The organism is Orrella sp. 11846, from assembly GCF_048820935.1.
Taxonomy (GTDB): domain Bacteria; phylum Pseudomonadota; class Gammaproteobacteria; order Burkholderiales; family Burkholderiaceae_B; genus Algicoccus.
Map to the genome: position 1 here is coordinate 114,782 of NZ_JBMERD010000002.1, position 56,529 is coordinate 171,310.

Here is a 56,529-nt window from a genome sequence, read left to right on the forward strand (position 1 = left end):
CATTGCGCTGGTATTCACGGGCGAGGTTGATGTCTGCGGCTTTAATGTTGGCCCAGCTGTCAACTTGCAGTGAGTGGTCAATAATGACGTCGATCGGAACTTTGGGGCTGACTTGAGAAGGATCGCCACCTGCGTCTTCGACGGCTTCACGCATGGCAGCCATATCGAGAAGCATCACAAGTCCGAGAATGTCTTGCCCAAACACACGCGCCGGGTAAAACGTAATGCCATCGCCTGCACGACGATTAAGCAATGAATCGATTTCTTCACGGGAATCTCGACCGTGAACGGATTGTTGACGTACAAGGTTCTCAAGCAAGACACGCAATGAGAAGGGGAGTTTGTCGACACCCGGGATATCGCCAATGGGTGCGTACTTAACTGTTTTGCCTTGAATATTCAAGTCTTGCAGTGTAGAAAGACTGGTTGATTGATTGGACATGACCGCCTACATAAAAAAATGGTATTGTACGGAGTGCCATCATCATACAATATAAAACTCGAGATTCCCAAATGTCTTTTTCACGGTTGAGTGAACATAAAGTGCCTTCTGCGCCCCAAACGAACCCATTGCATCTCGCGCTGGCTAACCGCGTGATTGAATATGCGCGTACGCAACGTTTGCCCGCCGGCCATCACTTGACAGAGCAATCGTTGGAACAAGTGCTTGGCGCATCGCGCTCGCCCATTCGGGGCGCTTTGGCCTTTTTGGCTGAGCAGGGTTTGGTCGAAACAAGGCCTCCCAAACGAGGTCTGTTCTTGGCGTATGACGGTAGTGAATTGGCAGCCTTGGAAGAGACATTGCCGACTTCGGATGAGGATCAGGCTTATTTGGCATTGGCGCGTGATCGCTTAGATGGATGTCTGCCAGATGTACTCAGTGAAATTGAAGCCATGCGTCGTTATAACCTTACGCGTGAGCGTATGCGCCGTGTCTTAACCAGAGCAGCCAATGAAGGGTGGATCGAGCAACGAACCAGTAAAGGTTGGGCGTTTTTACCGATGATCGATGGGCCGCAGAGTTGCGCACAAAGCTATGATTTGCGCATTGTGCTTGAGCCATCGGCATTGCAAATGGAAAGCTTTGAGTTGGACCTGACACTTTTAGATAGAATGCGCGCCGAGCAACAAGAGTTGGTGGATGGTGGCTATGAAACAGCCACGCATGCGCAAATGGTGCAGGCGAACGCAAACTTTCATGAAGGGCTAGCCAGACTGTCGGGTAATCGCTTTGTTGAGCAAACAGTGATGCGGCATAATCAGTTGCGCAGCTTGCTGGAATACCGAGAAACGGCTGCGGATCGAGATCGTGTGCGACGACAGTGTGTCGAGCATCTGGCGATTTTGGATTGTCTGGCCAGTGGGGATCGGGTTGCCGCTGCAGCACTGTTGAAACAACATCTGGAAAAAGCCCGGGCCGGTAAAATTGCACAATTGAGTAAAGCAGCGCGCGAGCGTGCCTTGGCAAGCCATGGTCAACAAGCGCACACTAAAAATCAACGCAATGGCACAAACGCGGATATCGGTGTTTGTGAGTAAATACTTTGAATATGCTGTGAATTAATTTTTGATAAGGGGAATAAATCGTGTCACAAAAATCATTACCAGCTGTATTTATGCGGGGCGGTACCAGTAAAGCACTGATGGTTCATCCGCGCGATTTGCCTGAAAATCGTGACGATTGGGCACCGATCTTCTTGGCAGCAATGGGTTCTCCCGATCCCTATGGTCGTCAGCTCGATGGGATGGGCGGTGGGGTTTCATCGTTATCCAAAGTGTGCATTATCGGACCGTCAACACATCCGGATGCCGATGTGGATTACACATTTGCACAGGTGCAGGTCAAAGACGCCCGCGTGGATTATCGGGGCAACTGCGGCAACATGAGCTCTGCCGTGGGACCTTACGCCGTGGATCAAGGCTTGGTGAAAGCGACAGGAACCAGTACGACTGTACGTATTCACAACACCAATACCCAGAAAATCATCCACAGTACATTTGCTACGCAAGACGGTGCGACTGTTTATGGTGGTGATCTGGAAATTCCAGGTGTGGGTGGAACGGGTTCGCCGATCAAACTGGATTTTGTGGAGCCAGGTGGTGCAACAACCGGTAAGTTACTGCCAACAGGTCGAGTGCTCGATACGCTGGAGATCCCAGGTTTGGGACAACTGGAAGTGTCGATGGTTGATGCCGCCAATGCCACCGTGTTTGTGCGTGCCAAAGACATTGGACTGACCGGTCTGGAATTGCCAGACGAAGTGGAAAGTCGTCCTGAACTCTTAAAGCTACTCAACGAGATTCGTATTCGTGCATCGGTTGCGATGGGTATTGCACCTGATCTGGAGAGTGCACGCACGACAACCAGTGTGCCCTTTATTGGGTTTGTGAGTCCTGCAGCGGACAACCCAACCTTGTCGGGTGATAGCGTGCCTGCTAAAGATATTGATCTGGTTGCCCGTGTGATGTCCAATGGTCAGCCACACCGTGCGTTGCCATTGACGGTTTCATTGTGTACAGCCGTTGCAGCCCGTATGACAGGCACTGTGGTTTCACAGATGCTGTCGTCTGACACGCCAGCGCAAGGTGCATTGCGTCTGGGCATGCCTTCTGGTGTACTGACGGTAGGTGCCGATGTGGTGCAGGAAGAGGGTGAGTGGAAAGCGCTCGCAGGCTCCTTCTACCGAACTGCCCGTATGTTGTTTGATGGACGTGTCTGGGTGCCTGCAAGCACAATGCCTAAGGCCTAATTCAGTGTTTTTGTAGTTCAGCGTTTTTATAATCGGACACTTGCTTGGGGTTTCTCATGCAAGTGTCTGGTGCAAACATTTCATTTCAAATGGTTAACAATTCCAACCAATCAGTCGTCTTGGGAGAAGTCAGGTGGGTGTTGTGAAGCAAGGCGTTCTGGGTCTGCGCACAGCGTTGATTGCGCTGTTGTGTCTGGGTTTGTCGGGTTGTGGAGCCATCTGGGATTCAATTTATCCACCGGTTGAAACACGGGATCAAATGGTCTTTCATGTGGCGAAAGACACGCCCTATGCCAATTGGCAACTCAAAATGGGGCCTTTAGGTAACCCAACAGTCTATGTGCAACCCGAGCCTTTGTTTAAAGGATCTGCCATTGAAATGGTGGAGCCTATGCGTGACGCGAGTGGGACTTATTTTGTGGGGGTGATGGTCTCGCCCGATGCGGCCACACGTCTGGCACAAGCTACGCAGTCTCCTCCAGTCCTCATCACCCTGCTGTGGCAGGGTGGCTTGTTCAAAGTGCTCCCTGTTCAGGAGCCGATTACAGGGGGGACGTTTGCCATTGCGGTCAAAGATGCGGCATCAGCTGACATTTTGTCACGAGTGCTGAGCGATCGCTCGCCGTTGTGAGCGGTTGTATCTTGTGTCGCTAGACAACGGGCGACGGGCTATTTATTCTGACGGTGTGAACGTTTCAGCGCACCATTCGGGGCGTTGGTTGGTATCGTGATTACGCTGACTCAGGGGCGGTCAGCGTCACGAATTTGTCCTCGCCCTGACAGATAGCGAACTTCTCCCTTGATTTGTGTGCCCCCGCGCCAGGATACGGGTTTGTGGTTAGGAGGTAAAATGACCGGTGTAATCAGTACATGCGCGTGGCAGTCCAAAGATTTCCGTGCTGATCACGACCCGTCATCTGATTCGTGCTCACTTCGCCCGTATATTGTCGACCGTTGGCGGTGAAGGCGATATCTGCACCCTGCAAGGCTGCATGATCGATTTCGTACCGTCGCCCATCCTCCATCAGATAGCCGGTCAGTTTTTGGTAGTTTTGATCGAGGGTCAGGGAAACGCGATCGTCCAATTGCCATGTCCCTGCGACTTTGGCTGGAACGATCCACTTATACGCATAGCAGTAAGATGTGCAATCGGTGGTGGCATGGGCAGAATCGTCGACTTCCCAGTCGCCCATGTCAAAAGAGTTCGATACAATGCGTGTACCGGGTTTCATATCCAGTAGCGTCGGTCTAAGCTGTAGGTTCAGTTCTGGAAGCAGGAACAAAGTGACCACTGTCGCATCAGAGAAGTTTGTTTCAAAAATATCGCCCTGGGTGAACGTGGCTGTTTCGGACACGCCTGCTAGCTTTGCTGCCCGGCGAGAGAGCTCGACTAGATCCGGATTGAACTCAATCCCGTGAGCGCGAGTGCCACGTTGTGCCGCGGTAATCACCGTACGACCATCACCCGAGCCAAGATCCACCAGATAGTCTTCGGGTGTGATTGCTGCCATTTTTAACATTTGGTCTACCAGTGACTGGGGCGTGGGCACCCACATGACATCTTTACCGACTTGTCCGACCCTGGGCTCGTATGCCTCATTGTTCTGCACATTTGTAGCATCTTGTGCGTGAATAGTCCCCAAACTCAGCGCCAGCACAGTCGCGGCCATGAATCGATACATCGTGTGAGAATAGTTTGATAGTGTCATAGGTGTCTTGATCACTCAATGTGGGTTACAGAAAAGGTGAGCGTGTCGAAGGTATGGGCGCTTCTGTTTTTCTCAATAGTAAAATTGGCAAACCAGCGGCCAACACCGCCAGACCGATCCAGCCAGCCTGGCCGGCATACAGGATGCCTGAATACAGCATGTAGCTGCAGAACAGGACAAAAAGGATGGGTGTAAGTGGGTATAGAGGAACCTGATAAGGCCTGTCTATATGGGGGAAGCGCCAGCGGAGAACAAACAGTGCCAGCGCCACCAATAACATGAAGCCCCAAAAGACTGGTGCCGTGTAATTGACCATTGCCGCAAAACCATCCGGATGACCGGCGCCGACAGCAATCAACACCAAGGCCCAGCCGCACTGAATGATCTGTGCGTTGGCAGGCGTCTTGCCGCGCTCATCCCATGTCCCCATCCAGCCGCCTCCAATACGTAAATCTTTCGAGATCGAATAAAACACCCGCGCGCCGGTAAAAGCCGTGGCGTTTAGGGTTGAGAGGGCCGCAACAATGATGGCGACTGTGACGATTGTACTACCCTTAGGACCCGCGACCTGACGCATCATGTCGGCTGCGACTGCATCGGACGAACGCAAACCGTCCAACCCTAAAACGGACAGCAGTGCGAAATTAACCAGTAGATAGAACAGCACTAGAATACAGGTGCCTAGCACCAGAACACGGATCATATTACGTTGTGGATTTCGAAGCTCTCCGCTCAGGTAGGCTGTTTCGTTCCAACCACCATAGGTCAGCAGCACGAACACCATGGCCATGCCCAGCGTAGCAGTGTGCGGTTCGACGACGGGGGTAGGTGGTGCAGACGTCGGTGTTCCCAAGAGGCCAAATCCAATGATGGTTGTGATTGCGCCAAAGACGATGGCGGTGACTGTGATTTGGAGCTGTTTGCTTTGAACCGTGCCGACTACGTTAATGCCGCCGACCAGCAAGACAGACAGCACGGCGTAGATGGCAGGGCCGTGTGGTCCCAGTGATAGCAATTGGTTCGCATAGTCGCCAAACACAAACGCGACAGCCGCAATCGCCCCGGATTGAATCACGGTGCATCGCGCCCAACCGAACAGCATGGCTATGCGCTGACCGTAGGCACGTGAGAGAAAATGATATTCGCCGCCTGCGTCGGGATGTGTCGAGGAAAGTTCAGCATAGCATAGCGCCCCGACAAGTGTGATGACCCCTCCCATTACCCAGACCAGCAAAAACATCCATTCGGATGTTACGTGGCTGGCCACGACTGAGGGTGTACGAAAAATTCCGATACCGACGACCAACCCTACCATGATGGTGATGGCATCGAACACCGAAAGTACTGGCTGGGGTGTCACACGAGAGGATTTTGTCATTCGTCTCTTTAGTTTTTTTGTACGGTCAGAAGCCCTCGAGCATGAGGTGCACCGTGTCATTTGTGGGTTTTATGGTAGCACGTGTCAATCGCGATTGTTTCTCAGAGAATCCTATTATCCCGTTCTGCGTTGACCAGAGCCGGTTTGCGGGCCGCCCGTGGATCACCGTCAGCAGCACCGGCGGCACAAGCTTTTTGCACAATCAGAACGTCACGAAAATTCTTAGGAAAATCTGTAAGAAAGATTTCTTCTGTTCAGTTGACGTTGCCGACAATTGTGTCCCTGAAAAGAAAACTTTTCGAACAAAAATAGAACGAGAAACATACAATCAAAAACGAAAAACTGAGTACGGAGTGACGCGGTTTATAGGATCGATTTCGCCTAAAATACCGCCGATACCTTCTAGGTTGCAAGGTTGGGTCTTGTCTGTCTGCACGACCAGATTGTTCACCGTGGTCAGATGAGCAATCTGGTGTCCGTAAAACAGCGCATCAGGTCAGAATGACGAGATTGTCGCGATGAATCAGTTCGGAGCTCGTGAGCGTATCTAGAATCGATGGAATTAAATGACTGGGTTTGCCCATAATCGATCGAGTGTCGCGAGCTGAATAGTTAATTAAGCCTCGGGCACGTTCACGACCTTCGCCATCAATACAGGCCACTAGATCGCCCGGCTCAAAACTGCCCTCAACGGCTTTGACGCCGACCGATAAAAGGCTCTTGCCGTCGTGCAACAAGGCTTGAATGGCGCCATCATCCAAAATGATGCGACCACGCAGTCGCAAATGATCGGCCATCCACTGTTTGCGAGCGGAAAGCACCGACTGACTGGCGGTTAGCAAAGTACCGATGGACTCGCCTTCACACAAACGCAGCAAGACGTTTTCTTTATGGCCCGAGGCAATGACCGTATGTGCACCACTGCGTGCAGCCCGTTTGGCGGCCAAGACCTTGGTGAGCATGCCGCCTTTACCGAGGTGACTGCCTGCGCCTCCAGCCATCTGTTCAAGGGCAGAATCCCCTGCACTGGCTTGGGAGATGAATTTCGCATCTGGGTTTTTTCTGGGATCGCTGTCGTATAAACCACGCTGATCGGTCAGAATAATCAGGGCGTCTGCTTCGACGAGATTGGTAATCAACGCACCAAGTGTGTCGTTGTCCCCAAGTTTGATCTCTTCGGTGGATACCGTGTCGTTTTCATTGACGATTGGAATGACACCGAGGTGCAGCAGAGTAAAAATCGTGGAGCGAGCATTCAGATAACGCAAACGGTCTGACAAATCATCATGAGTCAACAAGATTTGTGCGGTCTGAATGTTAAAGGGGGCAAACGCGTTTTCGTAGGCTTGTGCCAGTCCCATTTGTCCCACAGCGGCTGCGGCTTGGAGTTCATGCTTTTCGGTCGGACGCTTAGACCAGCCAAGACGTGTCATACCTTCCGCAATCGCACCGCTAGAAACGAGCACAATCGATTTTCCCATGTCCCGTAAACGGGCAATTTGTGCGGCCCAATGGGCGACTGCCTTTTGATCCACACCCTGACCATTGTTTGTCACGAGGGTAGAGCCGACTTTAATGATGAGCCGATTGCTATCGGTCAAGTTTTGGACAGGGGGTGTGCTCATAAGTCACCGTCTGAACGTGAAGGATCAAATCGCGGATCGATTTCAACCGCATCCGCATCGGTTGGTGTGTCTTCGGGGTGTAACGCTTGATGCGCTGCATCAACGGCTTTTTGCAAGTCCCAGACCAACGGCTCGACATTGGCGCCGGTTAACGCAGAGATTGCGTAGACGGGACCTTGCCAACCGCTTGCTTCAATGAATTGGTTTTTAACCGCTTCGGGGTCTTGGGTCATGTCCAGCTTGTTGAGCACGAGCCAGCGCGGCTTTTGTGCGAGTTCTGCATCATAGAGTTCTAACTCGTTTTCAATCGCTTGCATTTCCTGAACGGCCATCGGGATGGGATCTTCATCCGGATCGGGGCTAGAGACATCGACCAGATGCAACAAAATGTGCGTTCTGCTCAGATGACGTAAAAATTGATGACCTAAACCGGCACCGTCTGCCGCGCCTTCGATTAACCCGGGAATGTCTGCCACCACAAAGCTGTGGTTCGGTGAGGTGCGCACAACACCCAAATTAGGGTGTAGCGTTGTAAAGGGGTAATCAGCGACTTTGGGACGTGCATTCGAGATTTGTCGAATCAACGTCGATTTGCCTGCATTGGGCATGCCCAGTAAGCCAACGTCAGCCAGAACTTTCAGTTCCATGCGAATACGGAACTCTTCACCGGGGGTGCCTTTAGTGAATTGTCGGGGTGCTCGGTTGACACTGGATTTAAAGTGCAGGTTGCCCAAACCGCCGCGTCCGCCTTTGGCGATCACACAGCTTTGATTATGGACAGCCAAGTCGTGCATCTCTTCGCCCGTCTCGACGTTATAGAACACTGTGCCAACAGGGACGCGAATTGTGAGATCTTTGCCGGACGCGCCATACATGGCAGATCCACGGCCGTTTTCACCATTACCGGCAGCATGTTTGCGCTGATAACGAAAATCGATCAGTGTGTTGATGTTGCGGTCAGCAACAGCGATGACGCTGCCACCGCGCCCACCGTCACCCCCATCGGGTCCGCCCTTAGGAATAAATTTCTCACGTCGGAAACTGGCCGAGCCGTGACCGCCTCTGCCTGCAATGACGTCAATTGTGGCTTCGTCAACGAACTTCATAATGATCTTCAAAAAAAATTGGCCCTGCCGGAACCGACAGGGCCACGCGCATTTAGTCGCGAGTTTCTATCATTCAGTCACGATAGAAACTGTGGGCTTGTTCAGTTTGCCTTTTGTGCCAAATTGAACTTTGCCATCTGCTAATGCGTAGAGAGTGTGGTCCTTGCCGATTCCAACGTTAACGCCCGGATGAAAACGGGTGCCGCGTTGGCGGACAATGATGGAACCAGCCAGAATGCTCTGACCGCCATATGCTTTGACGCCCAGTCGTTTGGCCTGGGAATCGCGGCCGTTACGCGTTGAGCCGCCGCCTTTTTTCTGTGCCATGTTTGACTCCTGCTAACAATCGAATCTGCCGAACTTAGGCAGAGATCGACTCGATAAGGATTTCCGTATAATTCTGACGATGCCCTTGCTGTTTGCGATAATGCTTACGGCGACGCATCTTGAAAATCTTGATCTTGTCGTGGCGACCGTGAGCAAGAACTTTAGCCTTCACAACAGCACCTTCAACTGTGGGCGTACCGATCTTAATTTGATCGCCTTCGCCGACAGACAGGATGTTGTCAAGGGTGATTTCTTGCCCAATGTCTGCTGGTATCTGTTCTATCTTGAGTTTTTCGCCGGCAGCAATGCGATACTGTTTGCCTCCGGTTTTTATGACCGCGTACATGGGTTAACCTCTTGGTTTGCCTGTGTTGATAAATTCGGTAAATTTCCGAACTCGCAACTATACTATTTAACCGATTGAAAGTCAAAAGAAATTGTCACAAGAACCTATGAATGATCTCCTCGCCCCGATTGCCGAGGACATGAAATCCGTTGATGCGGTGATCCGAGACCGGCTGCAATCCGACGTGGTGTTAATCCGAACCATCGGTGACTACATCATTGGCTCGGGCGGCAAGCGTCTGCGGCCTGCACTGGTATTGCTCGCTGCCAAGGTCTGCGGCTATGAAGGCACTCAGCATGCGCTGATGGGCGCTGTGGTGGAGTTTATTCACACCGCAACTCTTTTGCATGATGATGTGGTGGACGAGTCGGATTTGCGCCGTGGTCGCTCGACTGCCAATGCCGTCTTTGGCAATGCAGCTAGTGTGTTGGTTGGCGATTATCTGTACTCACGATCGTTTGAAATGATGGTCGACATTGGTCGTATGTCGATTATGCAGACCATGGCACAGGCAACAACCGTCATTGCTGAAGGCGAAGTGTTGCAATTACTCAACGTTCATGATCCGGAAGTAACCGAAGAACGATATCTGACAGTCGTGCGCTTTAAAACCGCCAAACTGTTTGAGGCGGCCGCTCGTTGTGGTGCCATTTTGGCTGATGCGCCAGAAGGCTATTGCGATGCGTTGGCAACGTATGGACGCCATTTGGGGACTGCATTTCAGCTGGTGGATGATTTGCTGGATTATTCAGGTGATGCGCAAACACTCGGTAAAAACGTCGGTGATGATCTGCGTGAAGGTAAGCCAACGTTGCCGCTACTGCGTGCGATGGAAGTTGGCACGCCTGAGCAACGAGCCTTGATTCGCAAAGCCATTGAAGAGGGTGGTGAGGGTGATTTTGAAGAGGTCGGTCATGCGATTCGAGACACTGATGCACTGGAACACACCCGCGATGCAGCGCAAGCAGAGGTCAATCTGGCACTCGATGCCCTGAAAGCTTTGCCTGACAATGCATGGACGAAACATCTCGCAAAAGTGGCACAAAGTTCGCTTGATCGAGTTTTTTGATCGATGCTTTTTTAGCGTGACTTTGGCATTTAAACTGCTAAAATCGTGCTCTTCAATTTGTGACACCGTCGGGGTGTAGCTCAGCCTGGTAGAGTACTGCGTTCGGGACGCAGGAGTCGGAGGTTCGAATCCTCTCACCCCGACCAAGTAGACGGTCCAAAAATCAAGGCGATCCAAACATCAACAAGGATCCCCAATTTAAAGCCCCTGTGATATTCATTGCACGGGCTTTTTTGCCGTCTGTACTGCGCGTTCAGTCCTTTCTTCCTTTAAATACTGACTTTATCTTGACAAATCAGGTGTGTATTGCCTAATTTGTGGTTAAGGGTTCGTCTCTTGCGGGCTTGAGCTGATCGTATGTTGGACAAGATGTCACAGAAATTAGGGTCGTTTTGACTCGATACTCACAAAATCCTACAGATATTGTGGTTAATCTTTGACAAAGCATGGTTTCATGCGTGTGAATTGATATAGATCAGCACATCGGCCTATTAAGTATGGTTTGATAGCGGTAGGCAATAAAACGGTTACAACTCGAATAAGAGGTATTTCTATGAAATTGCGCATGACAGGCTTATCCGTGGCCCTGCTTTGTGGTTACAGTGCAGCGACAATGGCTGCTTCAGACGTGAACGTGAAAGAGTTGCGCGAATTGTCGCAGCAATTGTTTGCGCCCATTCCAACAGCGGAAGTTGTGATCGCTGAAAGAAAAGTTGATCCCAATCAGATTGAACTTGGCAAGATGTTGTTCTTTGAACCACGCTTGTCCTCCAGTCATATCATTACCTGTAACACCTGTCACAGTGTGGGTACAGGTGGTGCCGATAACATTCCAGTCGCGGTTGGTCACGGCTGGCAGGCAGGTCCTCGTAACTCCCCCACAGTCCTGAATGCGGTCTTTAACATCGCTCAGTTCTGGGATGGTCGTGCAGATGACTTGGCTGAACAAGCAAAAGGTCCAATTCAGGCGAGCGTTGAAATGAACGCAACCCCTGAGCACGTCGTGACCACACTGCTGAGTATGCCTGAGTATGTGGAACACTTTAAGGCGGCGTTCCCAGGTCAGGACAACCCAGTGACGTTTGACAATATGGCCAAAGCCATTGAAGCGTTTGAAACCACATTGGTGACTCCCAACGCGAAGTTTGACCAATTCTTGGAAGGTAAAGATGCTTTGAATGACGAAGAAATCGTCGGTCTGAATCTCTTTATCACCAAAGGCTGTGTGGGTTGTCACGGTGGTGTGAACGTCGGTGGTCAGGGCTACTTCCCATTTGGTGTGGTTCAGCGTCCTGGTGGATTGCTGAAAGAAAGCGATCGCGGTCGCTTCATGGTGACCGAAACGGCCAGCGATGAGTACGTCTTCCGGGCAGGTCCACTGCGTAACATTGCTTTGACAGCACCTTACTTCCACAACGGTGAAGTGTGGGATCTGGAAGAAGCCGTGGCCATCATGGGTACCAGCCAGCTGGGTGCAGATCTGAGTAAACAAGAGATCAAGGCCATTACCGCCTTCTTGAATACGCTGACTGGTGATCAGCCTAAAGTGGAATATCCAACGTTGCCTGCAAGCACACCGGATACTCCCAAACCCGCACCTATGATGTAATTTAAGCGTGGTTTGAACGTGGCAGGTCGAAGGTTGGTCTGCTCATAAAAATGGTGGGCTATCCCACCATTTTTACATCTGCAGTTTGTGTGTATCTAAGTTTCGAATACGCGCGTTGAAGATAAGCGCGTGTTAGATAAGTAAGCTGCGGATGCGTGAGAATTCGGAATCAGTGATCGATTTAAGCGATCATCCAACGCGCAGCATTCAGATCTAAAAAGGCGAGTGTCCGTTCTGTAGCCGTTTTGGCAGCGTCTTTGGCATAAGAAGGGCGCTGATCACAATTAAAACCATGACCTGCATCGTAAAAATACGTCATGACGGTGGGGTGCTCGGCCATGACCGTGCGCACCGCATCGGCCGGTGGATTTGGATCGTGTTCACCCAAGTGCAGCATAGTGGGGCATTGTGGTTTGAGCTCTGCATTGGCAATCAGACCACCTGGATAATAGGCGACGACAGCATTCAGATAAGGCAGATGCGCTGCACTCACCCAGGCCACTGTGCCACCCCAGCAGTAGCCAATGACGGCGACTTTGGGGTGTAACTGACGTAAGTATTCGATCCCTGCGTGGGTATCATCTAAGGCATCGGCCATGACGATTTGTTGCATAATGGCGATACCTGCCTCGACATCGCTGCGTTCGTAACCTGCCTCATACTTGCGTTGAACACGATCAAACAAGGCAGGTGCACCTACGATGTAACCGGCTTTAGCGTATTCATCGGCAACGGCTCGGATGTGGCTGTTAATGCCAAAGATTTCGGGACAAATAAGGACGGCTCCTTTTGGGGTGCCTTCGGGCATGGCGAGATACATGTCCAATTGGTGACCATCAGATGCCGTCAGTTCAACGCTGCTTCCCATTGTGAAATTCCTTTTTTAAAAAAATATGGGGACATATTCGTCCCCAAATGTAATTTGATGCACCGATCACGCAAGCGTGCTTTTGCTCAGTCTATTGCGTTTTATGGCCTTGTTTTAACGACCTTTGAACTGAGGTTTGCGCTTCTCCATAAAGGCATCACGGCCTTCACGGAAATCTTCGCTGCCAAACAACAAGCCTTGCATATCGGTTTCCGCATCGAGCAGTTCTTCCAATGTCAGAGGACCGCGTGCCAGGACATTTTTTGTAAAACCATTGCTAAGGGGTGCGGTTTGGGCAATTTCCTGACCCAGTGCGATGGCTGTTTCGAGGGCTTTGCCATCTTCACAAACTTCTTCAACCAAACCGTAGGATAACGCAGTTTTGGCATCGATCATGCGTCCAGTCATCATCAACAATTTGGCGCGACCCAGTCCGACTCGCTGTGGAATGGACCAGAGGCCACCCAAGTCAGGCAGGAGCCCGATCTTGTTGAATGAGCAGGTAAATTTGGCACCTTCTGCCGCAATGGCGATGTCGCAGTTGGCGGCCACGCACATGCCAGCGCCCGCAGCGTGACCTTCAACAGCTGCAATAATGGGTTTTTCGCAGGCGATCATGGTTTCCACGATCAGATCGTGTGTTTTACGCATACGACGACGTCCTGAAATCGCAGTCAGGTTGTCAAAGCTTGAGATGTCGCCACCAGAAGAAAAGTGGGCGCCTTCACCGGTCAACACGATTGCACGGCAGTTTTCATCGGCAATGGCTGCTTTTAAGGCTTCGCTAAGAAGCTCGCGGATAGGCATTGATAGTGCGTTGCGACGCTCGGGGTAATCGAACTTAAGAACCGTCACGGGTCCATGATGTTCAGTAATGATACGACCCCCAGGTTTCTGAGTTTCTGTGTTCAAAGTTGTCTCCGTAATGATGGGTGTTGATCCAATTCTACGCAAAAAAATGACTTAGGACGTTCTGAGTGAGCTGCGCGTTTTAGGTTGGTCTCGAGGTTGGGTGGGATTAAAGCCAAGCGGCGCCCCTTACGCCACTGGAATCACCGTGCGCTGCAATCAAGATGGATGTGTCAACACGAGTGTTAAAGACAAATTGTGGTAGCCAATTTTGCACATTGGATGCCAGATCGGGTAACTGACTTAAACCGCCGCCCAGCACAATGGCATCTGGGTCTAGTAGGTTGATTATCGTGGACAATGCGCAGGCAAGCTGTTGCGCATAAAGGTCAAGCGTTTGCGAACTGGTGGGATCTCCCTGTTTGGCTTGATTAACAATCCAAGGCACACTAAGTTCTTCAGGAGCTGGGTGTTGCGACAGATGCGTCCAAGTTTGTACAAGCCCACGGCCGCATAAATGGGTTTCTACGCAATCTGTACGACCACAGTAACAAGGACGCCCTAAGCCGACCCAAGGTGCTGAATTGAGGGTGGCTGAGCCTGATGGGCTCGCGGGTGTAAAGCGCAAAGGAATCGGATTGTGGCCCCATTCGCCGGCGATGTGGTGTAAGCCTGTCCACAGTGTTTGATTGAAGGCCAAACCGCCGCCCACTCCCGTGCCTAGAATGACGCCAAACACGGTGTTGTCGTTTGCCGCTGCCCCATCGACTGCTTCAGACAGCACAAAACAGTTGGCATCGTTTTCTAGAACGACTGGACAACCGAGTTTGAGCGTCAGATCTTTTTCGAGAGGTTGACCAATCAAGCAAGTGGTATTGGCGTTTTTGATTAAACCCGTGTGCTGATCCGCCGCACCCGGCATGCCCACACCAATCTGGGGAACAGGGCCGGTGATCACTTGCGCCCGTGCGACGAGCGACTGAATCGTGTCTAGAATGGCGTAGTAGTCGTGGCTCGGTGTCGGGACGCGATCGCGTAACAAGACGTCGCCCATCGCATTCAAGACGATGACTTCGGTTTTTGTGCCGCCCAGATCAATGCCGATCCGCATTTGGGCTCGATTCGGTTTCAACAAATGGGCTCCAGATTCCAGCAGGTTTTAAGTTCGTTGTCATGCGGCTGATCACAATGCGTGATTGCACTCATGATTTGCGCCTGTGCATCTAAGTGACAGTACGTGGTTTGCGGGGCGGGTGTCAATTGTTTAGAAGCAAGGGGAGTGATGCATTGAGTAAGAAGCTCCGATGGGAACTGTGGCGGCGGAAAAACATCTGCACGGATAGTCTGAACAATACGGGCAACCGGCTGACCATAGAGTGACTGGTGTAAATCGGGTAAATGGACGCTTTGCGTGTGTAGGTGATCCACGATGGCGGCATATTCATCGCGTAAATACAAAACCGACAGTGCGTTTAACTGCGCGTTATCAACTCGTTCCTGAATGCAATAGACGTGTAACCAGTGACTTGCCGGGCAATTAAATTGTGGTCGAGTTTGTGCATCGAGTGGTTTCCATGCCTTATCTAACACCACGAGCCGTGTGCGTAGACTCTGTTGTCGGTAGCTCTGTGCGCAGTGAGGTGCGCACAAAGTTTGATTGCTAGGCTGCGTGGCAATCACAATGGTCCCTAGGCGGCGGCGACAAAGAATCAGCCCGCTTTCGCACAACAAGCGAGTGGCTGCTCGGACTGTTTGGCGACTGACTTGATACAGCTTAACGAGTTGTTCTTCGGTGGGAAATGCGCTGCCGATGGGATATTTGCCTAAGCGTAAGTCTTTGAGGAGTTCGTGATGTAACCAGCGATAACGGGGTTGTGCGCTTGGCGCATATCTGACGGATGTCATGGAAAAACAAGAGTTCCGTAAAGCATGAGGGTAAAACGTAATTTCGCTAAAAAACGCATTAAGCTAAGTAAAACCATCTTACGATAAATTGGTTTGGCGCTGATTTTACACAGTAAAAATTTTGATCCTCTCACCTAAAAAATGACCGATCGTCGCGGATTCGCAACCCGATGACGGGTGCGATTCGCTATGTGCATGGTTTTAAGGGCATAATCGACTCATCTTTGATCAAATTTGTTAAGCATGTCTGAGCCTACACCTCTGTCTGTCGTTAAAACGCTCTGGGAGCTTGGGCAGTTGCCCGAATCACAGCTACAGTATCTGCGATTCGATGATGAGCCTGGTTTGCCTTCACGGTTTTATGTCCGTGAACTGGCGGCGGGCACGATTGGTGCACAAGCCCTGATGGCCGCGTTGATCTGGGCTGACCGAACGGGTCAACACCAGACGGTGGACATTGCCGTTCGCCATGCGTTGGCAAGTTTTCGGTCAGAGCACTATGTGCGATTAAATGACCAACTTCTGAATCAAGGGCATCATGCATTGCATGGACTGTATCCGACGGTGAATCGCCAGTGGATGCATTTGCATGCCACGTTTGATCACCATCGGGAAGGGTTTCTTCGGCTGCTAGGCTGCGAGCCGACACGGGAGTCTGTCGCCCACGCCTTACAACACTGGCATGCGGATCAGTTTGAAACTCAGTTGGCGCAAGCAGGTCTAGTGGGTGCGGCTGTTCGTACCACGGATCAGTGGGCGCGTCATCCGCAGGCAGGTGCTTTGTCTCGTTTACCGATCATGGAGATCCAGCGTATTGGGGATGCGCCGGTCGAAGCCATTGGGCGAGATCAGCCTGTCGAGCGCCCATTGTCGGGTGTTCGAGTTCTGGATTTATCACGGATTATTGCGGCACCAGTGGGTGCACGCGCACTGGCTCAGCATGGTGCTGATGTTTTAGCCATTAGTGCACCGCACTTGCCTCAAGTGCACGGTCTGTTGATGGATACCGGTCGGGGCAAACGGCAAGCCCATTTGGATTTGCGTAAACCTGAAGATGCAGAGAAATTGCGTGCGCTGGTTCAGGACAGCGACGTTTTCTTGCAGGCATATCGCCCAGGTGGTTTAGCTCAAAAAGATTTCAGTCCTGAATTGCTGGCTAGAGCGCGCCCTGGGCTTGTGTATGTCACGCTGTCTGCTTATGGACATGTCGGTCCGTGGTCGACACGTCGCGGTTTTGATAGCTTGGTGCAAAGTGCAACAGGTATTGCGCACGAAGAAGGGTTGGCGGCAGGATTGGGCATGCCCGGTCAGTTGCCGTGTCAGGCATTGGATCATGCCACAGGCTATCTGGCGGCTTGGGGTGCGATGGTCGCTTTGCGTAGACGTTCTATCGAAGGTGGCAGTTGGCTCGTTCGGGTGTCACTGGCGCAAACAGCGCACTGGTTACGCAGCTTGGGTGAGCGTGAGCAAGGGTATAGCGATCCTGATTTAACCAATGAAGAAATCCGACCGTGGCTGCACGCCATGGAAACGAGTCAAGGTCGACTGACGGCGATTCGTCCAGCCGAGCAAATGAGTCTGACACCTGCACGTTTTGAGCTGCCGAGTGCACCAACAGGCACGCACGATGCGGTTTGGCTCTGAAACTGAAAAAACTTAAACCCCGAAATTCCTAAGTCTCTCAGGTTGGGCTGGCGTTATCGAAACGTCCATTTACCCCAGATAAAGACGACGTTGCCGTTGTTTTGTCCGCCAGGAACATAGGCTGCTTGCAAAGCAAGATTCTTGTAGCTTAAAGAAGCGACAGGCAAGGCGGCTGGAAACGGAATGCCACCAAAGTAGTCTTTACGAGACATCAGAAATCCAGTCAGACCGACGCCCACTCTAACTTCAGATTTCCCAAGTTCCCAGGTCGGAATCCAGCCGTAACCGATCATGAATGACGGATCACCGTGCGAGTCTCGGAAACCCATGGCATACATGCCTTCCCAGTTGCCGCTTGCGTTGTAGCGTCCTTTGCCCAAGCCAAACCCACCTGGATAGGTGGTGTAGCTGTCGCGCAGTTCTTTTCGGTAGGCAAATGGTAAATGCCAAGTGTAGAGAGGGGCGTACAGCTCAATGTCACCATCACGCCATGTGTCGCCAACATGTGTCGCGGCGGTATTCCAAGCGTCGCGCATCCATGATGAGTCGCCATCTGCTTGCGCATAGGTGGGTAGGGCAGTCGATGCGAGGGCGCAGCTGACACAAAGCGCAGGGAGGATAGTCCGTTTCATGGTGGTTATCCGAAAATGCAAATAAAGCTGAAAAAAATGAGTTGAATACGCGATTATCGCAAATTTATGCAAATTTATGTAGGGTTGGCACTTTTTAATAGTTGCAATGTTGCTGTATATCAGGTCGCGCAAGAGTATCATCGCCTTGTTGGATTATTAACCGACGTTTGTCTTGTTTCTTTAACTGATCGTTGCTTGTTCAGGCACCTTATGCACGCTTCTTCGACCCCACCGCTTGCAGATTCTTGCGATACGCAAGAACAAAACGCACCCCAATCCATTTGGGAGTTGTTTGTTTTCTTTAGCTTGCTCGCATTGCAGGGATTTGGCGGCATGATTGCCTTTGTTGAGAAAGGGCTCGTGCAACAAAAAAAATGGCTCACACGAGAAGAGTTTCTTGGTGATTGGGCCGTGGCCAGAACCATGCCAGGACCACCTGCGATCAACATGTCCATCATGATAGGTGCGCGCTATTTTGGGTGGCGAGGTGCGATTGCGTCCTTTGTGGGTGTGTTTACCTTGCCCTCGATTCTGATTCTGGCGCTGGCGATTCTCTACGATCAGTTTAATCATTTGCCGGCGGTTGCCGCAGCGCTACGAGGGATGGGTGCGGTGGCTGCAGGATTGGTGATTGCGACAGGTATTAAGCTGGTTGGATCTTTGGGTAGCAATGTGATGGGCTTGCGAGTCTGTGCAGTGCTGGTGGTGATTACGTTCGTGCTGGCAGGGTTGATGGGGGTACGCGTCGCTTACATTCTGTTCAGTTTGGGCGCCTTGGCCTGCGTGTATGCGTATATCTGTTTAAGTCGAAAGGAGTCGTCGCGATGAATCTCGTGCCTGAAATTACGCTCTCGGCTCTTGATTGGTGGGCATTGGCAGAACGGTTTTTATTGTTGTCGATTTTGTCGGTTGGCGGACCATTGATCTTGGTGCCAGAAATGCGCCGTTTTCTGGTGGTTGATCAAGGCTGGGTCAATGACAGTCAGGTGGCCGCGTCAGTGGCATTGGCTCAATCAGCACCTGGTCCCAACGTCTTGTTTGTGGCTTTGTTAGGCTGGAATGTGGGCTTAAATGCCGGGAGCTACTGGCTGGGGTTGCTGGCTGCGATGCTGACGATGGTTTGTTTGTTATTACCCAGTTCAGTGCTTTTGTATGCTGCTTCACACTGGATTCATCGCAATGGCAACCGACTAGTGGTGCGTGCTTTCAAGCATGGGATGAGTCCGGTGGTGAGCTCTATGCTAGTGGCCTCTGGCTGGATGTTGGCAACGGCTGGTACGGAAGTGACTCGCGACTGGGGCTTATGGTTACTCAGTGCGGCGACAGTGGTTCTTGTGCTCAAAACGCGCCTGCCGATGGTTGTCTTGATCCTATTTGGGGGCATCATAGGGGCTTTTAGCGTTGTGTTCGTGTCGTAAGAATCACGTCTGGCCTTCATTAGCTGGCGCTTTCCCTTAATATGGATGGGATGAACCCACAGACACAACTTTCACTGGCATTGCCTGATGACACCGCCGCCCCAAAATCTAGGCGCGGCTTGCGTGTCTTGCACACGTCGGATTGGCATTTAGGTCGCGCCTTGTATGGACGGCGGCGCGATGCCGAATTTGAAGCGTTGATGCGCTGGATGGTCCAGACGGTTCAGCGTGAATCTATTGATGTAGTGATCGTGGCTGGTGACGTGTTTGATACCACGACACCGGGTGTACGTGCCCAGACTTTGTATTACGAGTTTCTCGTGCAAATGCACCGGTCTTGCTGTCGCCATGTGGTGATTGTGGGCGGCAACCATGACTCTTCTCTATTTTTACAGGCGCCAGCCGCATTGCTCAGACCGCTAGGTGTTCACGTCGTGGGCCATGCGTGTGAGGATCTGTCTGATCAGGTTCTGCTTTTGCGTGATCATCAAGGTGAGCCAGAACTGATTGTGTGTGCTGTTCCTTATTTGCGAGATCGTGATGTTCGCGGCGCTGTACAAGGTGCCGATTTGCAAGCCCGTGAAGAGGCGCTGGTCAATGGCATTCGGCAGCATTACGCAACCCTTGCCGATCTGACGCGTTCAACGCTGCAGGGTTTGTCTCATCCTGTGCCCGTAGTGGCAACCGGTCATTTGTATGCAGCGGGTTCACAACTACGTGAAGGCGAAGGCGTGCGTGACCTATATATCGGCACACTAGGTCAGGTGCATGCGAGTGTATTTGATCCGATTTTTGATTATGTCGCTTTAGGCCATCTGCATATATCGCAGCGTGTGGGTCAGCAAGATCGAATTCGCTATAGTGGTGCGCCGTTAAGCATGGGGTTTGGTGAAGCCAATCAGCAAAAAAGTGTCTTTGTGATTCAGTTTGAAGCACAAGCGCGTAACCAGCACGAAGGGTTTGATTTTGAGATTCAAGCCGTGGTGGTGCCAGTGTTTCAGAAGCTGATGCAAGTACGGGGTGATTTGCCGCACATTCTGGAGACTTTGCGCACTTTACAAGACGATGGGACAAGCTGTTGGGTTGAGGTTTTATATGACAGCCCAGAAATCGTTGGGGATTTGCGTGAGCAAATTAATCAGCGAGTGGCCGATTCATGTGTCGATGTGTTGCGAATTCGGCTCGCACCTCGCTTTCTGGAACAAGGGCAAACCGGTGTGGTTGAGGTGGACTTACAAGATCTGACGCCAGACGAAGTGTTTGAACAATGTCTACAAGCCCATCAGATCCCATTGACACAACAGCCGATCTTGCGTGAATCATTTCAAGCCGTGATGACACGCATGCATCAGGAATCGAAGCAAGAGGAAGCGCCTCTCGCATGAAAATTCTAAAAATCAGTTTTAGCAATTTGAATTCTTTGCGGGGTGAGTGGTGCATTGATTTGCAGGACCCCGCTTATCTGCAAGAAGGCCTGTTTGCCATCACCGGACCCACTGGCGCCGGTAAAACCACCATCTTGGATGCGATTTGCCTGGCCCTCTATGCATCGACACCGCGATTAGGTCCGATTGGTGGCGCGCAAAATGACTTGATGACGCGTCAAACTGGCTCATGCCATGCCGAGGTGGTTTTCGAAACGCCTGCCGGTCGATTCGTGAGTTACTGGGGGCAACGTCGTGCGTATAACAAGCCAGACGGAAAATTGCAGCAAGCCCACCATGAAGTGAGTACCGCTGATCATGAGATTTTGACATCGCGTTTGCGCGAGTCGAGCCAAAAAGTGATTGAATTAACCGGCATGACGTTTGAGCAGTTCACCAAATCGATGTTGCTTGCGCAAGGGGAGTTTTCTGCATTTCTGGATGCGCGTGAATCAGAGCGTGCGCCGATTCTGGAACAAATTACCGGAACGGAGATTTATTCACAGATTTCGATGGCCGTACATCGCCAGCGTAACGAGCAACAGATGCATCTACAGCTTTTACAAACCGCGCTTCAAGGCACAGTTTTGTTAAGCGAAGAGGAACAAACACAAATCCAGCAAGAGGTTGCGCAGCTCACAAAACGTCTAGAGGAACTCAACACTCAAATACGGTCTATACAAGTGCGCCTTCAGCACTGGGACACTTGGGCACAGATCGAAAAAGAATTGACTGAACTACAAACGCAACAGCAGACTTTAATCCAAAAGCGCGAAGCATTTGCCTCTAAATACACACAATTAAACCAAGCACAACGTGCACAAACATTGGACGGCGCTTTTTTGCAGGTTCAGACGGCTCGCCAAGAGTTACAAGCTGATGTGGCCGAGTGTGAAAAATGCTCGACAGACATTCAAACTTTAGAAGTCACCTTGCCAACGCTTGAAACCAAACAACGGCAGACTCAGGCGGATTGGACCTCTTTGTCACAAAGGCTGGAAGTCCTCAAGCCGCGTGTCCTTCAGGTCACGGCTCTGGATGAGCAGATGGCAGACAAACGACAAAGCCTTCAACAAGCCCAAACAACGCTTGAGACTGCACGCGCCGCTTTAAATCGTGATGTTGAGCAGTTAGATGAAGTTTTTATCGCTCGGGCGCAGATGCTTGCCAAACAAACCGTGTTGATGCGTCAGGCCCAGTTTTTTGAGGCCGATGCCGTCTTGAGTACAGACTGGTCTGGTTTGCAACAGCAATTGCTGCGTTTGAAGTCTGAGACGGCTTCGCTGCAAAAACTTGCAGCACAAGCCAACGAACTCAAAGACCGTGAACAAACCCTCACAACCTGCCAGAAAGAAACGAATCAAGTGGGATTGCGCTTAGAAACGCAGTTAAATCAACACAAAACACAGGTCTCTAACTTGACCGCAACGCTAGAACAATGGTTGCAAGGTGCGAGTGTGCATGCCTTGCATCAACGATTTAATACGGTTCAAACCCATCAACAAAAACTTGAACGGGCTCAGGCGCTGTGTCAAGAAATTACCCGCCTACAGGCCCAAGATCTGACGTCAGAGACTGATATTCAGCAAGATCGTGTCCGACTTGGAGCCTTGCAAACAGAACAGGCACATGCGCAAACAGCGTATACATTGGCACAATCGCAATTACAGTTATTGCAGGATCAGCGTGCGTTTGCGCAAACTGTCTTGTCGTATGAAGAAGCGCGCCAGCATTTGCATGTGGGAGAGCCTTGTCCCTTGTGTGGATCTGAGGTGCATCCGTATGTGCATGAAACAGTTCCAAAGCTTGATGCGCTGTTAGAGCAGATTCAAACTGCACGTCAGGCGGTACAGGATCAGCATCAGACATTACGACAAGCTGAAACGGCACTGTCTGGTTTGCAGCAGAAGCTTTCGTTGAGCTTAAAAGCTCAAGAAACCAATCGGCAGACTTTGACGCAGAAATGCATGGAACTGCAACAGTCTCTAACGCAATTTGAACGGACAGCGGAACTGGCAACTGTAGAACCTAAGAGTCTTTCGGTTCTGGAATCACAGCTTTCTGAACAGTTGCAACAAACAAAGACCGCATTAGACGATCTTCGGACACGACAGGCCAAAGCCGATGAGCTGCAACAACCCCTTCAAGCTGCTCAAAATCAGTTGCAGGCAGTGCAAGAGAAACAACAAGCCCATCAACAGCAACTTCAAACGTTGGCGGTCAAGCACTCGGCCTTGGTACGAGATCTGGAGAATCATCAGCAGAATTGGGCGCAGGCTCAAGAGGCCATTACACAGTTGCGTGAAACTTTGGTGCCCGTGTTGCTGGATTTGGACATCCACAAAAGTGATTTGGATGAACCAGACCGATTGATGAACACGCTGGCACAGCGTCGAGAGGTTTGGTTGAGAATTGATACGGCGTTGACACAGACTTATCCAGACGTGGCGCAGGTTAATTATCAGCTGGAGAGACTGCTTGATCAGGTTGAACAAAACACCCATAAAGTTCAAGACTTGCAGGCTGATTGTCAGCGTATCCAGCAAGCCTACGACACGTTACTCAAACAACGTTTGGATATCTTGCCGGATGCGGATCCGCATCAACAACTGGAAATGCTACAGGCTCAATGTGACGCAGCCAGTCAGTTGGCTCAGCAAGCCCGAGATGTTTTTTTGCAGACGCAAGCCGCTTTACGGCAGCAACGTGACAACTTGGTGTCTTGGCAGGCTCGTCTCATAAAACGTCGAGAGTCGCTTGCTATCCTTGAAGAAACATTTGCGCGCCAGTGCAGTGAGCAAGGCTTTGCCGATGAAGCCGCTTATCAAGCAGCTCGATTATCTCGTGAACAGATTCAAGTGTTGCTCGATGCGCAAGCAACATTGAGTCGACAAGAAACGACACTGAGGGCTAATCAGCAGACTTTATTGTCTAAAAAACAGGCATTACAGAGCCAGTTAGCGAATGAGTCGCCAGTGGAAGTTTTACAGATTAACTTACAAGACGCGGACAAAGAGCGGGCTGATCTGCAGGGTCGTGACGGCGCACTGCGAGAACAATTGAGTCTTGATGAGAAGGCACGCGCGCAACATGCGCAACAGATCACACAAATCGAAGCGCTACAAACGGTTTGTGCCCGCTGGCAGGCATTACACGATTTGATTGGTTCGGCGGATGGGCAGAAGTTTCAGCGATTTGCGCAAGGACTCACGTTTGAACGGGTGATCCGTCATGCCAATGCGCAATTGCAAGTGATGACGGATCGCTATGTGCTCAAACAAAGTCGACTGGAGCCTTTGGCACTGGATGTGGTGGATTTGTATCAAGCCGGTGAAGTGCGCACGACCCGAAACCTGTCAGGTGGAGAGCGTTTTATCGTGAGTTTGGCTTTAGCGCTGGGTTTATCACGCATGGCCAGTCACAAAGTACGCGTGGATTCGTTGTTTTTAGATGAAGGCTTTGGGACGCTGGATGAAGAAGCGCTAGAAACGGCTTTGCAAGCATTGGCCGGCTTGCGGCAGGAGGGAAAGATGATTGGGATCATCTCGCACGTTCAAGCATTAAAAGAGCGTATCGGTGCACAAATTCTAGTGAAACCCGTGCGCGGTGGCTATAGCGTGGTGGAAGGTCCTGGCTGTAGCCGCGTGAGTGTCGAGGACCTCTGAAAGCTGTCGCTTAACCGAGTATGACAACGCCGGCCACCACTGCGGCAAGCACAATGAGCCAGAACCAAATAGGAACCGAGGTCGATTCTTTGCGGGTTGGGGTGGCTCGTGTGTAAGTGGTAGGTGTGCCGTCTTCTTGGTCATGATCTGCCATCAGCACCGCTTTAAATCGTTTGAAAAAATCATTCGCAATGGACTGTGCCGCATTGTTTAAGAGTGCGTCATCCAGTTGTGCGATGTGGCCACTGAATTGGGGTTCGACATCGTAGTGAAGCTCAACACCCTGTTGATGGTTTTTGAGGGTGACTTTGGCTGCACCCTGACAGGCGCCAGCGGTTGTGCTTTGCACATCAAAATTCAGCGTATACGAGTTGGGTGCGGCGATGTCCGTGATTTTGATTTGCCCGTCGAACTGCGCATTGACCGGTCCCACGTTGATTTCCGATGTCACCAGATAAGTGTTTTCTGCATCTGGATCTGCCTCAAACCGCTTGCAGCCTGGAATGCATTGCTGCAGGATTTCAGGGTCATTGAGTGCTTGCCAAGTTAGTTCCGGGCTGATGCTCAGTAAACGCGAGGCTTGCATATGCATGTTGTTTTCCTTCCGAAATGACAGCGAGTATTAGACAATGAGAATTATTTCGTGTGCTCGCTGACATTGTGGCATAGAGCAACGCACGCGTACACGCGCGACGAGGTATGGTTTTGATCTGTATCGAATCTTTTTAAAAGAGTTTGGCGTTTTAAACAGATCTGTGGTGTTAGCTTGGTTTTATTAAGTTTGTGCGTCTGAAGGAGATCCATGGAATGCGTCAAGATGATCAGGCGAAAATGATGCGAGAAATTTCTCTCGTTCGCGCCAAAATATCCCCAGAGGTTCAAGTGTTACGTGCTTTGCCCACCAAAGCATTGCGCATGGTTGGTCCTTGGTGTTTTGTGGATTTGATGGGACCAGGGGACTACAGCTTACACACGGAACAACACCCCCATACTGCGCTTCAGACTCTGACCTGGATGATCGAAGGTGAGATGTTGCATCAGGATAGTTTGGGCTATGAGCAGATTATTCGGCCAGGCCAAGTCAACCTGATGACCGCAGGGCACGGCATCAGTCACACGGAAGACACGATGACAGACCCTGCAAAGATTTATGCTGCCCAGTTCTGGATCGCATTGCCACCGGGATTAGAAGATGGTCCTGCCGCGTTTGAACATGTGCCTGAACCCCCTCAATGGCAAGACGGTGAAATCCAGCGCACATTGCTAGCGGGTGAGTTCGAGACCTACCGCGCGAATATTGGGACGCAATCCCCGTTGGTTGGGGTTGACCTAGCCACCACTCGGGGCGGTGCTCAGGGGCTGGCCTTAAATGCCGAGTTCGAGCATGCGGTTATTGTCTTGTCAGGGCAGGTGCAAGTGGGTGATTTGACCGCTACGCGGGATCAGTTTGTGGCTTTACTCGCGGGGCAGCAAGAAGTGGCGCTTTGTCTGAATCCAGATACTCGGTGTTTGCTGATTGGTGGGCCGCCTCGTGAACAACCATTACATATGTGGTGGAACTTTGTCGGACCATCGCGTGCGTACCTCGAAGAGGCCTATGCACAGTGGCAAGCACGTAGTGAACGTTTTGGTTCGATGATCCCCGGTATCCCCAGTTTGGATTCGCCGCGACCGGCTTGGATGAAACCCGAGTGAGTGAAACTTGATTCAGTGATACTCGATAACACGCATTTCAGCTTTCCTACTGCGATCCGTTTCATCTAACGGATCGCAGGGTAAAGCGGATGTGGTGCGTTATTTAGTTTGATCGACGATATAGTCGCGAATCACGTTGAGAAGTGTAGTCAGGTTGTTTTGTAACTCTGTAAATCCTTCATTGGGCTCACGGGTGTCTTCGTTCATGTAGAGCGGTCTGAGAATTTCGATTTGCAGACTGTGACGATTGCGCTCGGGCTGTCCAATCTGTGCAATCAACTCAACCCCTTTGTAAGGGTCGTTACAGGCGACGCTATAGCCTTTGCTGCGCAAGAACGTGGCAATGACATCGACGAACTCAGGCGAGCAGGTGGTACCATCGCGATCACCGAGCACAAAATCCGCAATTTGCTTATCGGTTTTGATGCCCATGCCTTCGTAGGCATTGTGTGGCATCGAGTGTAAGTTCAGGTGCCACAGCGCATTGAATTGTTTGTAATGCTGATCAATGGCGTCACTTAAAGCCGCGTGATAAGGCTTGTAATAGGTTTCGATGCGATCTTGTACTTCGGCAACCGGCAGCTTTCTGTCATAAATCGGCACACCGCCCGTTAACCGAGCCCAGATCAGTCCCTTACCCAGGCGGGTTTTTTCACCGGGCGACAGGGGCTCAGGCCATTGACCGTCCATCATGTCTGGATCCAGATCTTTCAGGCTACGGTTGGGGTCGATAAAAACGCGTGGAAATGTGGCTTCGATTAATGTAGCGCCGACATCGGGTGCCGCTTTCCAAAGGGTGTGAATATGGTTGTCCTCACCCATACGCATCAGGTTTTGTGGGGCAGCACACTGAAAACCATCTGGGTAGGTGATCCCGCTGTGTGGTGAGTCACAGACCAGCGCAATAGCCGGCACTTTGGGCTCATGTCGAATGACGGGGGGCAAATTGTTCTGTGCAGAGAGGGTCATAAAAGCTCCTAATCGTGGTGTCTAGCAGCATAAGTCGAAAAAGCAGTGCTGTGAAGACCTCACAGCCCGAGTTGTTAGTGCATCCATTGCCTTAAAAAGCATTGCACTTTAATTTCGTAGCAGAGTGCACTAAACGGTTATGCTAGAAAGATGTGTTGCACGCCATCGCTTTTAATGGTGCAAAATTCTGATTGATCGTTTTTAAGGAGTGTCTTGGGATGTCTTTGCCTCAAACTCGTGAGTCCATTCTGACCGTGGATGGTCGTATCGCAACCCTGACGATGGATCGTCATGATGTCCGTAATGCATTGACAGGCACTGGTTTGATTGATGACATCGTCGATGTGGCGAGCTGGGTCAATTTGTGTGATGACATCTCTGTGCTGGTGATTACGGGCGCAGGTTCGGCGTTTTCTGCGGGCGGCAATATCAAGGACATGGCCGAACGTAAAGCGGATTTTGCAGGTACGGTGGCTGAGGTTGAGGTGCGATATCGCCGAGGTATTCAACGCATCCCGCTGTCATTGCAGCAAGTCGAAGTCCCCATTATTGCCGCTGTGAATGGACCTGCCATTGGTGCCGGGTTTGATTTGGCCAATATGGCCGATGTACGCATTGCGTCCACGCGGGCCAAGTTTGGTGAGACCTTTTTGAATTTGGGTATTATTCCCGGTGATGGTGGCGCTTGGTTTATGCAACGCCTGATTGGTTATCAACAGGCTTTTGAAATGACGCTGTCAGGCCGCATCGTGGAGGCTCAAGAGGCCAAAGAGATGGGGATTGTGCTCGAAGTCGTCGAGCCTGACGCATTGATGCCCAGAGTGCAGGAAATCGCAACACGCTATGCGCAACAGCCCCCAAGAGCTTTGCGTCAAACCAAGCGCCTCATGAAAATGGCGCAACGCATGGAATTGAAAGATTTTCTGGATTTGTGTGCCACGTTCCAAGGGATGTGTCACAACGAACCAGAACACATGGAAGCCGTCCAACGTGTCATGGCGGCGACTGTGAAACATTAAGAATGGCATGACATCAAGGAAGCGACATGATGAAACGTACAGGAATTGTGCATTGGCTCATGGCTTGTAGTTTGGGCCTTTCAGTTTTACTGATGACAGGTTGTCAGGAAGAGGCGGGACCCGCAGAAAAAGCCGGACGAGAGGTTGATAAAGCGCTCGATAAGGTTAATGACGGTATTAAAGAATTGACCAAGTGAGCGTTTAAAAGATATTCATGTTTGCAAAAAATGGTGCGCTGCGAAATTCTATCTTTGTAGTTTATACGGATTGATGCGGACTTTCGTTGCGTTACCATTGGAACTAATTTTATGGTTGCGTGAAGGCGTGTGCAGTTTTAACACGCCCTTTGCGCTGGAAGCGGATTGCTTTTTTTAGAAAGCAATTGTCGTGACTTTGTTGAATAAAACTAAGGTAATCGCCCATCATGCCTGGCCATCTCGTTGAAATTATTGCAACCGTTTTATTTGTTATTGCCATCGTGCATACCTTTTCTGTGCCCGTCTTTGCGCGTCTGGCTAATAAGAATGGTCCGCACGCTGGACTTTGGCACATGCTTTCCGAAGTGGAAGCAGTGTTTGGTGTCTGGGCGTTTGTGCTGGTCATCGTGATGGCGCTGGTCGCTGGTGCTGGTGAAGCGGTTCAGTATCTGGATTCAAGAAACTTTACGGAACCGGCATTTGTGTTTGTCATTATGGTAGTTGCCGCAAGCCGCCCCATCATTGACTTGGTGACGATGATTGTCCATGCTGTTGCCAAACTATTACCAATAGATCGTGCGGTTTCGACTTTTTTTGTGATTATGGCGCTTGTGCCATTGGCGGGTTCGTTTATCACGGAGCCTGCGGCAATGACCTTGGCCGCATTGCTCTTGCGTGATGGCTACTTCCGTAAACCTGGGCAGGCAGGTTTCAAGTATCTTGCGATTGGCGTGTTGTTCGTCAATATTTCGATTGGTGGTGTGATGACGGCCTATGCAGCGCCGCCAGTGCTGATGGTGGCCAATGCGTTTGGCTGGGATAGTGGCTATATGGCGACGCATTTTGGTTGGCGTGCTGCGATTGCTGTCATTATCAATGCCAGTGTGTTGACCTTTCTTAGCCGCCAGTATCTGAAAGCTGGCATGATTGGAGCTTCGGAATCCGAACAAAAACGCGCACGGACACCATTTTCTGTGATTGGCGTGCACTTGCTCGTACTTATTGGTGTGGTTCTAGGCGCACATCACCCAGCCTTCTTCTTAGGTCTCTTTATGATGTTTGTCGGCTATACCCACGCGTATCCGCAGTATCAGGATAATTTGATGATCCGTGAAGGGTTGATGGTGGGTTTCTTTCTGGCTGGTTTGATTGTGCTGGGTGGTTTGCAACAATGGTGGTTGCAGGATCTTCTGGGTGGGCTCGCCCCCATGGTGTTGTTCTGGGGATCGGCTGCGCTGACGGCTGTTACTGATAACGCAGCGCTGACGTATCTGGGATCTTTGGTTGAGGGCACGACTGAAACTTGGCGCTATATGTTGGTTGCGGGTGCCGTGACGGGTGGCGGTCTGACAGTAATTGCCAACGCGCCAAACCCAGCTGGTTTTGCAATCCTGAAAAACTGCTTTCCAGACGGTGCGATTTCACCTGCCAAGCTGATCATGTCAGCTGCGTTGCCTACACTGGTTGCTGCAGGGATGTTCTTGCTGCCGGTCTAATGTCACTAAAACATTAAAGTGTCTATAAAGGAGCCCGATCGTTTGAGGATGGTCGGGCTTTTTTGAGGGCAGAAAATCAAGTATGCCAGCAAGCACTTTGATGCCGCACTCGACCCGTTCAACACGAGCCGAGATGTTTACGCAGACCGGGGCTACTCCTCCAAAGCACGCTCGGAATTTCTCGAGCCAAAGGGATATCGAGATCAGATTCAGAGACGCTGCGCCGGCAAAAAAGCCCTTGTCATAGACGCAACAAGGTCGCAACTATCGCATCGCTAACTCGGGCTCGGGTTAAGCATCCGTTCGCCGCGATCAGCCAGATGGGTGGCAAGTTCGTATGCACGATTGGTCAGGCACGCGCAAACTTCTCCAAGCTTTTGATGGCAGCCTGCTACAACATCAAGCGGGGTGTTTTTCTCGTGGCCACGAATGGTGGTCGTGGCGCGCACTCATAGGGGGTTGGTGCGCCGAATTGCGACTGGAAAGCGAAATTTCGGCCTTTGCGGGGCTAAATGTGTCCTGATTGACGCTAAAAATCGATTTCACCTGCTTTTTGTAAAAAACTCTTTGCGTTTCGCTTAGTGTTCCCAAAAACGAGGGATTGTTCGAGGTGCCCTTAAGTATGTCGTGAGGTGTCTTTTGACATCATGCTAGAATCTTCGAACTATGCATCGACACACGATTTTGATCATCGATGATGAAACATCGATCCGAGAAATGCTTGCGTTCTCTTTGCAAAACGCAGGCTTTGACGTGTTGCATGCACAGAATTCTTCAGAAGCTTTGGAAATTCTGCGCGATCATCAAACGGATCTGATTCTTCTGGATTGGATGATGCCAGGTCTGAGCGGTGTTGAATTAGTGAAGCGTTTAAGACAGACACCACAGACGACTCGACTCCCCATCATCATGCTGACTGCGCGAGAGCAAGAGGATGATAAGGTTCGGGGTTTAGATGCGGGTGCAGACGACTACATCACTAAACCATTTTCTGTGCGCGAATTGATTTCACGAATCAAAGCGGCGTTACGTCAAGTCCAATCGTCTGATCAAACGAAAAAAATTAAACTTGGTAATCTATGCTTAGATCAGGTGAGTCAGTGTGTGACGGCTGATGACAAAATCATGGCGCTAAGTCCCACAGAGTTCAGGTTGATGTCACTCTTTATGAATAACCTAGATAGGGCTTATTCGCGTGCACAGTTATTAGATTTGGTCTGGGGAATGGATAGTGATATTGTCGATCGTACTGTTGACGTCCATGTGCTGCGCCTAAGAAAAATCTTGGCAAAGCATGGGTATAACCATTGGCTGCAAACAGTGCGCGGCATTGGTTATCGATTTTCTGTTCCTAAGGAATAGTGTTTCATTAAGCAGAGACGGTTTCCAATGATCTTTTATAGAAAAGGCGGTAACCTACTGTGAATGAAAGCATCAAGCGTGAAATCCGTCGAGTTCTAATTGTCTTGATTGCCAGCTTGTTGATCTCATGGTGGCTCGAGAGTCTTTGGCCAGCCGTCATTGCGCCGTTCGCATGGTGGATATATAACGTTTTACAAAGTGCCCGTGTATTTCAATGGATTGATCGTTACCCGAAAGAATGGGAGCCTCCCGAAGGCAGTGGGTTGTGGTCAGACTTAATGAATGAGCTTTATCGGTTATTGCGTAAAGAAAATAGAACGCGCGATGAGTTGACGTGGTTAATTCGCCGTACGGAAAGCTCACTGTCTGCGCTACGCGATGGTGTGGTTGTGCTCGATCGCCGTCAGCGACTTGAAACTTGGAATAAAGCAGCCGCCCAGACATTGGGTTTGCGTAAGTCGACAGATTATCAGCAAACTTTTACCAATTTTATTCGTAACCCAAAAATGGCAGAGTATTTGTCGAATGAAGACTTCGAGCACGCGTTGGTGCTGTCTGGGCCAGGTCGACAGCATCATCGTATGTTGGAATATACAGTGACCCGTTTTGGAGAAGGTGAATACTTTTTGTTGATTCGCGATGTAACGCGTTTACATAAACTGGAGCAAATGCGCAATGATTTTGTAGCGAATGTGAGTCATGAGCTTAAAACACCATTGACTGTTTTTAACGGCTATCTGGAAATGTTGATAGATAACCGGGAGAGCCAGCCCGAATTGCTTGATTTAGCTGTGCGGCGTATGTCTGAGCAAACTCAAAAAATGACGGAGCTTATCGTTGATTTACTGTTTCTGGCTCGATTGGAAAATACCCAGGTGCAGTCTGATCAGAAGCCAGTTGAGGTGCTTGAACTCATAGAAAATTTAGTGCGAGATGGGGCGATTATTGCTGAACAAAAAAACCATCATATTCACGTCGAAATTCCCAAAAACATTGGCTTGATTGGAGATCAAACTGAATTGCAGTGTGCGTTTACGAATTTGTTGGTGAATGCGGTTAAGTACACCCCAGAAGACGGAAAAATTGAGATTGTTTGGACGTTCAACGAGGAAGGTGGCGTTTTAGAATTTCGAGATAATGGCCCAGGGATTGCGACACATCATTTGCCTCGTCTCACAGAACGTTTCTATAGACCGAATGCTGGGCCAAGCTCGCAAGCGAAAGGAACAGGACTAGGACTGGCTATTGTTAAACATGTGTTGCTGCGACATGATGCGCATTTAGGCATTGAAAGCATCGTGGGTCAAGGGAGTGTGTTTCAATGCCAGTTCCCGCAATCTCGGGTTTACGATGAAAGTCGTCCACCCGAAATCATCGAACACGTTTAAGAGCTCACTCTAGATTAGATTGAAGCGGATCGTTTTGGCTTATGGTTTTTTGTTGACGATCTCTTTCATTTCTTCAATCGGAAGGTGACGTACGTCAGTGCCTTTCACCAGATAAACGACTTGTTCGCAAACGTTACGTGCGTGGTCGCCAATACGTTCTAGTGCGCGCAACGCCGACATGACCTTAAGGACGCGAATGATCAGATGCGGGTCGTCAATCATAAAGGTAATCAAAGAGCGAATGGCAATTTGATAGGCGGAATCGACCTCTGCGTCTGAAGCGACAATCTCGATCGCTTTGTCGGCATCAAATCGAGCAAACGCATCGAGTGATGCATTGAGCATGTTTTTGACATGTGTTCCGATGTGTTGCGCTTCCATATATCCGATTGATAAAGGTTCTTGCGCTGTTAACTTTAGAGCGAGATCCGCGATCTTAGCGGCTTTGTCACCAATTCGCTCAAGCTCTGATACACATTTAGACACCGCAATGATTGTGCGCAGATCGATTGCTGCGGGTTGACGCAATGCGAGTACTCTGGCGCATTCTTCGTCCAGTCGTTTTTCTAATAAGTCGACTTGAAGTTCTGAGGTGAGTACTTGCTGCGCCAGCTCCACATCTTGTTGAAGAAATGATTCCAAAGCATCATGGACTTGTTTTTCGACTAAGCCGCCCATGCGCAAAAGATCATTGCGAATATTGTCCATTTCCTGCGCAAATTGTGAAGAACTATGTTTTTTTAAGTTGAAAAGCATGAGGTTTGACTCCAATTGGCGATGGTTAAGGCGTTCAGACTCCTCTTAACCAAACCTTCCGGTGATATAGGCTTCAGTGAGTTGATTGTCGGGTTGTGTGAATACTTTATCGGTCGCATTAATTTCAATTAACTCGCCCATGTGGAAGTACGCAACACGATCCGAGACGCGGGCGGCTTGTTGCATTGAGTGCGTCACCATCACAATAGTGAATTGACGAGACAGCTCATCAATGAGCTCTTCAATCCGGGCTGTCGCAATGGGATCCAGTGCTGAGCAGGGTTCATCCATCAGAATCACTTCGGGACTGACTGCGATGGCACGAGCTATGCAAAGACGCTGTTGTTGTCCGCCGGATAAGCCTGTTGCTCGAGCGTTAAGACGATCTTTGACTTCATCCCACAAGCCTGCACGCAGAAGACTCTCTTCTACAATGTCATTTAGGTCACTACGCCCTCTTGCGAGGCCGTGTATTTTAGGTCCATACGCGACGTTCTCATAAATCGATTTGGGAAAGGGGTTGGGTTTTTGAAAAACCATCCCGACACGCGCCCGTAACATGACAACGTCAATCTTGTCATCATAAATATCCTCTCCATCCAGATATACTCCTCCTTCGACGCGACAGCCAGGGATCGTGTCGTTCATACGGTTAAGGGTTCGCAAGAAAGTTGATTTTCCACACCCGGATGGTCCGATGAAAGCGACGATCTCGTTTTTATATAGATCTAGACTGACACCTTTGATCGCAGGTCGGTTGTCGTAGAAAACATCGACGTCTTTTGTTCGAATTTTGATGGTCGAAGTTGTAGGCTGCGCATGTAGTGCATCAATGCTCAAGCCCATTTGTTGTTGAGATACTGACATCATTGGTTTGATCCTTTCCATTGTTTATTCAGTTGATTTCTCAAGAATATTGCGAATGCTTTTAATCCTAAAACCAACGTCATCAATAAGATAATGGCGCTTGCTGTGCGGCCTTCAAAAAAGTTTCGTAACTCTTGCCCCTGCCAGAGAAATATTTGTACGGATAATGCCGTTGACTGATCTAAAGGTGTGCTCGGGACATGCGCGACAAATGCATTCATGCCAATTAATAGCAGTGGGGCGGTTTCACCTAAAGCTTGGGCCAATGCAAGTACGGTACCTGTCAAAACGCCGGGTGCAGCCAGAGGTAGCACATGGTGAAAGACGACTTGCATTGGGGAGGCGCCTATGCCTTGGGCTGCTTGACGCACCGAGGAAGGAACAGCTTGTAACGCGGCACGGGTTGTGATGATGACGGTTGGCAATGACATCAGACTGAGCACTAAGCCAGCGACCAGTGGGGCTGAAAGTGGCATGCCCATCCAATTAATAAAAACGGCTGCACCTAAGAGGCCGAACACAATTGATGGGACTGCGGCGAGGTTATTAATATTGACTTCAATTAAGTCAGTCCAACGGTTTTTGGGTGCAAACTCTTCAAGATAGATCGCGGATGCAACACCGATTGGTACAGAGACGATGACAACAATGATCAGGATGAAGATTGAACCCATTAGCGCACCGAGCAATCCCGCAGAGGCTGGTGAGCTTCGTGAATCCGTATTCGAAAACAATGAATGGCTAAATTTTTTCTGAATGTGACCATCATGGCTTAAACGGTCAGCCAGCTCACGGACGCTTTTACTGACTTGTTGATCACGGTCGCTCAGTGTCCGATTAATATTGCCACTGAGCCAGACGTCTACATTGGCGTCGGTCAGTAAATCCATGAAAGCGGTTTGTCCGATTAGATCAGGGTTTTTTATAAAGGCTTCACGTAAATCATGTGCTGCTGATCTCGTGAATAATGAACGGACATCCCGCGCGCTAATGTGTTGTTGTGGATAGATGTTCTGTATGGTTTGTGTCAGTAAACCCTGCCAGTTTTGAGTGATCAATCGTTTTTGCCAATCGAGCAATCTGATGTTGAAATCATTCGTGTTTTCGTCGATGCGTTGCTCTGGTTTGGCCTCTATTTCGATGATTTCTGGGTCAAAGTAGACCGGAACGTGAACCACGGATTGCCACATCGCCGGTAATCCGCGATAGAGAATGCTACCAAATAGTAGAATCACTAAGCTGAGTCCGGCAATAATGGCAATCCTTCCGTACCAGCGAAAACGCCTGTCCCTTGCATGACGTTTGCGCAAGCCTTTGCTGAGTCGGGATTGCAAACGCTCCTGAGCCGAAACGTAGGCTGATGAATTGGGTGACTGGTTTGAATTATTCATAAACTTCCCGGTATTTCCGCACAACAAAGAGCGCAACAATGTTTAAGCACAGCGTAATCACAAGCAGTGTTAAACCGAGTGCAAATGCAACTAAAGACTGTGGTCCCGCAAAATCTGTATCGCCGGTAAGCTGATTGACAATACTCACGGTGACTGTGGAGATTGCATCTAGTGGGTTTGTATGGAATTTCGGACTATTGCCTGCAGCTAAGACGACAATCATGGTTTCACCAATGGCACGACTAATCGCTAATAAAAACGCTGCAACAATGCCTGGCATCGCGGCTGGTAGGACGACTCGACAAATGGTTTCTCGGGATGTGGCACCTAGTCCGGAAGATGCGTCACGCAAGGCGCGTGGCACTTGACTAATCACGTCATCAGACAGTGATGAAACAAAAGGAATGATCATGATTCCCATGACTAGACCTGCCGTCAGTGCACTGGCTGCGCGGACTTGTAGGCCGAGCAACATTCCAAGTTCGTGTAGCCACGGACCAATGAATGTGATCGCAAAGACGCCATACACAATGGTTGGGATGCCTGCGAGGACTTCGATGACTGATTTACTCGTCGTTCTGAACCAGTCAGGTGCATATTCAGTCAGATAAACAGCGATCAATAATCCCAGTGGCACTGCCACAAGCATGGCAATGATGCTGACCATAAAAGTCCCCCAGAGCAGGGGTAACAAACCGTATTCGCCATGTCCGGCATCTGAACTGTTGAAAGCAGGATTCCAGCGTGTGCCAAAGAAGAAATCAGTTGGGCTGACAAATGTGAAAAACTTTAAAGTTTCACTCAGCATAGAGAACACAATGCCAACCGTGGTTAGAATCGCGATCCCACTGCAGACCATAAGACCGATGCGTGCGATTTTCTCGACATAGACACGTGCCTTGAATTGCGCAGACATACGCCGCATGACAGCAAACCCACCGATTGCAACCAAGCTCATCATGAGTACGACTTTGATGATCGTGGCCCAGTGTTGCAATTTGCTGATGTGTGCGGCGGCAGATGTATACCCTTCTGGTGGTGTGCCGTGCAATGATTGGCCATTGACTAACGCATAAGCAAACTGTCGGTAGCGAATTTGGTCGATTTCCGACAGTATCTTTGCGTGGCCTGCGAGTTCGGCATAAGCAATTTCCTCAAGTATGGATGGCTCAATAATGCCCCACAATACAACGACAAATAAAGCCGGAACCACGCACCAAAAGGCCAACAAAAGCGCGTGATACTGTGGACGTGAATGCATTCGCCCCTGTTTTGGATGGGTGCTGTATCGTCGGCTTTTGAACAGACCAACTTGATAGGCAAGCGCCATCAGGACTAGGAGTCCGATGATCAAAACGGAGTTGCTCATAGTCTTAAAACGCCAAGTTCAAATGGTTTCATGATCTCTGTATCACCGCAATCAGCTTTTATTGTTTGGCGAGCGCTTGAGTTTTAAAGCGTGTTTGAATGGTGTGTCGCTCATCGTCACTCAGTGGAATTAAACCAATTTCTTCCAGAGGTCCACCTAAGCCTGAGACTTCGGGGGTTAGGAAGAAGTCCACATACTCTGTTAAGCCTGGAATGATTTCCAGATGTTCACCTTTGACGTAAAAGTACAAAGGACGAGATACAGGGTAGGCACCCGAGGCAATTGTTTCGAGCGATGGGGCGATATTTTCGATTGTGGCAACTTGAAGACGATCACGGTTTTGCTCATAAAAACCCAAACCGAACACACCAATGGCTTCAGGCTGAACATTGAGGCGAGTTAACGTTTCGGTGTAGTCGCCTGCGACCTCAATCACACGGCCATCAGAACGTAACGTGGTGCAGTAGGAGATTTTTTCTTCTTTCGGTAAAGCCTTTACTGGTTCAAACGAATCGCAGCCAGGCACTAACAGTTTTTCTTCAAATACCTCACGAGTGCCATGGTTTGATGCGGGAACAACCAGCATGATTTCTTGTTGAGGTAAGTTCTGATTGATTTGCGACCATTCGGTATAGGGGTTGGTAACCCATTGTCCATCGATCAGGACTTTGGCGGCTGAGGCGCTGTAAATATCGGCAGCAGTGAGCGCAAACTCAGGTTGTCCTTTCGGTGAGGCAAAGACGATGCCGTCGTAACCAAACTGTATTTCAATGACATTTTTTACACCTTGGTTGTGACATGCCTCGAGCTCTTTTTGGCTGATTGATCGGGATGCATTTGCAATGTCAGTGGTGTTAAAGCCAATGCCCTGACAAAACTGACGCAAACCACCACCAGTCCCACCAGAACCCACAACAGGGGTTTTGAATTCAGGATGTGCGTGATTGAACTCTTCCGCTACGATGCTGGCAAAAGGTAAAACCGTGGATGAACCTGCCAGTTGTATGACATCACGTGCGTGCGCCGCACCCGCTGCGGTCATGCTGCTGAAAATCACAGTGGCGACGAACAGTTGTTTTCTTAACATCATCAAAAATATCCTTATGTGCTTGTTCATAAAGTTAGATCCCCGTTGTTTAAAACTTCTAACCAAACGGATCTAGGGTCACTAGATTGCTCCTTATTGGGATCGACAATCTAGGGATAATTGGATTATGTGGAAACTTTGTGACAGTTTTATGACAGGCTATGTAATTCGATTCTTAGACCGAACTTATCTTCTGGACAGCATATTGAATCAGTGTCTTGCTGATGAGAGATTTAAAAGTTTTGAAAAATATATGAATAACTCTGAATAGAACCGTATTCACAGAGTTTGTCTAACGAACTAACTTGTGACCTGAAAGGGTTCTTGGGCGAACGAAATTTTTATGCGCAGTCAGCATGAATTGGTCAGTTTGTGTTGTGACTGACAGTTAAGTTACAAATGTTATAAAAACAATACAGCAAACGTGCTGTGATAGAAGACGTTTGCGATTAAACTGAGTACACTACCAGCTAGACGGTCATGTCTAAATATGCACTGAGGTCGGGTGTCAGCATTTGGATATCCACAAAACGACGAGTTGATCGATGCCATGAGTCAAACACTATTTCAAAAAATCTGGAATCCGCACGTTGTTGTGCGTAAAGAAACGGGCCCTTCATTGCTATATATAGACCGCCATATTGTGCATGAAGGTTCGTTTCATGCATTCAATCAGTTGCGCGCGCGTGAGCTGCCGATTCGACATCCTTCACAGGTATTTGGGGTGCCGGATCATTATGTGCCGACATGGGGTCGTCGTGCCGAAGATGCGGCAACGCCTGAAATCGCCCATATGATCACTTTGTTTGATGACAACATGAAATGGGGTCAGATTCCTCACTTCGAGTTGGCTGATCAGCGTCAAGGCATTGTTCATGTGGTTGGACCCGAGCAAGGGATCACGTTGCCCGGCATGACGGTGGTTTGTAGTGATAGCCATACGTCTACGCATGGCGCGCTTGGCGCCATTGCGTTTGGAATCGGACAGTCAGAAAGTATGCACGTGATGGCAACGCAAACACTTTGGCAAATCGCACCGAAAGTGATGCGAATTCGCGTCGATGGTGTGTTACAGCCAGGTGTGTTTGCAAAAGATATTATTTTGGCGATTATTGCTCGTATAGGTGCATCTGGCGCGGTTGGTCATGCGATTGAGTATGCGGGGTCTGCGATTTCGTCACTGAATATGGATGGTCGTTTAACGATTTGTAATATGTCGATTGAAGCAGGTGCCCGCTTGGGGAGCATTGCACCTGATGACACGACTTTTGAGTTTCTCGCAGACAAGCCACAAGTGCCACGTGGTGCCGCTTGGGATGAAGCCCTCGCTTACTGGAAAACGTTACGCTCGGACGATGATGCTGTGTTTGATCGGGACATTGTGATGAATGCAAGCGAAATCAGACCGATGGTCACATGGGGCACCAGTCCAGACGCAGGCTGTGCGATTGATGAGGTTGTACCTGATCCTGAAGGGTTTGCGGATATACAGACCCGTGAGGGCGCCAGGCAGGCTTTGACTTATATGGATCTGCAGCCAGGTATGAAAATGTCGGACGTGTCCATTGATCGTGTTTTTATTGGTTCCTGTACCAATAGTCGTTTGAGCGATCTGCAAGAGGCGGCTCGCGTATTGAAAGGTCGTAAAGTCAAAGTGTCCGGTCTGGTGGTGCCTGGTTCAGGTCTTGTCAAAGCACAGGCCGAAGCATTAGGACTTGACCAGATCTTTATGGATGCCGGATTGGAATGGCGTTCATCGGGTTGCTCCATGTGTGCTGCCATGAATGGCGATATTGGACAACCCGGGGAAAGAATTGCATCGACTTCAAATCGAAACTTCGTCGGTCGACAAGGACCCGGTGCGCGCACTCATCTGATGAGTCCGGCCATGGCTGCTGCCGCAGCCGTGACGGGCAAACTAACGGATGTACGCACGCTCATCGCTGAGTAGTTTTGGCTGACAGATGCTTCTGAATCAGGCTATCACTGGAGTTGTTCCACTATGAAATCGCAGTCCACCATTTTTGAGCCACTGTCAGTTTTGACGGCACGCGCAATCGCGCTACGTGGTCCCAATATTGATACTGACCAAATTATTCCTGCTCGTTTTTTGAAGAAAGATCGTGCATTGGGTTACGGTCAGTACTTATTTTACGACGCCCGTTTTGATGAGCAGGGTGAATTAAAAAACCATGTTCTGAATCAACCGGACGACAAACGTCCTGAGATTCTTGTGGTGGAAGAGAATTTTGGTTGTGGATCCTCTCGCGAAGGAGCCGTTTATGCTCTTGCCGATTACGGGGTGCGTGCGGTGATTGGTACCACGTTTGGCGATATTTTCCATAACAATTGTTTTAAAAATGGCGTGCTTCCGATTCGACTGAGTGCGCAGGATCATGCCCGTGTCATGGATGCGTTGGCAACACAATCAACAGACGGTGTTTCTGAGCTAACTGTCGATCTGGAATCATGTGAAGTACGTTGGGCTAATGGTCAGATTTCGTTTGAGGTGGATGCATTTTGGCGTGAATGTTTGCTTAAAGGACTAGATGAGCTGTCTTTGACCTTGTCTTATCAGCCGCAAATCGATGCGTTTGAGACTCAGTATCACAAGAGTTTTCCGTGGCTTAAAACGCCGATCTGAACGAGAAATGAACTCTATGCTCACGCCATGTTGAGCACATCTTTTGCTGCATTTTCACCGGCTGTCGCGCCGAGCATCACAGCGGCTAATAACCCATTGCCTGAGAGATAGCCTGTGTCGCCTGCCCCTGATACACCTCGCGCAGCACCTCCGCCTGCATATAAACCTGGGATTGGATTGCCTTTGGTGTCGAGCACTTGAGCGTGTGTGTTGACGACCAGTCCGCCTTGGGTATGAAACAAAGCGCCGGTGACCTTAACCGCATAAAACGGTGGGCGTAAAATTTGTTCGGTTGTGAATTGACGGCCTGTTTGATCCATTGCGTTCTGTTCACAGAGAGACTGGGTTTGCGTCAAGGTTTGTTGCAAGGCATCTGCATCAAGCTTTGTGAGTCTTGCTAATTCTGAGACGGAGTCGGCTTGGATCACAGCCCCGGCTTGCCAGGCTTGCCGATAGTCATCGAATGCCAATGTTGCATCATGAATTCTCTGATCAAAAATATTCCAAGCAAGACCGTCGGGCTGTTGAAGGACGCGACGTGCTTGCTCAGAATAGCCATCATGTTCATTCGAAAAACGCTGTGCGTTTAGATTGACTTGCACGCCGCCCATCATCATGACGGACCAGGTGATCAGGGTCTGAAGGGGCCACGCGACTGATCCATGGCCCTGATAAGCCCCTAGGTCTGCAGTCTGTGCATTTAGTTCATTTCCCCACAGAATCGCGTCGCCTTGATTCCCTGTGTGTCCGTGATAAACGGCGTTCATCATGTCTGGTATAAATTGCTGCACGAGGTCTGCATTGCCCCCAAATCCACTGCTAGCAAGGATGAGTGCCTTGCATCCAATGTCTTCGGTACTGCCATCAGGACGTTGAATCCGTACACCACAAAGACGACCTGCGTCAGAAACCAAGAGTTGCTGGGCGCGTGCGTCACACAAAAGATCAATGCCCGCATTCTCGACGGCATTTGTTAAGGCCCCCATCAACTCTTCCCCAGTGCGACTCGGCGTGCCGTGCATGCGCATAACGGAGTGTCCAGGATAGAGAAATCCTGTTACCAAGCTGAAGGTTAAGCCGTGCTGATCGGCAAGCCAGTGCAAAGTTTTTGCGGAACGTTGCGCACAAAGTTCAACGATCTCAGGATCCGCTTGATGGTGATTTTTATGTTGAATGTCACTGACCATCAGGCTGGCAGAATCGGCAATGTCGAGTGATTGTTGCCAGCGACTTCCTGCTGCTGGAATTAATCCAGAGGACATCGCTGTGCTGCCGCGAGGAACAGGATCGCGTTCCAAAACTAACACATCAGCACCCGTATCTCGTGCGGCTAACGCCGCAGTCAAACCACAAGCGCCTGCCCCGACGATGACGATCGGGAGACACACTTCAGGCGCGTCGCGTAGGGTCAATATGTGAGAGTCTGGATTGGTTGTCATGGGTGACGCGCGTCCTATGTTTGCTGGGTGTTAAAAGCCTGAACGATTTGGTTGGCGGTTGTGAGCCAAATCTGGTCTTGTCGTGCCAAGAGATGGTTGAGCACACGCTCTGCTAGTGCGATACGGTGTGGTTGACCGGTGAGCCATGGGTGCAAACTAATACCGAGCATGCGCCCCGCGTTGGTAGATTGCGCTTCGCGTAACAAGAAATCAATCGCATCCGTGACTTGGTCAGCCCATTCATCTTCGCTGTGAAGATTGCTGCCCATCACAAAGCTGTCCTCGATTTCAGCGTTCAGGGGCAGCATTGTGAGCGATCCCGTATCAAGCGTGACCGGATAAGGGAGGTCATCATTGACCCAGTCCATGCAGTAGGTGAGTCCATGTTCGGCCAGCAAAGACAGGGTGTTCCAGCTTTGGTGGCGAGCAGGACTAAGCCAGCCGTTGATCTGCTTGCCTGTAGCTGCGCGTAGGGCGCTAAGTGTTCTGACGATAGATTCAGATTCTTGCTCGCGCGTCAATTCACTCGTGTGCTGGTGATCCATATCCCAGCCATGAGCCACGATTTCACAATCTGTTTGACTGATACGCTTAATCAATTGCGGTGAATATTGTGTGAGTCGCCCGTTGACGGCATAAGTGACCGGAATTTGATTGGTTTCAAAAAACTTTAAAAACCGATAGATTCCCACGCGATTGCCATAGTCTCGTAATGAGAAATGGCGCAAATCGGGATAAGGCATCGTCATTCCGAACGGTGGCTTGAATGGTTGACCCTTTTGGTTGAGAGGGAAATGTTGGAGGCTGACATTGATCCAGACTGCGAGCGGCTTGTGATCGGGCCAGACTAAGGCGGGGCGTTGCCCCATCATGGACCATTGAAACCAATCATGATCATGACCATATTGACGTTTGTCGTACTGGAGATGGCTCGGATCGAGTTGACTCATGAGAGGCCTCCATTGTTTGTTCCGGTGTGAATGTCTTGAGCGGCTTGATCGTAGTTGTGCTGCAGGTAATGCTGCGCGATTTCGCGCCCAGTCGTGATCCAGACATCACTGTGACTTGTGATGTAGTCCAAGGCTTCTTCAAAGGCGGCTAGCCGATGGGGGCAGCTGACTTGATAGTTGTGGGTTGGAATGCACATGACGGTTCCTGAGGTCGCGCCTTCTTGGTACAAACGATCGAAATGCCGTTTAAGCATCGTCAGATAGTGCCGAGGCGTTACCTTGTTGACCGCATAGACAATCGTGTCGTTCATTTCTAAAGAGTATGGAACAGAAATGAAGCGGCGTTGGCTGCGCAGTTTGATCGGTGTGGGCTGATCGTCGTGAAACAAGTCGCAGGTGTAGATGCCTGCCATACTGTCTGCCCCGAAAAGATCAGCGCCAACTTCGCTAAACAAATCAAGCGTATGATCTGAATGGGAGAGCGCAGGTGCTAGATAGCCAGAACATTCTTGACCTGTATGGCGATAGATGGTTTCCATCGAATCACGGATCATGGTGCGTTCTTGATCCTCAGACATGCCATAGGTATAGCGCGTGTTATAGATGCCGTGACTGAAAAACTCCCAGTTGCGTTCTTTGCAGGCGGCAATGATTTCTGGGTGATGTTCGCACAACGCGGTTGACAGCGAAATAGAACCCCGAATGCCATAGCGATCCAGAACTTGCATTTGACGTTCATGGCCGACGCGGTTTCCGTAGTCGCGAATGGCGTAGCCAGGAATGCTGGGGTGTGGTGTAGGCCACGCTTTACGATACGGATTGATAGGTGGATCAAGTTCGTAGAATTCGATGTTTGGAGCCACCCAGAACGCAACGCGTGCACCACCGGGCCAGGTGATTTTAGGTCGGTTCTCGTAAGGCCATTCGTCGTAATAACCAGGATCGGGCTTCATTTCGCTATTACCTCCGAACTCAAGCTTGTTTTTGTTGTTGCAACCAAGTCAAAATGTCTTGAACGTTCATCACGTCGGCGTATTTGAGAACCATGTCAGTGAGGTTCGCAAAATGATAGCTTTCGTGTTTGTCAGCCACACACTCTATGGGCACAATGGTGCGGTAGCCACGTGAGAGGCTTTCGACGACCGTGGCACGCACACAACCGGATGTTGAGCCGCCTGTCACAATGACCGTATCTGCCTGATGCCAAACCATGAGCGATTGAAGGTTGGTTTCAAAAAACGCAGAGGGCATGCGTTTGTTCATGAAGCTGTCGCGCACGAGATCAATTTCTAAACGATCATCGAGCTCGGAGCGTTCGGAGCCAACTTTAATATTTTGCAGGGAATCAACCGTATCAGTGCGCGTACCCCAGACCCCAGCATCTTCACCCGACTCCATGTAGGCCACATTCGTCCAAACAATTGGCCAATTCAATGCGCGAAATGCCCGCACCAACTCATTAACGTATTCGAGTTGTTTCGGGTCGGTCTCGTAGGCCGTCTTAAAAAGGTCTGTGCGCGTATAAGACTTTTGTAGATCAACGTTGACCAGAATAGCTTTTTTGCCAAATCCGAATGGGACGCGTTGCGGATTTGCCATGACTTCATGGAAGATCTCACGGGCAGTTTTGTTAGATTCAATCATGAAAACTCCTTGCTGGGTTGATGTAAACAGAGGGTTAGGATGGGTGTCTGACTCAGGGTTCGTATTGCTGACCGAGTTCCAGAACAGCCGGCGTTTGTATCACTTCATTGAGCTCAGTAAAGTTAAGCATCTTGTCGCGCCAGGCATCGGTCGTTCCTGTTCGTTTGAGCGATTCAAAGTAGCCCTGCATGGCAAATGTCAGTGCACGGACAAGACCGCCTGGAAAAATGACGAGTGAATAGCCTTTTTTCCTCAACGTTTGTGCGTCATCAATCGGGGTGTCACCTCCTTCGACCATATTGGCCATTAAAGGGACTTTGCCATGCAACGCCCGCATGATTTGATCGATATGGGACTGGTCACGATAGCCTTCCACAAAAATAATGTCGGCCCCCGCCTCCTGATAGGCAACTGCTCGTTCAATCGCGTCGCCGATACCGTTGACTGCAATGGCATCGGTGCGTCCGATGATGAGGGTGTCGTCCGAACGACGTGCGTCTACAGCTGCTTTGAGTTTGCCAACCATTTCAGCTTTAGATACCAAGGTTTTACCTCGGAGATGGCCACATCTTTTTGGGAAACCTTGGTCTTCTAGCTGAATCGCGTGGGCACCTTCGCGCTCGAGTAATCGAACGGTACGCATGACGTTAATCGCATTACCAAAACCTGTGTCCGCATCCACAATGACGTTGACATCGGTTTGCTCACTGATATAGCGCAATACGTCGGCAACTTCAGTTAAGCCTAATAAACCAATGTCGGGTCCGCCCAGGCGTGTATAGGCCACGCTTGCACCTGACAAGTAAACGGTTTCGAATCCGGCCTGCTGTGCCATGCGCGCAGAAAGTGCATCGTAAACACCGGGGGCGAGACACAAATCGGTTTGTATTTGTTCCTGAATGGTGGGCATTTTTTTTGTTTCAAGGATCATGGTGGGCTGCCTTTTTTTATGAGGTACTGATGTAATCGTCGTTCAACTGAACGTGATGGTTATTTTGTTTTGGGAGAGTCGAGAAAGAGGGCGAGATCGTTCCAGACTTGTTGTTTGGTGAGTTGCGAACCGCGCACCTCAAAACGATCCATGAAACGAATACCCTCAAAAGAAGAGCCGTCTAATGCTTCGCCATAAAGCGTGCCGTGGCAGTAGACAATGGCTAAATCGTCTTGCCAAGCGGTGTCAAACGATTCGAAATTCTTTTTAACAAAACGGTAGCGATCCTTTGAGAACTCGACAAGTTCAGCCAGTGTTGTCATGGGTTCGCTGCCAGGGAAGGTCATGGTGAATCCTGACGCCAAATACGTGTTGGCTTTTTGGAGATCGCGTGCTTGCATGGCCAGAAGGAAATCTTTCACGATGTCGGCGGGTGCCGTTCGGGCTGCACCTGCTCGACGGCTTTGACCGCCCCGATAGTAATTGTGTTCGCCAATTTCATTGAAGCAGACTACGATAGCGTCAGGATGGGCATCAATGACTTGCTGCACCGCTTTGGTTAATGCTTGGCCAAGGGCTTGTCGTGTATGTGGTGCATAGCCTTCTAGTAAGGAAACATTGAGAATAGGCATTGAAAAGACTCCTTTTGAATCAGGTCGATCAATATTTGTGGCGCATTGCAAGCATTTAAATGTAGTATTTATAGTACAAACTATAGCAGAACAATTAACCTTAACCACGTAGAAATGAAATTGTGATCAGTACTAAATATCATCGTGTTTACTTGCTCTTGAAAGATGCGATTGAACGGGGATTATTGGCACCGGGTGCGCGATTGCCTGGCGAGTTGGCTCTCGCGCAAACGCATCAGGTTTCAAGAATCACTGTGCGCCGAGCGTTGGCGGAATTGGCGCAGGAAGGTTTAGTGAGTCGCCGCCCCGGGGTGGGGACCGTGGTGCGAGAGCGATTGCCAGAGGCGTCCCGAATTACGGCTGATGTCTCCAACCTGCTGCCAAACTTTGTGCGTATGAGCGAAGAGTCCAGCATTGAACTGTTGGAGTTTGCCTATCGACCCGCTTCAGCGGCCATCGCAAAACGGATGAATTTATCGGTTGGCGAAAGGGTGCAATATTCGGTTCGTGTACGTAGTATGCAAGGCCTAGCATTCTCTTACCTCATGACGCATGTGCCTGCCAATATTGCAAAAAATTATGATGAGCAGGCGCTTGCAACAACGTCTTTATTCATGTTGTTAGAGCGCAGCGGTGTCAAAGTGGATCACGCAACGCAGACGATTTCTGCCACCTTGGCAACAGAAGAAGTTGCCAGAGCTTTGGATGTTCCAGTTGGTGCGCCCTTGATCGCCTTGCAACGAGTTGTGTATGACAAAGAAGGTCGAGGTGTTGAGCATTTAGATGCGTTATATCGTCCAGATCGATATCAGATCCATGTTGACCTAGGCCGAGCCGGCGCATCCGACTCTCGATATTGGCAACCTAAAGTTGAAGGGGTGGACGAAGTTTCGTTGTAAAAGAAAGTGCCGTACAGGCATATATTTATGCTGATAGTCTGTTATAAAAGAAGTACATTTAAATAATATTCAGTTTGTCAATATTTCAGTGTTAGTCTGACGTATGATCAGTCACGATCTAGGTGAGAGCTGTATCAATTATCTTAGGCCGAAAGTGCCAATTTGCGAAGTGAGGAGAACACAATGAAAAAATCTTTGTTCAGTGCAATGACGGTGATGGCAGCACTGGTGTCATCACCAGTTTTGGCGGTTGAAACGGTGACGGCCGTGCATGCTTTCCCACCGAACCTTGTGTATACACAGAGTTTTTTAGAATTTGTTGACAAGGTCAATAAGCGCGGTGAGGGTGTGGTTCAGATTCAGGTTCGCGGCGGCCCAGAAGTAATTGGTTTACCACAACAACCCGATGCGGTTCGTAATGGTGTGGTCGATATGGCGTACACGGCCGCGAGCTTTTATGGTGGTACGGTTCCAGAGCGTGACGTCATGGTGGCTTCCAATACAGATGCGCGTTATGCTCGAGAAAATGGTGGCATGGATCTGATGAACAAGATTCACCAGGACAAAATGGGTGTCTATCATTTGGGCTGGTTTGACAGCGGCGTGAAATACAACCTTTACACCATCAACGAACCCAAGTTGGATGCTGAAGGGAACTTGTTGATTGACGGTGTGCGTCTGCGTAGTAATCCGGTTTATGACGCGTTTTTCCGGGACGTGCTGGGTGCGGAGCCAATCAGCATACCGACGCCTGAAGTTTATGCAGCGCTGGAGCGTGGCGTTGTGAATGCAACCGGCTGGACCCAGATCGGATTGAAAGATCTGAATTGGGATCGGTTTGTGAAATATCGGATCAATCCAGCGTTTTTCTCCACCGACATGGGCGTGATTGTGAACCTTGATCGCTGGAACAAGCTGAGTGAACCCGCCAAGAAAATTTTGCAAGAAGTGGCCATTGAACACGAACGTGATAGTGCTGCGAAATTTGCGGAACAATCCAAGGAAGAGCTGGCAGCTTTAGATGCAAACGGCATGAAAGTGATTGATTTGCAGGGTCCAGCCGCGGAGAAATATGCCAAGGGTGCGCGCGAAGCAACGTGGAATCGGATGCGCCCTCTCATGGAAAAGCAACCAGGCGGACTAGAAAACTACGACATCCTGATTGAGAAATTTAATCGCCCATAAATTGTTTTAAGTTGTACGACTTCGGCATTTTTGATGGAGGTTTGTCAGAAATGCCGAGGCTCGTGTCATGAATCTTTGGCTGCTTTTTCAGGAAATTGCGCATGCATGCAGTCGTGAAAGCCTATAACGTTCTAGTGACAGGTCTAGCTGTTATATCCGGCGCATTACTTGTCTGGCTGGGAATCGCCGTCATCATTTCAGTTATGCAGAGAAACTTGGGTTTTCAGCCGACTGCTTGGCTGTTCTTGTCGACTGAGTATGGCATGTTTTATTTGACTTTGTTGGGCGCGCCGTGGCTTGTTCGTAAGCGCGGTCATGTCTATATTGAGTTGCTGACAGCCGCTTTGCCCAAACCGATTCTGAATATCTTTAGCCGCTTTGTAAGCCTCTTGTGTGTGATTGTCTGTTTGGTTATGGCCATGAAAGGGTTTGACCTAGTGCAGATGAACCTTACTCGCAACGATTTGGATGTGCGGGCTTATTTTTTTCCGACCTGGTTATTGACCATCACATTCCCAGTGTGCTTTGGGTTGATGGCTATCGAATTTATGAAGTTTGTGGTTGGACGTGAAATTCTACACACAGGTGAAGTGGGGCTCGCAGAATGATGGAATGGTACTTTGCTCTAGGCTTTCTGCTTGGGCTCATCATTATTTTTATGCTGATCGGAATGCCGATTGCATTTTCGTTTTTATCCGCAAATCTAATCGGTGCCTGGGTTTTTATGGGAGGCTCCAATGGCATTATTCAGGTACTCAACAACGGCTTTGGAGCTTTATCAAGTTTTAGTCTAGTACCGATCCCTTTGTTTTTGCTGATGGGAGAGTTGTTCTTCCGTACGGGATTGGGCATGCGCATGTTTGGTGCAGTTGATGTCTTGATGGGGCAAGTTCCCGGACGACTTTCCTATGTCACCGTCGTCGGCGGGACTGGGTTTGCCACGGTCAGTGGTTCGTCCATGGGATCGACCGCTTTACTCGGTTCAGTGCTGGTGCCAGAAATGGTTAAGCGCGGCTATAAAAAGCATATGTCAATTGGTCCCATCATGGGGACGGGTGGTTTGGCGATCATTATCCCGCCATCTGCGCTGGCAGTACTTTTGGCGACGTTGGCCAAAATTGATGTGGGGGCATTGTTGGTGGCAGGGGTGGTGCCTGGTTTTGTATTGGCCGGGCTCTACATTGTCTTGATTTGGGTGCAGACTCGCCTTGATCCTCAAGCGGCGCCTGTCTATGGAGTCCCTAGGGTTGCATCTCTCAAAAAAGTCTTTATTTTTTTGAGAGATGTGCTGCCGATGGTTGCCGTGATGGCGGTGGTCGTGGTGATGTTGATGTTTGGTTGGGCCACACCTTCAGAATCAGCCGCATTCGGCGCGTTAGGTGTCGTTAGTTTGGCTTTTTTATATCGCTGCATGACATGGAAAGCTTTTTTCGCATCGATTGAAGGTGCGTTGAAAGTGACGTTGATGGCGTTCATGATCGTCCTGGGATCGGCCACTTTTAGTCAGTTGTTAGCGTTTTCGGGCGGCTCAAGTGGATTAATTAGCTGGGCGACTAGTTTTGATTTATCCCCCGTTTTGATGCTATTGGCCATCTTTGCTGTACTGATCGTGCTGGGAACGTTCATGGAACAGATTTCCATCATGATGTTGACTGTGCCATTTTTCTTCCCATTAGCAGCCAAACTGGGGTTTGATCCTATCTGGTTTGGTGTGGTTGTGTTGTTATCACTTGAAATTAGCTTCACCACGCCACCATTTGGCTTACTGTTGTTTGTGATGAAAGGTGTTGCGCCTGCAGGCACGTCGATGAAAGAAATCTATATTGCTGCGATTCCATACATTCTTTGCAGTATGTTTATGGTGGCGTTACTAATTATGTTTCCTTCTTTGGCGACGTGGTTGCCGAATATGCTTCAGTAGTCAGTTCCGTAGCTTGGCTGTTTTAAATAAAGAAACAAGCCGTCACCTGGGCTAAGGGCTGATCAGTTGAGCTGACAGCTCTTGCGCAACTTTGATTAAAAGCTGCTGCACTGAAGGATTTGAAGGCTCAAATCGAATGGGTGGACCCGAAATTGTCAGTGCACCTGCAAATGATCCATCACGATAACAGAGTGGTGCAGAGACAGACACAGTCGGTAGTAATTTTTTTGTGATGTCGTTCAGTGCGAACGAAGACACAAAAATGCAAGACTGTATATCCCATGATGTCACAGATTGGGTTTTAAAAGTACGTAAAACCTGAGCTGTGGCGCTGTCATCCAGAGGCATCCGAGTTCCGGGTGCGATGCTTGCCTTGATCGGATGCGGTGAGTCTTTTCGAAATAGACAGATTCTTGATTCGCCATCACGAATATAAAAACTTGCACTCTCTTGGGTTTGATCCACTAGTGCCTCAAGAGTGGGCAATATGAGCTGGCTTAAGTCCTGGTTGTTAGCGAAACGACAGCCCAGTTCATACAGTTTTGGGCCAGGCTCATAGCGCCCGTCAGAACGTATATTGATATAGCCTCTAGGAACTAGAGTGAGTAGATAACGAGAAACGACACTTTTAAATAATTTGCTTTGCTCTGCCAACTCGCCGAGCGATAAAGGGCTTTCGGTTTTGAGAAATGCATCGAGTATTGCGACAGTCCGTTCAACGGCTTGAACGGATCGGTCAGCTTTATTTGAGTTTGGCGCGACCATATCAGACAGTATCCTACATTGTCACTGAATTAGGTCAGAAAAGCTTTCATACGCAGCCGTGCTTGACTCGCATCCATATTTCGTTTGAATATGGGAGGCTCGGTTGGACGAACCCGCACAAGCACAAAACTCACATCATCTTTGTCATGTAAGACTGCTTGTCCATGTGACATTTCTGACTGTTTGGAAACCACTGCAGTTTTATTGAATCCCGCTCCACGGGCAATCATTTCCAGATCGGTTCCTCGCCCAGTGTGTGCGACTTGACCGCCTGTCTCAAGATAATGACCATTATCAACGCAGAGAACACTCAGGTTGGGTGGATTTAGAACGGCGATTGTTGCCAGTGTCCCCATGCCCATTAACAGTTCTCCATCGCCGGTGACAACCATGACTTGTCGTGTGGGTTGGGCTAGAGCAAGTCCAAGACCTGTGGAAAGTGCAGCGCCCATGGCGCCACCTAAAGCATATAGGTTTGGTCCATCTTTAGTGAGTGCGCTAATGTCTCGAGATGTACCACCCAAGCCAGTTATAAACAGAAAATCATCGGGATTTCCAATTAAAGCAGGCACAATCTCACGACGGTCTAATTCGTATTTAATTGTCATCATGATCTCTTTTCGTTATTTAAAAAGCTTATTTAAAAAGCTTTGGCGCCCAACAGTCGTTGTGTCAGTAAAACAGCGGTAGGGCAGCCACCCTGAAATGCTTGAGTGATGGCTGCATCGACAATGCTGGAGACTTCATTCTCACAATCTGCGCGAATAGTTTTAACGCCCATCGCATGAAAAATCGGTTCAACGGCCTTTCCAGCTGGGTATTGCCATGGGTTACCTTCGCCAAAGTCGCCCCGCATGCTGACTAAGGTCAGAAATGGAAATCGACCTAGTGAAACTAAAGATAAGAGATTGGCACAATTGCCTACGCCACTGCTTTGCATGAGTAACACGCCTCGCGTACCGCCCAGATCTGCACCTGCCAGTAAGCCTATGCCTTCTTCTTCCGTGGTGAGTGATACAGCATGAGCATGCTCGTCATTTAGGGCACTATTAATGAGTCCGATGTGCCCTGCGTCAGGGACATAGGCAAACTGTGTAACTCCGTTTGAGCGAAGTAAATCATACACATCACGCTGCCATTGCCTTTCTACAATTACATCCATCGTTTTACCTCTTGTGAGATTGTTTCTTCAGCGCATTGATCTTTAGCATAAGCTGATGCTTTGTTGCGTTTGGGGATGTTTGGTTTCGTTATCAAAAAATCATAATGCCGATATGAATTTGTTTGAATATACATGAAATTCTCTCTGAAAGGTGTTTCTTTACAGTATGCTGAGCGAACAATAATTAAAAATTGGCTTTGTTATGAAAGAAAATTATTCAGATTTTGATGTTGGGTTTCTGGTGCAGAAGTCGAGTGCTGAAGAGTTCAGAATGATTTAAACGTCCAATCATGGAGGGAGACAATAATGAATCACAAACAAAAAACTAAACAGATTGCAGCAACCTTAAGTTTGATCGGCATGGTGATGGTAGTGCCTGCGTCAGCTTATGCACAGGCGGAATTTCCCAATCGGCCGATCAATTTGCTTGTAGGCTATTCAGCGGGAGGACCAACAGATAATGCTGCACGGGTCATTGCCGAAGAAATGGGTAAAGAGCTTGGGCAACCCGTTGTTGTCGTGAATAAACCAGGTGCAAGTGGCCTTGTTGCAGCCAAAGATATGATGGCAGCACAGCCTGATGGCTATACAATTTTGCTCGCTGCAAATGCATTTTTTACATTAGGTCCAGCTCGGTATACATTGGTCGATTATGACTTTGACAAAGATTTTGTACCGATCGGTGGCTTGTCTGGCTACCCGCACCTGCTGACAGTCGCCATGGATAGTCCAATTAAATCGATGGAAGATCTGATTGATTATTCTCGAAAAAACCCAGGTAAGCTGAATGCAGCTCGAGTCGGTTTTTCAAATGAGATTGCAGTGGAATGGCTGAATCTGCTTGGAAAGATGGATATCACCCAGATCCCCTATAAGGGGGCAGCAACTGTCGTGAGTGATCTCAGTTCCGGACGTATCGATCTTGCACTGATCGCACCTTCTGTGACATATCCATTACAAGATGGTGACAAGGCGCGTGCAATCGCGACAACGCGCGAAACACCGATTACGAAGTCTCGCCAAATCCCTGCCGTCTCCAAAACAGCAGGGATGGAAGAGTTTGACATGTATATCTGGAATGGTTTGTTTGCACCGGCTGGTATTCCGGCACCAGTTGTACAAAAACTGGCAGCTGCATTGAATCAATCATTAGCTCAACCCAAAGTTCAGAAACAGTTTGAAACCGCATTTCTAGATGCAGCACCAATGACAGCAGAAGAATTGACCAAAGCGGTCCATGAGGAGCTTAGTATTGCAAAACATGTCGTGAAAGAGGCCAAACTGCCGTTGCTGACTCATCAGTGATTCAGGTTTGACCAAGACGACATTGCCGTTGTGGAGACGTTTGTGAATGACAATCAAGCTTCAGAGGGTTAGTAACTGTTAGCTTAAATCTACCCGAATCTACGCATACGTACTCAGATGAATAGATTCATAGACAACCATGTAACGACAAGATCACCCTAATATGGTCGCCGTTACGTGTTAACTCTGCTCTTACAAGGAGAGTTTCACGTGATTCTACATGCATCACAGCGCTATGCGTCCAGTTCTCACAGAGCAGAGCTTTTGTAGGTAGCAGTCAACTTGGCAACCTTCGCAGATAGAATGATTTTCATATGCAATAAAGTATTATTTAGTTTACGGTAATTGAACTCATCAAGATTGATTAAAAGACCTAGGGAATCGTTGGAGCAGGATGGGTTGGGAATTTCGACTGTGTTTCTCCTTCAGCTGTCCGACAGTCCTTGCAAGAAAGGCCCAAAATGAATGTAGGTAGGCATTGACACGTCATGAGCCGAACGATACGAGGACACACAATTGAACTACGTCCAAACAACGTACAGGCCACCCACTTCTCCAAAGCATGTGGCATTGCTCGTTTATCGTACAACTGGGCACTCTCGGAATGGCAAAGGCAATTTCAAGCGGACAAAGACTATCGAAATGAATGTCTAGCGCAAGACATTCAAGTCGATCAAAAGAAACTCAATGCGCCTTCGCAGGGGAAATTACGCAGGCAGCTCAATGCAATTAAGCGTGAACAGTTTCCATTCATGCTCGAGGTCACAAAATGTGCTCCACAACTTGCGATCATACAGCTGGGGGTGCCTTTAAGCGTTTCTTTGCCGGACAGGGCAAATATCCAAGATTTAGAAAGAAAGGTGTCGATGATCGATTCTCGTTGTCCAACGATTAATTTCACGTGGAAGAAAAACGAATCAAGATTCCCAAGCTTGGCTTTGTTAGCATGCGAGAGAGATTGCGTTTTAACGGCAAGATCTTATCCGCCAAAGTGTTTAGGCGAGGTGTCAAATGGTTCGTGAGCATTTCGGTTGAATTGTCAGAGCCCCTACCGATTTCGCCTAAGACAGGTCAATCCATCGGAATTGATTTAGGGATTTTGAATCTAGCCACGTTATCCAATGGTGAGGTCAAAGCGCCACTCAAAGCTTTGCAAAATAAATTGTCCCGATTAAGGAGAGCGAATCAAGCATTGAGCCGTCAACAAATCGGTAGTCGTCATCGTGCCAAAGCGAAAACCAAGTTAGGTACGTTACACAACCAAGTTTCCAACGCTCGTCAGGATTTCTTGCATCAAATCACGACCGATTTGGTGCGCAAGTATGATGAAATTTGCATTGAGGATTTAAACGTCCAAGGCATGATGAAAAATCGCAAATTGGCCAGAGCGATTGCTGATGTCGGCTTTCATGAATTTAAACGCCAACTCCTCTACAAAGCCGACCAATCCGGCAAAGTCGTGAAGTCCGTGGGCCGATTCTTCCCCAGTAGCAAAACATGCTCAGGATGTGGAGAAATCTGCCATGACTTGACTTTAAAGATACGTAGTTGGCAATGTCAGGCTTGCGGTGTGATGCATGACCGTGACCTCAATGCCGCAAAAAATATTCTGCGCTATGCAGAGACAGTGTTGACGACAATTTAATGCGTCAATAGGCGGAAAGTTATTCCGTGTCAGCCTATGGAGTTGAAGTAAATCCTAGCGGTTGTATACCGCTAGGTGTTGACGATGAAGTAGGAAGAGAACATCAAATGTACGGTGAGTAGATTTGAGTAAGTTTTTTGTAACGGTTTTTGTGTGTTCAGCTGAGGTTGTTCAGAGACCGAGGTGCGACATGATTTCTTGAGTAGATGCGACCAAAAACCTGTTTCTCATCAGCGCCAGTGATGCATCGTGATAGGCAACATTGCTACTGGCCACGCCATCTTCTGCAACAACTGTGTAGTAGTCATGGTGAGCACTGCTTCGAACGGTTGATTCTACGCAGCCTTCGGTGTTGACCCCAACATAAACAACCGTTTCAATGTTGTTGGACGATAAAACCAAATTCAGGTTGGTTTGATGAAAAGCATCTGGCCGAAATTTATTGATCACAGGGTCATGTGGAGCTGGTTTGAGTCCAGCGCAAAATTCTGCACCCCAAGTGCCAGGCAGGGTGTAATCAGGACTTTTGCCGTCCCGAACTTTGAGTCGCAACCACGCTGGACTGTCTCCGATACCGTTGGGCATCGTGAGTTGGCGCACAAAAATCGTCAGCATGTTTGCTTTTTGTGCGGCATTAATCAGTTTGACCATATTCGGTAGATTGGCCTTCGCTAAACTGATATCACGACCGGCTTGGGCGAAGACGCCGTCAGGTTCAATAAAATCATTTTGAATATCGATTGCAACAATAGCTGTTGTTTTTGGATCGAGGATCTCGTCTAACGTCTGACGTACTTGTTTACCGTGAATTTCAATCATTTTAAATACCGTAGAGTGTTATTGTAAAAATCGCTGAGTCTCAATAGGAGACTGAGGCAGTTTCTCGAAGAGACTTACGTTTGATCCATAGAAAACTAAAAACCAAGAGAACTGCACCGATTAATGGTATTTGAAAGCCAGGCCCAACCAGTGCAGCGGCTGAAATACCCAGAATCAGACGTTCTGATTTATTGAGGTTAGTGATAAAAAATCCAGCCATCGAACCCGCGATTGCAATCACAGATAATGTCACAGCACAGGAGTAGAGGATGATGTGCCATGTATCGCCGATCAAAAGGATTTCTGGGTGATAGATAAAGGCGTACGGTACGAGAAAAGCGACGAGCGCTAATCTCATCGCGACCAGACTGGTATCGAACCATTTTGCCTGCGCCATGGATGCACCGATAAATACAGTTGCGCATAAAGGTGGTGTAAGTCCAGCCATGATGCTGAAATAAAAAATAAACATATGAGCACTGATAGGCTCAACACCTAATTTGATCAATGCCGGTGCGACAACAGCTGCAGCGAGCAAATAGGCAGCTGCAGTCGGCAGTCCGGTACCAAGAATCATGGCAACCAGCATGGCTAGTAAGAGTGACATCAGAAGATGACTTTCACCCAAAGAAATGATTCCAGATGTGAATGTGACCCCCAGACCGGTC

56 protein-coding genes, 1 tRNA gene and 1 pseudogene (2 of these 58 only partly in view) are annotated in these 56,529 nt (G+C 49.4%); 28 read left to right on the forward strand and 30 right to left on the reverse strand.

All coding sequences use genetic code 11. The features are described 5' to 3' along the window. Positions 1-442, reverse strand: the start of a protein-coding gene (gene acnA, locus ACOI06_RS02120; RefSeq protein ID WP_420660838.1) for an aconitate hydratase AcnA. 2,237 nt of this gene lie to the left of the window's left edge; 442 of the gene's 2,679 nt are visible here — the first part of the coding sequence; it begins with the start codon at positions 440-442; the stop codon falls past the left edge of the window. A gap of 71 nt (positions 443-513) precedes the next feature. Between acnA and ACOI06_RS02125 the strand changes: the two genes are divergently transcribed. The 3 genes from ACOI06_RS02125 to ACOI06_RS02135 all read left to right on the forward strand — a co-directional run bounded on the left by ACOI06_RS02125 (position 514) and on the right by ACOI06_RS02135 (position 3,381). Beyond that, the gene (locus ACOI06_RS02125; protein WP_420660839.1) at positions 514-1,539 is read left to right on the forward strand and encodes an FCD domain-containing protein; all 1,026 of its coding nucleotides are present in this window, start codon (positions 514-516) and stop codon (positions 1,537-1,539) included. Between the two features lie 47 nt (positions 1,540-1,586). Beyond that, positions 1,587-2,750, forward strand: a complete 1,164-nt coding sequence (locus ACOI06_RS02130) for a 2-methylaconitate cis-trans isomerase PrpF family protein (protein ID WP_420660840.1) — start codon at positions 1,587-1,589, stop codon at positions 2,748-2,750. Positions 2,751-2,892: 142 nt separating this feature from the next. Beyond that, positions 2,893-3,381, forward strand: coding sequence for a hypothetical protein (locus ACOI06_RS02135; protein WP_420660841.1), 489 nt, complete (start codon positions 2,893-2,895; stop codon positions 3,379-3,381). Between the two features lie 232 nt (positions 3,382-3,613). On the opposite strand, the gene ACOI06_RS02140 is transcribed toward ACOI06_RS02135, so the two are convergent. Next, positions 3,614-4,459: a class I SAM-dependent methyltransferase gene (locus tag ACOI06_RS02140; protein ID WP_420660842.1), complete on the reverse strand. Its 846-nt coding sequence runs from the start codon at positions 4,457-4,459 to the stop codon at positions 3,614-3,616. A 25-nt stretch (positions 4,460-4,484) separates the two neighbouring features. Continuing rightward, positions 4,485-5,774: an APC family permease gene (locus ACOI06_RS02145; protein ID WP_420661017.1), complete on the reverse strand. Its 1,290-nt coding sequence runs from the start codon at positions 5,772-5,774 to the stop codon at positions 4,485-4,487. Here ACOI06_RS02145 and ACOI06_RS02150 point away from each other — a divergent pair. Next, positions 5,665-5,970, forward strand: coding sequence for a hypothetical protein (locus tag ACOI06_RS02150; protein ID WP_420661025.1), 306 nt, complete (start codon positions 5,665-5,667; stop codon positions 5,968-5,970). The two genes, ACOI06_RS02145 and ACOI06_RS02150, sit on opposite strands and share 110 nt — an antisense overlap. 358 nt (positions 5,971-6,328) lie before the next feature. On the opposite strand, the gene proB is transcribed toward ACOI06_RS02150, so the two are convergent. From proB to rplU, 4 genes are all read right to left on the reverse strand, one after another. After that, positions 6,329-7,462, reverse strand: a complete 1,134-nt coding sequence (gene proB / locus ACOI06_RS02155) for a glutamate 5-kinase (RefSeq protein ID WP_420660843.1) — start codon at positions 7,460-7,462, stop codon at positions 6,329-6,331. Continuing rightward, complete coding sequence (gene obgE / locus ACOI06_RS02160; RefSeq protein WP_420660844.1) at positions 7,459-8,568, reverse strand: GTPase ObgE; 1,110 nt, start codon at positions 8,566-8,568, stop codon at positions 7,459-7,461. Before obgE ends, proB begins: the two co-directional genes overlap by 4 nt. A gap of 69 nt (positions 8,569-8,637) precedes the next feature. Then, positions 8,638-8,895, reverse strand: coding sequence for a 50S ribosomal protein L27 (gene rpmA / locus ACOI06_RS02165; protein WP_420660845.1), 258 nt, complete (start codon positions 8,893-8,895; stop codon positions 8,638-8,640). Positions 8,896-8,929: 34 nt separating this feature from the next. Further along, on the reverse strand, positions 8,930-9,241 hold the full coding sequence (rplU, locus tag ACOI06_RS02170; RefSeq protein WP_420660846.1) for a 50S ribosomal protein L21: 312 nt from the start codon (positions 9,239-9,241) through the stop codon (positions 8,930-8,932). A gap of 106 nt (positions 9,242-9,347) precedes the next feature. Between rplU and ispB the strand changes: the two genes are divergently transcribed. The 3 genes from ispB to ACOI06_RS02185 all read left to right on the forward strand — a co-directional run bounded on the left by ispB (position 9,348) and on the right by ACOI06_RS02185 (position 11,919). After that, positions 9,348-10,310 carry an octaprenyl diphosphate synthase gene (gene ispB, locus ACOI06_RS02175; RefSeq protein WP_420660847.1) on the forward strand — a complete coding sequence of 321 codons (963 nt, stop codon included), beginning with the start codon at positions 9,348-9,350 and terminating at the stop codon, positions 10,308-10,310. Between the two features lie 69 nt (positions 10,311-10,379). Beyond that, positions 10,380-10,456 (forward strand) — tRNA-Pro (locus tag ACOI06_RS02180). 407 nt (positions 10,457-10,863) lie between these two features. Then, complete coding sequence (locus ACOI06_RS02185; RefSeq protein ID WP_420660848.1) at positions 10,864-11,919, forward strand: cytochrome-c peroxidase; 1,056 nt, start codon at positions 10,864-10,866, stop codon at positions 11,917-11,919. A gap of 181 nt (positions 11,920-12,100) precedes the next feature. Here ACOI06_RS02185 and ACOI06_RS02190 read toward each other — a convergent pair whose 3' ends face one another. The 4 genes from ACOI06_RS02190 to ACOI06_RS02205 all read right to left on the reverse strand — a co-directional run bounded on the left by ACOI06_RS02190 (position 12,101) and on the right by ACOI06_RS02205 (position 15,541). Continuing rightward, positions 12,101-12,787 carry a dienelactone hydrolase family protein gene (locus ACOI06_RS02190; RefSeq protein ID WP_420660849.1) on the reverse strand — a complete coding sequence of 229 codons (687 nt, stop codon included), beginning with the start codon at positions 12,785-12,787 and terminating at the stop codon, positions 12,101-12,103. A 114-nt stretch (positions 12,788-12,901) separates the two neighbouring features. After that, the gene (locus tag ACOI06_RS02195; protein ID WP_420660850.1) at positions 12,902-13,699 is read right to left on the reverse strand and encodes an enoyl-CoA hydratase/isomerase family protein; all 798 of its coding nucleotides are present in this window, start codon (positions 13,697-13,699) and stop codon (positions 12,902-12,904) included. 106 nt (positions 13,700-13,805) lie between these two features. Then, a complete protein-coding gene (locus tag ACOI06_RS02200; RefSeq protein ID WP_420660851.1) occupies positions 13,806-14,768 on the reverse strand; it encodes an ROK family protein in 963 nt (320 codons plus the stop codon). Further along, positions 14,765-15,541, reverse strand: coding sequence for a GntR family transcriptional regulator (locus ACOI06_RS02205; RefSeq protein WP_420660852.1), 777 nt, complete (start codon positions 15,539-15,541; stop codon positions 14,765-14,767). The genes ACOI06_RS02200 and ACOI06_RS02205 overlap by 4 nt, the downstream gene beginning before the upstream one ends. Positions 15,542-15,784: 243 nt before the next feature. Here ACOI06_RS02205 and ACOI06_RS02210 point away from each other — a divergent pair, with 243 nt between their 5' ends. Then, entirely contained in the window at positions 15,785-17,185 is a 1,401-nt protein-coding gene (locus ACOI06_RS02210; protein WP_420660853.1) for a CoA transferase, read from the forward strand. 53 nt (positions 17,186-17,238) lie between these two features. Here the strand turns inward: ACOI06_RS02210 and pagP are convergent, their stop codons facing one another. Continuing rightward, complete coding sequence (gene pagP / locus ACOI06_RS02215) at positions 17,239-17,817, reverse strand: lipid IV(A) palmitoyltransferase PagP (protein WP_420660854.1); 579 nt, start codon at positions 17,815-17,817, stop codon at positions 17,239-17,241. Between the two features lie 210 nt (positions 17,818-18,027). On the opposite strand from pagP, the gene ACOI06_RS02220 reads away from it, so the two are divergent. Genes ACOI06_RS02220 through ACOI06_RS02235 form a run of 4 tightly spaced genes read left to right on the forward strand, consistent with a single transcriptional unit; the run spans position 18,028 to position 24,324 of the window. Beyond that, positions 18,028-18,645, forward strand: coding sequence for a chromate transporter (locus ACOI06_RS02220; RefSeq protein WP_420660855.1), 618 nt, complete (start codon positions 18,028-18,030; stop codon positions 18,643-18,645). After that, entirely contained in the window at positions 18,642-19,235 is a 594-nt protein-coding gene (locus ACOI06_RS02225) for a chromate transporter (protein WP_420660857.1), read from the forward strand. The genes ACOI06_RS02220 and ACOI06_RS02225 overlap by 4 nt, the downstream gene beginning before the upstream one ends. 50 nt (positions 19,236-19,285) lie before the next feature. Then, complete coding sequence (locus tag ACOI06_RS02230) at positions 19,286-20,620, forward strand: exonuclease SbcCD subunit D C-terminal domain-containing protein (RefSeq protein ID WP_420660858.1); 1,335 nt, start codon at positions 19,286-19,288, stop codon at positions 20,618-20,620. Continuing rightward, on the forward strand, positions 20,617-24,324 hold the full coding sequence (locus tag ACOI06_RS02235; protein WP_420660859.1) for an AAA family ATPase: 3,708 nt from the start codon (positions 20,617-20,619) through the stop codon (positions 24,322-24,324). Before ACOI06_RS02230 ends, ACOI06_RS02235 begins: the two co-directional genes overlap by 4 nt. Before the next feature lie 10 nt (positions 24,325-24,334). Here the strand turns inward: ACOI06_RS02235 and ACOI06_RS02240 are convergent, their stop codons facing one another. Next, complete coding sequence (locus ACOI06_RS02240; protein ID WP_420660860.1) at positions 24,335-24,916, reverse strand: CoxG family protein; 582 nt, start codon at positions 24,914-24,916, stop codon at positions 24,335-24,337. 215 nt (positions 24,917-25,131) lie between these two features. On the opposite strand from ACOI06_RS02240, the gene ACOI06_RS02245 reads away from it, so the two are divergent. Beyond that, on the forward strand, positions 25,132-26,019 hold the full coding sequence (locus ACOI06_RS02245) for a pirin family protein (RefSeq protein WP_420660861.1): 888 nt from the start codon (positions 25,132-25,134) through the stop codon (positions 26,017-26,019). Between the two features lie 99 nt (positions 26,020-26,118). Here the strand turns inward: ACOI06_RS02245 and ACOI06_RS02250 are convergent, their stop codons facing one another. Continuing rightward, on the reverse strand, positions 26,119-26,988 hold the full coding sequence (locus ACOI06_RS02250; RefSeq protein ID WP_420660862.1) for an N-formylglutamate amidohydrolase: 870 nt from the start codon (positions 26,986-26,988) through the stop codon (positions 26,119-26,121). Positions 26,989-27,206: 218 nt separating this feature from the next. Between ACOI06_RS02250 and ACOI06_RS02255 the strand changes: the two genes are divergently transcribed. The 6 genes and pseudogenes from ACOI06_RS02255 (at position 27,207) to phoR (ending at position 32,450) form a co-directional block, all read left to right on the forward strand. Beyond that, positions 27,207-28,007 (forward strand): enoyl-CoA hydratase-related protein, encoded by an 801-nt coding sequence (locus tag ACOI06_RS02255; protein WP_420660863.1) that lies wholly within the window; start codon positions 27,207-27,209, stop codon positions 28,005-28,007. A gap of 26 nt (positions 28,008-28,033) precedes the next feature. Next, positions 28,034-28,204, forward strand: a complete 171-nt coding sequence (locus ACOI06_RS02260) for a hypothetical protein (RefSeq protein WP_420660864.1) — start codon at positions 28,034-28,036, stop codon at positions 28,202-28,204. A gap of 227 nt (positions 28,205-28,431) precedes the next feature. Further along, a complete protein-coding gene (locus ACOI06_RS02265) occupies positions 28,432-29,700 on the forward strand; it encodes a putative Na+/H+ antiporter (protein ID WP_420660865.1) in 1,269 nt (422 codons plus the stop codon). Between the two features lie 87 nt (positions 29,701-29,787). Further along, a pseudogene (locus ACOI06_RS02270) lies at positions 29,788-30,155 on the forward strand (hypothetical protein); the annotation flags it as partial. Positions 30,156-30,366: 211 nt separating this feature from the next. Next, positions 30,367-31,062 (forward strand): phosphate regulon transcriptional regulator PhoB, encoded by a 696-nt coding sequence (phoB, locus tag ACOI06_RS02275; protein ID WP_420660866.1) that lies wholly within the window; start codon positions 30,367-30,369, stop codon positions 31,060-31,062. A 59-nt stretch (positions 31,063-31,121) separates the two neighbouring features. Then, entirely contained in the window at positions 31,122-32,450 is a 1,329-nt protein-coding gene (gene phoR / locus ACOI06_RS02280; RefSeq protein ID WP_420660868.1) for a phosphate regulon sensor histidine kinase PhoR, read from the forward strand. Between the two features lie 39 nt (positions 32,451-32,489). Here phoR and phoU read toward each other — a convergent pair whose 3' ends face one another. The 5 genes from phoU to ACOI06_RS02305 are packed head-to-tail and all read right to left on the reverse strand — an operon-like array spanning position 32,490 to position 37,923. After that, on the reverse strand, positions 32,490-33,206 hold the full coding sequence (phoU, locus tag ACOI06_RS02285) for a phosphate signaling complex protein PhoU (protein WP_420660869.1): 717 nt from the start codon (positions 33,204-33,206) through the stop codon (positions 32,490-32,492). Positions 33,207-33,251: 45 nt separating this feature from the next. After that, positions 33,252-34,052, reverse strand: coding sequence for a phosphate ABC transporter ATP-binding protein PstB (gene pstB / locus ACOI06_RS02290; protein WP_420661018.1), 801 nt, complete (start codon positions 34,050-34,052; stop codon positions 33,252-33,254). 20 nt (positions 34,053-34,072) lie between these two features. Continuing rightward, on the reverse strand, positions 34,073-35,464 hold the full coding sequence (pstA, locus tag ACOI06_RS02295; protein WP_420660870.1) for a phosphate ABC transporter permease PstA: 1,392 nt from the start codon (positions 35,462-35,464) through the stop codon (positions 34,073-34,075). Beyond that, on the reverse strand, positions 35,457-36,833 hold the full coding sequence (pstC, locus tag ACOI06_RS02300) for a phosphate ABC transporter permease subunit PstC (protein WP_420660871.1): 1,377 nt from the start codon (positions 36,831-36,833) through the stop codon (positions 35,457-35,459). Before pstC ends, pstA begins: the two co-directional genes overlap by 8 nt. A gap of 58 nt (positions 36,834-36,891) precedes the next feature. Beyond that, positions 36,892-37,923, reverse strand: coding sequence for a PstS family phosphate ABC transporter substrate-binding protein (locus ACOI06_RS02305; protein ID WP_420660872.1), 1,032 nt, complete (start codon positions 37,921-37,923; stop codon positions 36,892-36,894). Positions 37,924-38,425: 502 nt separating this feature from the next. Between ACOI06_RS02305 and leuC the strand changes: the two genes are divergently transcribed. Both leuC and leuD read left to right on the forward strand, forming a co-directional pair. Beyond that, positions 38,426-39,871: a 3-isopropylmalate dehydratase large subunit gene (gene leuC / locus ACOI06_RS02310; protein WP_420660873.1), complete on the forward strand. Its 1,446-nt coding sequence runs from the start codon at positions 38,426-38,428 to the stop codon at positions 39,869-39,871. Between the two features lie 51 nt (positions 39,872-39,922). Continuing rightward, positions 39,923-40,564 carry a 3-isopropylmalate dehydratase small subunit gene (leuD, locus tag ACOI06_RS02315; RefSeq protein ID WP_420660874.1) on the forward strand — a complete coding sequence of 214 codons (642 nt, stop codon included), beginning with the start codon at positions 39,923-39,925 and terminating at the stop codon, positions 40,562-40,564. Positions 40,565-40,584: 20 nt separating this feature from the next. Here leuD and ACOI06_RS02320 read toward each other — a convergent pair whose 3' ends face one another. The 6 genes from ACOI06_RS02320 to ACOI06_RS02345 are packed head-to-tail and all read right to left on the reverse strand — an operon-like array spanning position 40,585 to position 46,160. After that, complete coding sequence (locus ACOI06_RS02320) at positions 40,585-42,003, reverse strand: FAD-dependent oxidoreductase (protein WP_420660875.1); 1,419 nt, start codon at positions 42,001-42,003, stop codon at positions 40,585-40,587. A gap of 14 nt (positions 42,004-42,017) precedes the next feature. Then, complete coding sequence (locus ACOI06_RS02325) at positions 42,018-42,953, reverse strand: polysaccharide deacetylase family protein (protein ID WP_420660876.1); 936 nt, start codon at positions 42,951-42,953, stop codon at positions 42,018-42,020. Further along, complete coding sequence (locus ACOI06_RS02330; protein WP_420660877.1) at positions 42,950-43,906, reverse strand: polysaccharide deacetylase family protein; 957 nt, start codon at positions 43,904-43,906, stop codon at positions 42,950-42,952. The genes ACOI06_RS02325 and ACOI06_RS02330 overlap by 4 nt, the downstream gene beginning before the upstream one ends. A gap of 19 nt (positions 43,907-43,925) precedes the next feature. Continuing rightward, positions 43,926-44,597: an isochorismatase family protein gene (locus ACOI06_RS02335; RefSeq protein WP_420660878.1), complete on the reverse strand. Its 672-nt coding sequence runs from the start codon at positions 44,595-44,597 to the stop codon at positions 43,926-43,928. A 52-nt stretch (positions 44,598-44,649) separates the two neighbouring features. Then, complete coding sequence (locus ACOI06_RS02340) at positions 44,650-45,528, reverse strand: isocitrate lyase/PEP mutase family protein (RefSeq protein ID WP_420660879.1); 879 nt, start codon at positions 45,526-45,528, stop codon at positions 44,650-44,652. 59 nt (positions 45,529-45,587) lie between these two features. Further along, complete coding sequence (locus ACOI06_RS02345; RefSeq protein WP_420660880.1) at positions 45,588-46,160, reverse strand: tautomerase family protein; 573 nt, start codon at positions 46,158-46,160, stop codon at positions 45,588-45,590. 122 nt (positions 46,161-46,282) lie between these two features. On the opposite strand from ACOI06_RS02345, the gene ACOI06_RS02350 reads away from it, so the two are divergent. From ACOI06_RS02350 to ACOI06_RS02365, 4 genes are all read left to right on the forward strand, one after another. Next, positions 46,283-47,059, forward strand: a complete 777-nt coding sequence (locus tag ACOI06_RS02350) for a GntR family transcriptional regulator (RefSeq protein ID WP_420660881.1) — start codon at positions 46,283-46,285, stop codon at positions 47,057-47,059. A gap of 183 nt (positions 47,060-47,242) precedes the next feature. Beyond that, a complete protein-coding gene (dctP, locus tag ACOI06_RS02355) occupies positions 47,243-48,244 on the forward strand; it encodes a TRAP transporter substrate-binding protein DctP (RefSeq protein ID WP_420660882.1) in 1,002 nt (333 codons plus the stop codon). A gap of 101 nt (positions 48,245-48,345) precedes the next feature. Continuing rightward, on the forward strand, positions 48,346-48,852 hold the full coding sequence (locus tag ACOI06_RS02360) for a TRAP transporter small permease (RefSeq protein ID WP_420660883.1): 507 nt from the start codon (positions 48,346-48,348) through the stop codon (positions 48,850-48,852). Next, on the forward strand, positions 48,849-50,165 hold the full coding sequence (locus ACOI06_RS02365; protein ID WP_420660884.1) for a TRAP transporter large permease: 1,317 nt from the start codon (positions 48,849-48,851) through the stop codon (positions 50,163-50,165). The genes ACOI06_RS02360 and ACOI06_RS02365 overlap by 4 nt, the downstream gene beginning before the upstream one ends. A 51-nt stretch (positions 50,166-50,216) precedes the next feature. On the opposite strand, the gene ACOI06_RS02370 is transcribed toward ACOI06_RS02365, so the two are convergent. From ACOI06_RS02370 to ACOI06_RS02380, 3 genes are read right to left on the reverse strand one after another with little or no spacing between them, the layout of a single operon-like run. After that, positions 50,217-50,930: an IclR family transcriptional regulator gene (locus ACOI06_RS02370; RefSeq protein ID WP_420660885.1), complete on the reverse strand. Its 714-nt coding sequence runs from the start codon at positions 50,928-50,930 to the stop codon at positions 50,217-50,219. Between the two features lie 29 nt (positions 50,931-50,959). Then, entirely contained in the window at positions 50,960-51,541 is a 582-nt protein-coding gene (locus ACOI06_RS02375) for a thiamine pyrophosphate-dependent enzyme (RefSeq protein ID WP_420660886.1), read from the reverse strand. 29 nt (positions 51,542-51,570) lie between these two features. Next, positions 51,571-52,092: a phosphonopyruvate decarboxylase gene (locus ACOI06_RS02380; RefSeq protein ID WP_420660887.1), complete on the reverse strand. Its 522-nt coding sequence runs from the start codon at positions 52,090-52,092 to the stop codon at positions 51,571-51,573. A 306-nt stretch (positions 52,093-52,398) separates the two neighbouring features. On the opposite strand from ACOI06_RS02380, the gene ACOI06_RS02385 reads away from it, so the two are divergent. The 3 genes from ACOI06_RS02385 to ACOI06_RS02395 all read left to right on the forward strand — a co-directional run bounded on the left by ACOI06_RS02385 (position 52,399) and on the right by ACOI06_RS02395 (position 55,042). Continuing rightward, positions 52,399-53,397, forward strand: coding sequence for a Bug family tripartite tricarboxylate transporter substrate binding protein (locus tag ACOI06_RS02385; RefSeq protein WP_420660888.1), 999 nt, complete (start codon positions 52,399-52,401; stop codon positions 53,395-53,397). Positions 53,398-53,885: 488 nt separating this feature from the next. Next, entirely contained in the window at positions 53,886-54,419 is a 534-nt protein-coding gene (locus ACOI06_RS02390; protein WP_420660889.1) for a helix-turn-helix domain-containing protein, read from the forward strand. Then, complete coding sequence (locus ACOI06_RS02395) at positions 54,344-55,042, forward strand: RNA-guided endonuclease InsQ/TnpB family protein (protein ID WP_420660890.1); 699 nt, start codon at positions 54,344-54,346, stop codon at positions 55,040-55,042. The genes ACOI06_RS02390 and ACOI06_RS02395 overlap by 76 nt, the downstream gene beginning before the upstream one ends. A 171-nt stretch (positions 55,043-55,213) precedes the next feature. Here ACOI06_RS02395 and ACOI06_RS02400 read toward each other — a convergent pair whose 3' ends face one another. Together ACOI06_RS02400 and ACOI06_RS02405 are read right to left on the reverse strand one after the other, a co-directional pair. Beyond that, positions 55,214-55,861, reverse strand: a complete 648-nt coding sequence (locus ACOI06_RS02400; protein WP_420660892.1) for a cysteine hydrolase family protein — start codon at positions 55,859-55,861, stop codon at positions 55,214-55,216. A 40-nt stretch (positions 55,862-55,901) separates the two neighbouring features. Further along, on the reverse strand, positions 55,902-56,529 hold the 3' portion of the coding sequence (locus tag ACOI06_RS02405) for a TRAP transporter permease (RefSeq protein ID WP_420660893.1). It continues 1,292 nt past the right edge of the window; the window shows 628 of its 1,920 coding nt (coding positions 1,293-1,920); the start codon falls outside the window, past its right edge; the stop codon is at positions 55,902-55,904.

What these genes read in the sequence shown, in the direction of transcription:
- ACOI06_RS02125 (WP_420660839.1), top strand. Translation starts at nt 514, where the DNA reads ATGTCTTTTTCACGGTTGAGTGAACATAAAGTGCCTTCTGCGCCCCAA.
- ACOI06_RS02140 (WP_420660842.1), bottom strand. Translation starts at nt 4,459, where the DNA reads ATGACACTATCAAACTATTCTCACACGATGTATCGATTCATGGCCGCG.
- ACOI06_RS02150 (WP_420661025.1), top strand. Translation starts at nt 5,665, where the DNA reads ATGACCCCTCCCATTACCCAGACCAGCAAAAACATCCATTCGGATGTT.
- ACOI06_RS02145 (WP_420661017.1), bottom strand. Translation starts at nt 5,774, where the DNA reads ATGGTAGGGTTGGTCGTCGGTATCGGAATTTTTCGTACACCCTCAGTC.
- proB (WP_420660843.1), bottom strand. Translation starts at nt 7,462, where the DNA reads ATGAGCACACCCCCTGTCCAAAACTTGACCGATAGCAATCGGCTCATC.
- obgE (WP_420660844.1), bottom strand. Translation starts at nt 8,568, where the DNA reads ATGAAGTTCGTTGACGAAGCCACAATTGACGTCATTGCAGGCAGAGGC.
- rpmA (WP_420660845.1), bottom strand. Translation starts at nt 8,895, where the DNA reads ATGGCACAGAAAAAAGGCGGCGGCTCAACGCGTAACGGCCGCGATTCC.
- rplU (WP_420660846.1), bottom strand. Translation starts at nt 9,241, where the DNA reads ATGTACGCGGTCATAAAAACCGGAGGCAAACAGTATCGCATTGCTGCC.
- ispB (WP_420660847.1), top strand. Translation starts at nt 9,348, where the DNA reads ATGAATGATCTCCTCGCCCCGATTGCCGAGGACATGAAATCCGTTGAT.
- ACOI06_RS02185 (WP_420660848.1), top strand. Translation starts at nt 10,864, where the DNA reads ATGAAATTGCGCATGACAGGCTTATCCGTGGCCCTGCTTTGTGGTTAC.
- ACOI06_RS02190 (WP_420660849.1), bottom strand. Translation starts at nt 12,787, where the DNA reads ATGGGAAGCAGCGTTGAACTGACGGCATCTGATGGTCACCAATTGGAC.
- ACOI06_RS02205 (WP_420660852.1), bottom strand. Translation starts at nt 15,541, where the DNA reads ATGACATCCGTCAGATATGCGCCAAGCGCACAACCCCGTTATCGCTGG.
- ACOI06_RS02210 (WP_420660853.1), top strand. Translation starts at nt 15,785, where the DNA reads ATGTCTGAGCCTACACCTCTGTCTGTCGTTAAAACGCTCTGGGAGCTT.
- pagP (WP_420660854.1), bottom strand. Translation starts at nt 17,817, where the DNA reads ATGAAACGGACTATCCTCCCTGCGCTTTGTGTCAGCTGCGCCCTCGCA.
- ACOI06_RS02220 (WP_420660855.1), top strand. Translation starts at nt 18,028, where the DNA reads ATGCACGCTTCTTCGACCCCACCGCTTGCAGATTCTTGCGATACGCAA.
- ACOI06_RS02225 (WP_420660857.1), top strand. Translation starts at nt 18,642, where the DNA reads ATGAATCTCGTGCCTGAAATTACGCTCTCGGCTCTTGATTGGTGGGCA.
- ACOI06_RS02230 (WP_420660858.1), top strand. Translation starts at nt 19,286, where the DNA reads ATGAACCCACAGACACAACTTTCACTGGCATTGCCTGATGACACCGCC.
- ACOI06_RS02235 (WP_420660859.1), top strand. Translation starts at nt 20,617, where the DNA reads ATGAAAATTCTAAAAATCAGTTTTAGCAATTTGAATTCTTTGCGGGGT.
- ACOI06_RS02240 (WP_420660860.1), bottom strand. Translation starts at nt 24,916, where the DNA reads ATGCATATGCAAGCCTCGCGTTTACTGAGCATCAGCCCGGAACTAACT.
- ACOI06_RS02245 (WP_420660861.1), top strand. Translation starts at nt 25,132, where the DNA reads ATGCGTCAAGATGATCAGGCGAAAATGATGCGAGAAATTTCTCTCGTT.
- ACOI06_RS02250 (WP_420660862.1), bottom strand. Translation starts at nt 26,988, where the DNA reads ATGACCCTCTCTGCACAGAACAATTTGCCCCCCGTCATTCGACATGAG.
- ACOI06_RS02255 (WP_420660863.1), top strand. Translation starts at nt 27,207, where the DNA reads ATGTCTTTGCCTCAAACTCGTGAGTCCATTCTGACCGTGGATGGTCGT.
- ACOI06_RS02260 (WP_420660864.1), top strand. Translation starts at nt 28,034, where the DNA reads ATGATGAAACGTACAGGAATTGTGCATTGGCTCATGGCTTGTAGTTTG.
- ACOI06_RS02265 (WP_420660865.1), top strand. Translation starts at nt 28,432, where the DNA reads ATGCCTGGCCATCTCGTTGAAATTATTGCAACCGTTTTATTTGTTATT.
- phoB (WP_420660866.1), top strand. Translation starts at nt 30,367, where the DNA reads ATGCATCGACACACGATTTTGATCATCGATGATGAAACATCGATCCGA.
- phoU (WP_420660869.1), bottom strand. Translation starts at nt 33,206, where the DNA reads ATGCTTTTCAACTTAAAAAAACATAGTTCTTCACAATTTGCGCAGGAA.
- pstB (WP_420661018.1), bottom strand. Translation starts at nt 34,052, where the DNA reads ATGGGCTTGAGCATTGATGCACTACATGCGCAGCCTACAACTTCGACC.
- pstA (WP_420660870.1), bottom strand. Translation starts at nt 35,464, where the DNA reads ATGAATAATTCAAACCAGTCACCCAATTCATCAGCCTACGTTTCGGCT.
- pstC (WP_420660871.1), bottom strand. Translation starts at nt 36,833, where the DNA reads ATGAGCAACTCCGTTTTGATCATCGGACTCCTAGTCCTGATGGCGCTT.
- ACOI06_RS02305 (WP_420660872.1), bottom strand. Translation starts at nt 37,923, where the DNA reads ATGATGTTAAGAAAACAACTGTTCGTCGCCACTGTGATTTTCAGCAGC.
- leuD (WP_420660874.1), top strand. Translation starts at nt 39,923, where the DNA reads ATGAAATCGCAGTCCACCATTTTTGAGCCACTGTCAGTTTTGACGGCA.
- ACOI06_RS02320 (WP_420660875.1), bottom strand. Translation starts at nt 42,003, where the DNA reads ATGACAACCAATCCAGACTCTCACATATTGACCCTACGCGACGCGCCT.
- ACOI06_RS02325 (WP_420660876.1), bottom strand. Translation starts at nt 42,953, where the DNA reads ATGAGTCAACTCGATCCGAGCCATCTCCAGTACGACAAACGTCAATAT.
- ACOI06_RS02330 (WP_420660877.1), bottom strand. Translation starts at nt 43,906, where the DNA reads ATGAAGCCCGATCCTGGTTATTACGACGAATGGCCTTACGAGAACCGA.
- ACOI06_RS02335 (WP_420660878.1), bottom strand. Translation starts at nt 44,597, where the DNA reads ATGATTGAATCTAACAAAACTGCCCGTGAGATCTTCCATGAAGTCATG.
- ACOI06_RS02340 (WP_420660879.1), bottom strand. Translation starts at nt 45,528, where the DNA reads ATGATCCTTGAAACAAAAAAAATGCCCACCATTCAGGAACAAATACAA.
- ACOI06_RS02345 (WP_420660880.1), bottom strand. Translation starts at nt 46,160, where the DNA reads ATGCCTATTCTCAATGTTTCCTTACTAGAAGGCTATGCACCACATACA.
- dctP (WP_420660882.1), top strand. Translation starts at nt 47,243, where the DNA reads ATGAAAAAATCTTTGTTCAGTGCAATGACGGTGATGGCAGCACTGGTG.
- ACOI06_RS02360 (WP_420660883.1), top strand. Translation starts at nt 48,346, where the DNA reads ATGCATGCAGTCGTGAAAGCCTATAACGTTCTAGTGACAGGTCTAGCT.
- ACOI06_RS02365 (WP_420660884.1), top strand. Translation starts at nt 48,849, where the DNA reads ATGATGGAATGGTACTTTGCTCTAGGCTTTCTGCTTGGGCTCATCATT.
- ACOI06_RS02370 (WP_420660885.1), bottom strand. Translation starts at nt 50,930, where the DNA reads ATGGTCGCGCCAAACTCAAATAAAGCTGACCGATCCGTTCAAGCCGTT.
- ACOI06_RS02375 (WP_420660886.1), bottom strand. Translation starts at nt 51,541, where the DNA reads ATGATGACAATTAAATACGAATTAGACCGTCGTGAGATTGTGCCTGCT.
- ACOI06_RS02380 (WP_420660887.1), bottom strand. Translation starts at nt 52,092, where the DNA reads ATGGATGTAATTGTAGAAAGGCAATGGCAGCGTGATGTGTATGATTTA.
- ACOI06_RS02385 (WP_420660888.1), top strand. Translation starts at nt 52,399, where the DNA reads ATGAATCACAAACAAAAAACTAAACAGATTGCAGCAACCTTAAGTTTG.
- ACOI06_RS02390 (WP_420660889.1), top strand. Translation starts at nt 53,886, where the DNA reads ATGAGCCGAACGATACGAGGACACACAATTGAACTACGTCCAAACAAC.
- ACOI06_RS02395 (WP_420660890.1), top strand. Translation starts at nt 54,344, where the DNA reads ATGCGAGAGAGATTGCGTTTTAACGGCAAGATCTTATCCGCCAAAGTG.
- ACOI06_RS02400 (WP_420660892.1), bottom strand. Translation starts at nt 55,861, where the DNA reads ATGATTGAAATTCACGGTAAACAAGTACGTCAGACGTTAGACGAGATC.